This is a genomic window from Hydrogenophaga sp., assembly GCF_030373225.1.
Classification (GTDB): Bacteria; Pseudomonadota; Gammaproteobacteria; order Burkholderiales; family Burkholderiaceae_C; genus Hydrogenophaga.
The window spans coordinates 1-55,407 of the sequence record NZ_JAUCZG010000018.1 but is presented as its reverse complement, the minus strand read 5'-3'; the positions used below and the strand labels follow the sequence as shown (position 1 = coordinate 55,407).

Here is a 55,407-nt window from a genome sequence, read left to right as displayed (position 1 = left end):
GCTTGCAGGTGCTGCAGCACCCGGCCCTGCTCGGAGCCAGCGGCTTCATGCTGTTCGTCGAGTTCTTCGCCGACAAGATCCCGGTGGTCGACTCGCTGTGGGACATGGTCAACAGCGTGGTGCGCATTCCCGCCGGCGCTGCGCTCGCGGCCGGGGTGTTCGGTGCCGACAGCGGTGCCATGGCGCTGGCCGCCGCGCTGCTCGGCGGCTCGCTCGCCGCCACCAGCCAGGCCGCCAAGACCACCACGCGCGCGGCCATCAACGCCTCGCCCGAACCTTTTTCCAACATCGCCATGAGCCTGGTCGAGGACGGCCTGGTGGTTGGTGCCGTGTGGCTGGCCACCCACCACCCGGTGGCCTTTGGCGTGCTGCTGCTGATCACCGTGGTGCTGATGTGGATCGTCACCTGGATGCTTTTCAAATTCCTGCGCGTGGTGTTTCGCCGCGTGCAGGGTTTCTTCACCGGACCTGTCAAGGAAGCCTGATGTTCACCAAGATCCTGATTGCCAACAGGGGCGAAATCGCCTGCCGGGTGGCTGCCACCGCGCGCCGACTCGGCGTGCGCACCGTGGCCGTGTATTCCGACGCCGACGCCAGCGCCAAACACGTGGCGGCTTGTGACGAGGCGGTTCACATCGGCGGCAGCGCGCCCCGCGACAGCTACCTGCAGTGGGAGCGCATCATCGACGCCGCCAGGGCCACCGGCGCGCAGGCCATCCACCCCGGCTACGGCTTCCTGAGTGAAAACGACGCCTTCGCCAACGCCTGCGCCAGCGCCGGCATCGCCTTCATCGGCCCGCCCGCCTCCGCCATCCTGGCCATGGGCCTGAAGGCCGAGTCCAAGCAGCTCATGGAGAAGGCCGGTGTGCCGCTGGTGCCCGGCTACCACGAGGCCGACCAGGACCCGGCCATGCTGCAGCACGAAGCCAACCGCATCGGCTATCCGGTGTTGATCAAGGCCAGCGCGGGCGGTGGTGGCAAGGGCATGCGCGCGGTGGACAAGGCCGAAGACTTTGCAGACGCGCTGGCGAGCTGCCAGCGCGAGGCGCGCAACAGCTTCGGCAGCGACGCGGTGCTGATCGAAAAATACGTGCAGCGCCCGCGCCACATCGAGATCCAGGTGTTTGGCGACACGCACGGCAACTGCGTGTACCTGTTCGAGCGCGACTGCTCGGTGCAGCGCCGCCACCAGAAGGTGCTGGAAGAGGCCCCCGCGCCGGGCATGACGCCCGAGTTCCGCCAGCAGATGGGCGCTGCCGCCGTGGCCGCGGCCAAGGCGGTGAACTATGTGGGCGCCGGCACGGTGGAGTTCATCGTGGAGCAGCTCGATGGAAGTGACACCGCCGGGCCGCCCCAAGGTGGCACAGCCCCCTCGGGGGGCAGCGCACCACGCGCAGCGGGAAGCGTGGGGGTTCCCAACTTCTATTTCATGGAGATGAACACGCGGCTGCAGGTGGAACACCCGGTGACCGAAGCCATCACCGGGCTGGATCTGGTCGAGTGGCAGCTGCGTGTGGCCAGTGGCGAACCCTTGCCGCTGAAGCAGGAAGAGCTGCGCATCCACGGCCATGCGATCGAGGCGCGCATTTGCGCCGAGACCCCCGACAACAACTTCCTGCCCGCCACCGGCACGCTCGAGGTCTACCGCAAACCCTCGTGCACGGCGTTCGAGAGGGGCGTGGTTCGGGTCGACGACGGGGTGCGCGAAGGCGACACCATCAGTCCGTTCTACGACTCCATGGTGGCCAAGCTGATCGTGCATGGTGCGACCCGCCAGGAAGCACTGTCACGCCTGGACGCAGCGCTGGCCGAGACGCGCATCGTCGGCCTGTCCACCAACGTGCAGTTCCTGCGCCATGTGGTCAACAGCCCGTCGTTCGCGCAGGCCAACCTGGACACCGCGCTGATTCCGCGCGAGGCTGCGGTGCTGTTCCACCAGGACAAGGTGGGCGTGGCGCTGGCGGTGGCCTCGGCGGTGGCACAGACGCTGGTGGCCGAGCGCGCGCAGGAGGTGGCCGACCCGTTCTCGCGCCGCGACGGCTGGCGCCCGCACGGCCTGACGGTGCGTGGTTTCGACTTCGAATACCTCGGTGAGACCCTGCAGGCCCAGCTGACCTACCTGCACGACGGCGCGCTGCAACTCGCCGTCGGCGGGACCAGCGGTGTGCTGCGCTTCGAGGCCCTGCCCACCCAGGGGGGTGCCCGCATGGACCTGCAGTTCCAGGGCCAGCGTCAGACGGTGCAGACCTGGCAGCAGGGCGAGACGGTGCACATCTTCTGCGCGCTCGGCGCCACGCAGATCATCGAGATCGACGCGCTCGCCCACGCCGGCGTGGCCGCGGCCGATGGCGGGCGCCTGACCGCACCCATGCCCGGCAAGGTGCTGTCGTTCGCAGTGAAGGCGGGCGACGTGATCACCAAGGGCCAGGCGCTGGCGGTGATGGAAGCCATGAAGATGGAGCACACCATCGCCGCGCCCGCCGACGGCACCGTGGCCGAGTTGCTGTACGCGCCGGGCGACCAGGTGAGCGAAGGCGCCGAGCTGCTCAGGATCACCACCGCCTGATGCCCGAGATGGCGGTGACAGCGCGCGCAGGCCGCTTCTTTTAAGCTCGGCGCATGAACATCACCATCTGCGTTGCCCAAACCAAAGCCGCCCCCTGGGAAGAGGGCTTTCGTGCGCTGCTGCCCGGCGCCCACGTGAGCACCTGGAAGGCCGGCGACCCGCCGGCCGACTTCGCCATCGTGTGGTCGCCGCCGCAGGCCTTTCTGGACGAACAAGCCGGCCTCAAGGCCATGTTCAACATCGGCGCCGGGGTCGACGCGATCATGAAGCTGCGCCTGCCGCCGCAGGCGCTGGTGGTGCGGCTCGACGACGCCGGCATGTCGGTGCAGATGGCCGAGTACGTCTGCCATGCCGTCATTCGCCACTTCCGTGAACTCGACGGCTATGAGGCCGACATCGCGGCCGGGCAATGGTCCTACCGCAAACCGCGCAGCCGCGCCGACTGGCCCGTGGGCGTGATGGGCCTGGGCGTGCTGGGCGAGCGCGTGGCGCGGGCGCTGCGCGTGTTCGAGTTTCCGGTGCACGGCTGGAGCCGCACGCCCAAGACGCTGGAAGGCGTGGTCTGCCACGCGGGCACCGACCGCTTCGACACCTTTCTCTCGTCGTGCCGCGTGCTGGTCAACCTGTTGCCGCTCACGCCCGAGACCGAGAACATCCTCAACCGCAAGACGCTCTCGCGCCTGCAGAGCGGCGGCCATGTGATCAACGTGGCGCGCGGCGCGCACCTGGTCGAGGAAGACCTGATTGCGCTGCTCGACAGCGGCCACCTGGCCGGCGCCACCCTCGATGTGTTCCGCACCGAACCGCTGCCCGCCGAACACCCTTTCTGGCAGCACCCCAAGGTCACCATCACCCCGCACACCTCGGCCCGCACGCTGCGCGACGAGAGCATCGCGCAGATCGCCGGCAAGATCGTGGCGCTGTCCCGTGGCGAGCCGATCGCCGGCGTGGTGCACCGCGACCGCGGCTATTGAATGTGAGTCCAGCATGAACCTTCCCAACCGTGTCCAGCTGATCGACGTCGGGCCGCGCGACGGTCTGCAGAACGAAAAGCAGCCGGTGCCCGCAGCCACCAAGATCGAGCTGGTGCACCGCCTGCAGGCCGCCGGCCTGACAGAGATCGAGGTCACCAGCTACGTGAGCCCGAAGTGGGTGCCGCAGATGGCCGACAACCACGAGGTGATGGCGGGGCTGTCGCGCCCGCGCGGTGTGCGCCTTTCGGTGCTCACGCCCAACCTCAAGGGCTTCGAGGCCGCGCTGCAGGACAAGCCCGACGAGATCGTGGTGTTCGGTGCGGCCAGCGAGGCCTTCAGCCAGAAGAACATCAACTGCTCGATCGCCGAGAGCATCGAACGCTTTGCACCGGTGGTGGAAGCGGCCCGCGCGGCCGGCATGGCGGTGCGCGGCGCCATGAGCTGCACCGTGGGCTGCCCGTACGAAGGCGAGATTGCGCCTGCGCGCGTGGCGTATCTGGCCGGGCTCATGAAGGGCATCGGCGTGCAGCGCGTCGATGTGGCCGACACCATCGGCGTGGGCACGCCGCGCAAGGTGCAGGCCGCGTTCGAGGCCGCGCTGCAGCACTACGGCATCGACGACGTGTCGGGGCACTTCCACGACACCTACGGCCAGGCGCTCTCGAACACGCTGGCCGCACTGGAGCTGGGGGTGTGGAATTTCCAGTCGTCCGTCTCGGGCCTGGGCGGCTGCCCCTATGCCAAGGGCGCCACCGGCAACGTGGCGACCGAGGACGTGGTCTACCTGCTGCACGGCATGGGCATCGGCACCGGCATCGACCTGGACGCCCTGGTCGACGCGGGCGCCTGGATCAGCGAACAGCTGGGCCGCCCAAGCGGCTCGCGCGTGGCGCGTGCGCTGCTGGCCCGGCGGGCGGGCTGAGCGATGGCGCTGCAGGTCTGGCTCGCGTATTTTCTGGCGGCCTGGGCGATTGCCCTGTCGCCCGGCTCGGGAGCGGTGTTGTCCATGACCCACGGCCTGGCCTATGGCGTGCGGAAAACCAGCGCCACCATCGCCGGCCTGCAACTGGGGCTGGCCGTGATCCTGCTGGTCGCCGGTGTCGGCGTGGGCGCGCTGCTGCTGGCGTCGGCCACCGCCTTCACGGTGGTGAAGTTCGCCGGCGCGGCCTACCTCATCTGGCTGGGGTGGAAGCAGTGGCGCTCGCCGGTGAGCGCCAGGCCGGCATCGGGTGAGGCCTTGCCCGCACAGGCGGGTGTGCCGCGCGCGCGCGAGCGGTTCCTCACGGGCTTCTTCACCAACGTGACCAACCCCAAGGGCATCGTGTTCATGGTGGCGGTGCTGCCGCAGTTCATCGACCCGCAGCGCGCACTCTGGCTGCAGCTGCTGGTGTTGCTGGTCACCACCATCGGGGTCGATTGGGTGGTGATGCACGGGTATGCGTTTCTGGCTTCGCGCGCGCAGCGCTGGCTCGCCACCGCCCGGGCCCGGCGCACGCAGAACCGGGTGTTCGGCGGTGTGCTCATGGCCATGGGTGCCAGCCTGTTGCTGGTCAAGCGCGCGGCGTGACAGGGTCGATGCACCCACCAGGGCGCGTTGCGGCCGGAGCCGATACCATCGACGCCCATGAATGAAACGTCCCCAGCCGCCTCTGCCGCGGTGCAGCGCGTGACCGACCACCTGCGCGTGCTCGGACATCCGCACGCACCCCGCATGCTCGAGGACGCCGCCCGAACCGCGCAGCAGGCCGCCGACGCCCTGGGCGTGGCGCTCGGCCAGATCGCCAAGAGCATCGTGTTCCGCCGCAAGAGCGATGGCGTGGCGGTGCTGGTGGTCACCTCGGGCGACCTGCGCGTGGACGAAAGAAAGGTGCAGGCCATCGTCTGCGGCGAGTCCGGCAAGCTCGGCCGCGCCGACGCCGATTTCGTCAAGAGCACCACCGGGTTTTCAATCGGCGGCGTCTCGCCGCTGGCGCACGCCTCGCCGGTGGTCACGCTGATCGACCGCCAGTTGTTCCGTTTTGCGGACATCTGGGCCGCAGCGGGCCATCCGCATGCGGTGTTCTGCCTCACGCCCCATCAACTCCAGTCCCTGACCGGTGCGCCCGTGCACGACGTCACCGCGGACTGAACACCGTTTCACCATGTCCATGCCGCTGCGTCCCCCCGTCACGCTCAAGGCCGCCCGCGCCAAGGCCGGCATCGCCCCCGGCGTGCCTTCACCCTGCATCTCGGTGTGCGAGATGGACGAGGCCACGGCGTCGTGCAAGGGCTGCTTTCGCACGCTGGCCGAAATCTCGCAATGGAGCCGCCTGGCGGATGCCGACAAGCTCGTCGTGTGGCAACAGATCGAGGCGCGGCAGCAGGCCGCCGGTGCAACATGAACACGCCCGCCCTGCGCGAGATCCACTTCTATTACGACCCGATCTCGCCGTACGCGTGGCTGGCCTTCGAGCGGCTGCCCGAAGCGCTCATGGGCCACAGCGTGGAGGTGCGCTACAAGCCGGTGCTGTTTGCCGCGCTGCTCAAGGCGCACGGCCAGCTGGGCCCGGCCGAGATTCCCGCCAAACGCGACTGGACCTACCGGCAGGTGAGCTGGCTCGCACACCACCACGGCGTGCGGCTGGATCTGCCGGCGTCGCACCCTTTCAATCCGCTGCCGCTGCTGCGACTCGGCCTGTCCTGCGCCACCGACGATGCACCGGGCGACACCAACCGCTGTGTCACCGAGCAGTTGTTCCACCACGTGTGGCACGGCGGTCAGGACGCCACCGACCCGGCGCGACTGGCCGATCTGCAGGCCCGGTTGCAGGACCACATGGCGCAGCGCAACAAGCCCTGGCTGTCGCCCGATGGCGAGGTGGTCAGGCAGCGCCTGCGCGCCAACACCGGCGAAGCGCTGGCGCTCGGCCTGTTCGGCGTGCCGGCGATGGTGGTTGAAGGCCGCGTGTTCTGGGGCTTCGATGCGCTGCCCATGCTGCGCGCCCACCTGGATGGCGATGCCTGGTTCGACACCGGTTGGGACGCCGCCGCCGACCGCCCGGTGGGGGTGCGGCGCCCGACCTGAGGCGCCGCCGGCTTCAGAAGCCCAGCTGGCCGGCCCAGCCGGTCCAGACCTTGGGCGGGGGCGGGGCGTAGTCGCCACGGCGGCTGGTGCGCAAGCCCAGCGCGCACAAGGCTTCGGCCATCTTCACCGCCACGCTGACGCCGTCGATCACCGGCACGCCCAGTCGCGCGCTGAGGTTGGCGCACAAGGGGGCCATGCCGGCGCAGCCGAGCACGATCGCACCGCTGCGGTCGCGCGCCAGCGCCTCGCGAGCCGCCGCTTCGATGCGCTCCACCAGCGCCTCGCCCGCGTGTTCCAGCTCCAGCACCGGAATGTCGGTGCCGTGCACGCCGCGGCACCGGCGCTCCAGTCCGTAGCGCTGCAGCAGATGTTCGGCGGTGATGCAGGTTCGCTCCAGCGTGGTCACGACCGAGAAGCCGGTGCACAGGAACGAGGCCGCGTGAAAGGCCGCCTCGGCAATGCCGATCACCGGCGCGTCGGTCGCTTCGCGCGCCGCGTCCAGCCCCGGGTCGCCAAAGCAGGCGATCACCACCGCATCGGGCCGGGGGTCGGCCAGGCGCACCTGCTCGGCCACCCCGGCGGCGGCGATGGTTTCCTCGAAATGGCTTTCGATGGACGCCGGCCCGAAGCTGGGCTGCACCGCATGCACCCGGGTGTCCGGTGCGGCCACCGCCCGTGCGGCCGCCGCGATGGCCTGCGTCATGGCCGAAGAGGTGTTGGGATTGATCAGAAGCAGGTTCATGTGGTGTGACCTTCAAGGCCCCAATTCGGTGAATTTTGCATACAAAAAACTCGCGGTGATGCTGCGTCTTGGGGCAGAACCGGCAGTCTCTGCGCCAAGCTGGTGCGGGGGAAATCCGCACCTGAAGGCCAAAAAGTGGTGTTTTCGCTCGTAAAACAAGGCGGTGAGTGGGTCATCCGGTTTTTCTGGAACGGGTGGTGGCACGCAGGTTGCATACAAAAACCTTGCCAGGCCATTCTTCGGCCGCGCACCTGCCCGGGGCAGGGCGCGCACCGCGGCGAGCCTGCCCGCCCGACGTCTCGCCCTTTGTTCCACCCGAAACCGCTGGAGTCACGATGAAACCGATTGCAACTTCCCCCCGCCTGGCGCCCCGCGCCCTGGGCCTCGTTCTGGCCGCCGGCCTGATCGCCGCCGTGGCCTCGCCGGCCGTGCTGGCGCAAGAAAAGGTCTTGCGCATCGCCATGACCGCGGCCGACATTCCGCGCACGCTCGGCCAGCCCGACCAGGGCTTCGAGGGCAACCGGTTCACCGGCATCCCCATGTACGACGCATTGACGCACTGGGACCTGTCCCGCAGCGACGCCGCCAGCGTGCTGATCCCCGGCCTGGCCACCTCGTGGGCGGCCGATGCCACCGACAAGACCAAGTGGGTCTTCAAGCTGCGCCCCGGCGTGAAGTTTCACGACGGGTCCGACCTCACCGCCGATTCGGTGGTGTGGAACGTGCAGAAGGTGCTGGACAAGGACGCCCTGCATTTCGATGCCAGCCAGGTGGGTGTGACCGCCTCGCGCATGCCCACGCTGCGCAGCGCCCGCAAAATCGACAACCTCACGGTGGAGCTCACCACCAGCGAGCCCGACGCCTTTTTGCCGCTGAACCTGACCAACCTGTTCATGGCCTCGCCCGCCCACTGGCAGAAGAAGTTCGAGGCGGCCGCCGGTGCCACCCCCGCCGAGAAGTCCAAGAACGCCTGGGTCGCCTTTGCCGCCGACGCCTCCGGCAGCGGCCCGTTCAAGATGGCCCGCTTCCTGCCGCGCGAGCGCCTGGAGATGGTCGCCAACAAAACCTACTGGGACCCCAAGCGCACGCCGAAGATCGACCGTGTGGTGATGGTTCCCATGCCTGAGGCCAACGCCCGCACCGCCGCGCTGCTGTCCGGCCAGGTGGACTGGATCGAGGCGCCTTCGCCCGATGCCATGCCGCAGATCACGCAGCGCGGCTTCAAGATCTACAGCAACGCCCAGCCGCACGTGTGGCCGTGGCAGCTGTCGTTCGCCGAGGGCTCGCCCTGGCTCGACAAGCGGGTGCGCCACGCCGCCAACCTGTGCGTGGACCGCGAAGGCCTCAAGACCTTCCTGGGCGGCATGATGGCCGTGCCCAAGGGCACCGTGCCGCCGGGCCACCCCTGGTGGGGCAACCCCAAGTTCGACATCAAGTACGACGTGAAGGCTGCGCAGGCCCTCATGGCCCAGGCCGGCTTCTCGGCCGCCAAGCCGATGAAGGCCAAGGTGCAGATCTCGGCATCGGGCTCGGGCCAGATGCAGCCGCTGCCCATGAACGAGTTCGTGCAGCAGTCGCTAAAGCAGTGCCACATCGACATCGAGTTCGACGTCATTGAATGGAACACGCTGTTCACCAACTGGCGCAAGGGCGCCAAGGACCCGTCGGCCAACGGCTCGCACGCGACCAACGTGAGCTTCGCCGCCATGGACCCGTTCTTCGCCATGGTGCGTTTCACCAGCACCAAGACCTTCCCGCCGGTGTCCAACAACTGGGGCTACTTCGGCAACCCCGAGTTCGACAAGCTGATCGCCGACGCGCGCACCAGCTTCGACGACAAGGAGCGCGACGCCGCCCTGGCCAAGCTGCACGCGCGCATCGTGGAAGAAGCGCCCTTTGTCTGGATCGCACACGATGTGGGCCCGCGTGCCATGAGCGCCAAGGTCAAGGGCGTGGTCCAGCCGCGCAGCTGGTTCATCGACATCGCTCCGATGTCGGTCGACTGAGCGCCTGTGCCCCGCGGCCCCCTCGGGCTGCGGGGTTTGCACCGAAGCTGACCCGGGGGTTCGAGCGATGCTGACTTTTCTCTTTCGGCGTGTGCTCTACACGCTGCCCATCATGCTGGGTGTGGCGCTGGTGTGTTTTGCCCTGGTGCACCTGTCACCGGGGGATCCGCTGGTCTCCATCCTGCCGCCCGATGCGTCGGTCGAGCTGCAGCAGCAGCTGATCGAGCTCTACGGCTTCAACCGCTCCTATCCCGAGCAGTTCGCCAGCTGGGTGTGGCGCGCGCTGCAGGGCGATCTGGGCACCTCCATCGCTTCGGGCCGGGAGGTGACCGACGAGGTGATGCGTGCGGTGGTCAACACCTTGCGGCTGGCCGTGCTGGCCACGGTGATCGGTTTTGTGTTTGGTTGCCTGTTCGGTTTCGTGGCCGGCTATTTCCAGAACTCCTGGCTCGACAAGGCCGCCTCCCTCACCTCGGTGCTGGGCGTGAGCGTGCCGCACTACTGGCTGGGCATGGTGCTGGTGATCATCTTCTCCAGCATCCTGATGTGGCTGCCCCCGGGCGGCGCCGGTCCGGGCGGCTCCAGCGAGTGGGTCTGGGACTGGGAGCATGTCAAGCACATGATCCTGCCGGCCGTGACCATGAGCGTGATTCCCATGGGCATCATCGCGCGCACCGTGCGTGCGCTGGTGGCCGACATCCTGGCGCAGGAGTTCATCGTCGGCCTGCGGGCCAAGGGCCTCACCGACGTCGGCGTGTTCACCCACGTGGTCAAGAACGCCGCCCCCACCGCGCTGGCCGTGATGGGTCTGCAGCTGGGCTATCTGCTGGGCGGCTCCATCCTGATCGAGACCGTGTTTTCCTGGCCAGGCACCGGCTTCCTGTTGAACTCGGCCATCTTCCAGCGCGACCTGCCGTTGCTGCAGGGAACCATCCTGGTGCTGGCCATGTTCTTCGTGGTGCTCAACCTGGTGGTGGATGTGATCCAGACCCTGCTCGATCCCCGTATAGCTCGATGAAAAACCACCCCCGCCGCGCTTTGCGCGACCCCCTCAAGGGGGCGATGCCTGTGGAGCGGCAGAGCCGGATCCACGGCATCCCTGGAATCCGGGACCTCCCTGCAGCGGCGGTGTGTGTTGTTCGCCGCATTCACGACAAAGGACCGTCTCATGAATGAGATTTCCATGCCCAAGGCCGTCATTCAGCCACTGGCCTTCGAACGATCGCCCGGTTACTGGCAGACCGTGGGTCGGCGTTTCATGCGCGACCGCGTGGCCATCGGCGCGGCGGTGGTGGTGGCCATCCTGCTCATCCTGGCGGTGTTCGGGCCGTGGCTGGTGCCCTCCGATCCGTACGCCTCTTCCATGATGAAACGCCTCAAACCCATCGGCTTCGAGGGCCACCCGCTGGGCACCGACGAGCTCGGGCGCGACATGCTGTCGCGCCTGATGGTGGGGGCGCGGCTTTCGCTGTTCATGGGCATCACGCCGGTGATCCTGGCGTTCGTGGTCGGATCGGTGATCGGCATCACCGCGGGCTACGCCGGCGGCACGCTCAACACGGTGATGATGCGCACCATCGACGTGTTCTACGCCTTCCCCTCGGTGCTGCTGGCCATTGCCTTGTCGGGCGCACTGGGGGCGGGCATCACCAACTCGCTGATCTCGCTGACCATCGTCTTCATACCGCCCATTGCGCGGGTGGCCGAGAGCGTGACCACGCAGATCCGCGGGCGCGACTTCGTGGACGCGGCGCGCGCCTCGGGGGCGAATGCCTTCACCATCGTTCGGGTGCATGTGCTGGGCAATGTGCTCGGGCCGATCTTCGTGTACGCCACCAGCCTGATTGCGGTGGCCATGATCCTGGCCTCGGGCCTGAGCTTCCTGGGCCTGGGCGTGAAGCCGCCCGAGCCCGAGTGGGGCCTGATGCTCAACACCCTGCGCACCGCCATCTACGTGCAGCCGTGGATCGCGGCCCTGCCCGGTGTGATGATCTTCATCACCTCGATCGCCTTCAACCTGCTGGCCGACGGCCTGCGCTCGGCGATGGAAATCAAGCAATGACCCCCCGCGTCGCCTTCGGCGCCACCCCCCTTGCAGGTGGGCGGTACCTGCCGTCCGGCAAAGCCGGCCCGGCGGTATCTCTTGGCTGGGTGTTCGCATGCGTGGCAGTGCGGGTGCCCACACAAAGGAGTTGATGACATGACATTGCCTCACACAGACATCGGTGGCCCCGCACAACCCCTCATGGGCGTGCGCGGTCTGGTCAAACATTTCCCGCTCAAGAAAGACGTGTTCGGTCGTGGCGGCGGCGTCGTGCGTGCGGTCGACGGCATCGACTTCGACGTCTTCAAGGGCGAAACCCTGGGCGTGGTGGGCGAGTCGGGCTGTGGCAAGTCCACCACCGCGCGCCTGCTCATGCAGCTGATCCGCCCCGACCGGGGCGAGATCGTGTTCGACGGCGAGACCGTGGGCGGCGCAGCGCTCAGCCTCAAGCAGTTCCACCGCCAGACGCAGATGGTGTTTCAGGACAGCTACGCCTCGCTCAATCCACGCCTGACGATGGAGGATTCGATCGCCTTCGCGCCGCAGGTGCACGGGCTGCCACGCAAGGAAGCGGTGGAGCGCGCGCGCGACCTGCTGGCGCGCGTGGGCCTGGAGCCGCGCCGCTTCGCCGAGCGCTATCCGCACGAGCTCTCGGGCGGCCAGCGCCAGCGCGTGAACATCGCGCGCGCCCTGGCCCTGCAGTCGCGCCTGATCATCCTCGACGAGGCGGTGTCGGCGCTGGACAAGTCGGTCGAGGCGCAGGTGCTCAACCTGCTGCTCGACCTCAAGGACGAGTTCGGCCTGACCTACATCTTCATCAGCCACGACCTCAACGTGGTGCGCTACATGAGCGACCGGGTGATGGTGATGTACCTCGGCCAGGTGGCCGAGATCGGCGAGAGCGAAACCCTGTTCGACCACCCGGCCCACCCCTACACGCGCGCGCTGCTGTCGTCCATCCCGTCGATGGACCCGGACCACCGCACCGAACAGCCACCGCTGGCCGGCGATCCACCCAATCCGATCAACCCGCCGCCGGGCTGCCGCTTTCACACCCGCTGTGCCCACGCGCAGCCGCTGTGCTCGCAGCGGGCGCCTTCGCTCAGCCCCATCGAGCAGGGCCAGGTCGCGTCGTGCTGGATGCACGTGGCCGGCAGCGGCCACAGCGAAGCGCCCCAGCTGATCAAGGAAGCGGCATGAACACCGACAACACCGACAAGCCTTTCGTCGATGTGCGCAACCTGCGCGTGACCTTCACCGGCGGCAAGAAGCCGGTGGAGGCGGTCAACGGCGTGGACCTGCAGGTCAAACGCGGCGAGGTGGTTGCGCTGATCGGCGAATCCGGCTCGGGCAAGAGCGTGACGCTGCGCAGCCTGCTGCGGCTGCACCCGCCAGGACGCAGCCGCATCGAGGGCGAGATGCGTGTGGGCGAGCACGACGTGCTCGCGCTCGGCACCCAGGCGCTCGCCGACTACCGGGGCAAGGTCGCGTCGATGATCTTCCAGGAGCCGCTGCTGGCGCTCGACCCGGTGTATTCGGTGGGTGCGCAGATCACGGAAGCCATTCGCCGGCATGACAACGTGAGTGCGGCCCAGGCGCAGCAGCGTGCGCTTGAACTGTTCGAGCGCGTGCGCATTCCCAGCCCCGAGCGGCGCCTGCAGGCCTACCCGCACGAGATGTCGGGCGGCATGCGCCAGCGCGCCATGATCGCGCTGGCGCTGGCCTGCCGGCCGCAGCTGCTGCTGGCCGACGAGCCCACCACCGCGCTCGACGCCACGGTGCAGATCCAGATCTTGCTGTTGCTGCGCGAGCTGCAGCGCGAGCTGGGCCTGTCGGTGATCTTCGTCACGCACGACATCGGCGCGGCGGTGGAGGTGGCCGACCGCATCGCCGTGATGTATGCCGGGCGCATCGTGGAGGAGGGCGCTGCAGCGACCTTGCTGCGCGCACCGCGACACCCCTACACCCTGGCCCTGCTCAAAAGCCGTGCCAGCGGTGCACTGCCCAAGGGCACGCGGCTGGAGACCATTGCCGGGTCACCGCCCGATCTCACCGCCTTGCCCGCCGGCTGTGCCTTTGCCGATCGTTGCCGCTGGGTGCAGGATGCCTGCACGACCACCCGACCCGGGATCAGCTGGCTGGCCGCCGGTCACAGCGTGCGCTGTCTGCGCGTGGCCGACACCGCGGCCTGAGCGCGCCTGTTCTTTCCCCTGACTGAAACACCATGACCCCTCACGCCGACGTTCTGCACGACCCCGCCCGCGCCTTCATGCCCTATCCGGCCGTGCCGGTGCCGCGCGCCGCCACCGGCCCGCTCGCCGGCCTGGGTTTCGGCGTCAAGGACCTGTTCCACATCCACGGCTATCCCACCAGCGGCGGCCAGCCCTTGTTGCTGGCCTTGCTCGGCGTGCAGAACCGCACCGCGCCCACCGTTCAGACGCTGCTCGATGCCGGGGCGCGTTTTGTGGGAAAGACCATCACCGACGAACTGGCGTTCTCCATGAACGGGCAGAACGCCCACTTCGGCTCACCCATCAATGGCGCCGCGCCCGAGCGCATCGCGGGCGGCTCGTCCTGCGGGTCGGCAGCGGCCGTGTCGCACAGCCTGTGCGACTTCGCCCTGGGCACCGACACCGGCGGCTCGGTGCGCGCCCCGGCCAGCCACTGCGGCCTGGTCGGTCTGCGGCCGACCCACGGTCGCGTGAGCCTGCGCGACGTGCTCGACCTGGCGCCGAGCCTGGACACCTGTGGCTGGTTCACGCGCGACGTGCCCACCTTTGCGCGGGTGGCCAATGTGCTGCTCGGCGACGACGCGCCAGCCTTGCCCGGCGAGGTCCGCCTGCTCGCGCCGGCCGACCTGTGGGCGCTGGCCACCCCCGAGGCGCGCAAGGCGCTCGCACCCGCGCGCAGCCAGATCGAGGCCGCGCTCGGCAAGGCCGGCAAGGCGCAAGTGGTGCTGGACAGCCTGGATGCGATGTACTGGCATTTCCGCCACATCCAGGGCCACGAATCGTGGCAGGTGGATGGTGACTTCATCCGCCGCTTCGCGCCCCCGCTGGGCCCGGGCGTGGCGCAGCGTTTTGAATGGAGCTCCAGGGTGAGCGATGCGCAGGCCGCCGAGGGCCGTGCCTTTCGCGAGCGTTTCACCGACCACCTCGCCCGACTGCTCGGCGACGACGGCGTGCTGGTGCTGCCGACCATGCCCGACATCGCCCCCCGCGTGGCCGATCCCGAGAGTGCGCTGGAGGACTACCGCAACCGCGCCATCCGCCTGCTCTGCGTGGCCGGGTTGTCGGGCTTTCCCCAGCTCAGTCTGCCGCTGGCGCGGCGCGCCGGCGCGCCGCTGGGCATCTCGCTGCTGGGCCCGCGCGGCAGCGACCGCAGCCTGGTGCACCTGGCCGAGCGCATCGTCGCCAGGCAGGCCGACAGCCGGTGAGTCGGGACCTCCCCTTGAACCCCGTTGCCGCAGACGTCGAAGCGCCCGGTCCGGGAGGTCCGGGCAAGACCATCGTGCGTCGTGGAAATCCCCGGTTGGTGGCGGGCCGCAGGGCCTGTTCCAATGTTGACGCATGAACCCCGAACGGCCTTCCCCGGCTCCATCCATCGATCCCGACGGTACCGCGACCGACCGGGTGTACGAGGCCATCTACCTCGCGGTGCTCGAACACCGGCTGGCGCCGGGCGAATGGCTGCGCGAAGCCGAGATGGCAACCGAGTTCAAGGTTTCGCGCACGGTGGTGCGTCAGGCCCTGCAGCGGCTCGCGCAAGACCAGGTGATCGAGCTGCGACACAACCGGGGGGCGCGTGTTCCGCTGCCCAGCCTGGAAGACGCGGTGCACGTGTTCGAGGCGCGCCGCATCGTCGAATGCGAGGTGGCACGCCGCCTCGGTGGCCGGCTCACGGCAGAACAGCTGGCCGAGTTGCGTGCGGTCGCCCAGGCCGAGCAATCCGCCGACCAGCGTGTTGACCGGGCAGAGGCCATCCGCCTGTCGGGCGAGTTTCACCACGCCCTCACACGCATGCACGGCAACCCCGTGTTTGGACGGCTGCTCAACGGCCTGCTGCCCACCACCTCGCTGCTGATGGCGCGCTTCAAGGTCGGTGGCGGGCAGGTCTGCGTGGCACACCGCCATGTCGACCTGATCGATGCACTGGCGCGGGGCAGCGCCCCCGCCGCGGCCGAAATGCGCCGGCACCTGGTGGAGCTCGAACGCTCGCTGGTCGACACGCCGGTGCGCGGGCGGCGCCTGCGCGATGCCTTCGCCGCCTACCGTGACAACCCCGAGCCTGAAACCGAACCGCCATGAACACCTGCACCACAACCCTGCCTTCCAGCCGCAGCACCGCCTTGCGCATCGACGGAGACCGCCTCTGGGCTTCGCTGATGGAGCTTGCACAGATCGGTGCCACGCCCAAGGGTGGCGTGTGCCGCCTGGCGCTGACCGACCTCGACCGCCAGGGCCGCGACCTCGTCACCCGCTGGGCGCGGGAGGCCGGCATGAGCGTGACCGTCGACAAGATCGGCAACGTCTTCATGCGCCGGCCCGGGCGCGATCCGTCGCTGCCCCCGGTCATGACCGGCAGCCACATCGACACCCAGCCCACCGGCGGAAAGTTCGACGGCAACTACGGCGTGCTCGCCGGCATCGAGGTGGTGCGCACGCTCAACGACCACGGCATCGAGACCGAGGCGCCGATCGAGGTGGCCTTCTGGACCAACGAAGAGGGTTCGCGCTTTGTGCCGGTGATGATGGGCTCGGGCGTGTTTGCCGGGGCCTTCACGCTGGACCATGCCTATGCCGCCCGGGACACCGAGGGCAGGAGCGTGCGCGAGGAGCTCGAACGCATCGGCTACATCGGCGACCAGGAGCCCGGCGACCATCCCATCGGTTCCTATTTCGAGGCCCACATCGAACAAGGCCCGGTGCTCGAAGACGCCGACGTCACCATTGGTGTGGTGCAGGGCGTGCTCGGCATCCGCTGGTTCGACTGCACCGTGACCGGCATGGAGGCACACGCCGGTCCCACGCCCATGGCCTTGCGGCGCGACGCGCTGCAGGTGGCCACGCAGCTGATGCAGGAGGTGGTGGCCTCGGCGCTGCGCCACGGCCCGCACGGGCGCGGCACCGTGGGCATGGTGCAGGTGCATCCCAACAGCCGCAACGTGATTCCCGGCCGGGTGAAGTTTTCCATGGACCTGCGCAACAGCACCGATGCGCTGGTCGACCGGCAGGTTGACGAGGTGCGCGCCCTGGCGGCCCGTCTCGAGGTCGAGACCGGCATGTCCATCCATATCGAGCTGGTGTCGAGCTACGCGGCGCAGCCGTTCGATGGCGGCTGCGTGCAGGCCGTGCAGCGCGCCGCCGGGCAGCTCGGCCTGAGCCACATGCCGGTGGTGTCGGGCGCAGGGCACGACGCGATCTACGCCGGCCAGCTCGCACCGGCGGGCATGATCTTCATTCCCTGCAAGGACGGCATCAGCCACAACGAGATCGAAGACGCGAAGCCCGCGCACATCACCGCCGGCTGCAATGTGCTGCTGCACGCCATGCTCGAGCGCGCCGGCGTGTGCGGGGACTGATTCAGCCGGCGAAGGCCTCGGCCACCGCCATCACCTGTCCGGTGTTCGCCGCCTCGTAGCCGCGCAGCGCCGCCACGCGCGCACGGAACGCAGGCGAGCGCAGCACCGCGAGCACCGGGCGCAGTTCGCTGCGCTCCATCGCGTCGGGTGGCATGGCGAAGAAATAGCGCTCCTTGAGCAGCGGAATGAAATGCAGGCCGAAGCGGTCGGCGGCGGTCTGCACGCCGATGCCCACATCGGCCATGCCGCTGGCCACATAGGCCGCGACGCCGGCGTGGGTCAGTTCGGTGTTGTCGAAGCCGGCCACCGTCCGCGCTTCGATGCCATGGCGCTGCAGCAGCAGCTCGGTCAGCACCCGGGTGCCCGAACCTTCCGGGCGGTTGACGAAGCGCAGCGAGCGCCGCCTGAGGTCGTGCAGCCCCTGGATGCCTTTCGGGTTGCCCGCGGCGCAGAACAGGCCCTGGGTGCGCACCGCCAGGTGCACCAGCAGGTGCTGGTCGCGTTTGAGCCAGGCGAGAAAGCGTTGCGCCGCCGCGGCCTCGAACTCGCCCAGCGGCACATGAAAGCCCGCCAGTTCGCAGTCGCCCTGCGACAGCGCGGCCACCGCCTCCAGGCTGTTGCGGTAGCGCAGTTCCACCGCCACCTGGCGCGCGGCGAGCTGCTCGCGCAGCGCCGCCACGGCAAACCCGTGGCTGGCGTGCAGGCGCGGCACCGCGCGCTGGCGGCGCTGCACCCGGCCCAGCTCGCCCTCGAGTTCCGAGGCCAGGGACTCCAGCAGCGGTTGCAGCCGCGCGCCGATGCGCGCATCGGCCCAGATCAGTTTGGTGCCCAGTTCGGTCAGTGCCGAGCCCTGGCCCCGGCCACGCACCAGCAGCGCCTGCCCGAACAGCTGTTCGGCCTGTTGCAGCAGTCCCCAGGCGTGGCGGTACGACAGGCCGAGCTCGCGGCCCGCCTGCGCGATGCTGCCCGAGGCCTGCACCGCGGCCAGCAACTGCAGCAAGGTGTTGGCGTCGAGCGCGAGGCCGCCGTCCTGGCCAATGTGCCAACGGGGTTGCAGGGTGATGCGCAGCATGGGGTTCGGCTCCGGCTTCATGCAATGAAAAACATATTAGAACCGCGCGCCGGTGCTAGTCTGCGCCCATGAGCACCGTGATCCCCATCCGCCCCGTGGGCGCCGTTCGCCGCGGCGCGCCCCGCCACACGCCCAAGGGCCGCCAGACCTCGCCGCAGGCGCGCGAACGCGTGGCCGCGCTGTGCGAGGGTCTTGCGCCACGCACCGATCTGCTGATCGAACACCTGCACCGGCTGCAGGATGCCGAGGGGGCCTTGCGCCACGGCCACCTGGCCGCGCTGGCCGAGCGCCTGCGCCTGAGCCAGGTCGAGGTGTTCGAGGTCGCGAGCTTCTACCACCACTTCGAGATCGTGGACGACGACGCGGCCGTGCCCGCCACCGTGGTCCGCGTCTGCGACAGCCTCTCGTGCTCCATGGCCGGCAGTGCCACGTTGATGCACGATCTGCAGGCCGCGCTGGCCAACGACGCGTCTGTGCGCGTGCAGCCCGCGCCCTGCATCGGTCAGTGCCACCGTGCGCCGGCGGCCTGCGTGGGCCAGCGCCAGTTGCCCCATGCCACGGTCGACGCGGTGCAGGCTTTGCTGGCCAGTGGCGACACCGGCCCGCGCGAGCTGCCGGTGCCCGAGGCGTCCGGACTCCATCAACTGCAGCGCCTGCTGTCGGGCGAGCTCAGTGCCGACGCGGTGCTGGCCGAACTCAAGGCCTCCCACCTGCGTGGCCTGGGCGGCGCGGGCTTTCCGGCCTGGCGCAAGTGGGAGACGGTGCGAACCCAGGCCGGCCCGCGCCACATGGTGGTCAACATCGACGAGGGCGAAGTCGGCACCTTCAAGGACGGCCACCTGCTCACCAGCGCGCAGGCCGGCGCGCCACAGGTGCTCGAGGGCCTGCTGATCGCCGCGCAGGTGGTCGGCATCGAGCATGTCTGGCTCTACCTGCGCGACGAGTACCACGACGCACGCCGGCTGCTGCAGCGCGAGCTCACCGCGCTCGATGCGCGCCTGCAGGCGCTGGCTGCGCAATACCCGGGCTACCGGCCACCACGCATCGAGTTGCGTCGTGGCGCGGGCGCCTACATCTGCGGCGAAGAGTCGGCGCTGATCGAGTCGGTCGAAGGCCGGCGCGGACTGCCGCGCCTGAAGCCGCCGATCGTGGCGTTCCATGGTGTCTTTGGCCGACCCACGCTGGCGCACAACCCCGAGACCTTGTGGTGGTTGCCCGAGATCCTGGCGCACGGCGGCGCCTGGCTGGCTTCGCACGGACGCGCGGGGCGCAACGGCCTGCGCCGTTTTTCGGTGTCGGGCCGGGTGAAGCGCCCGGGCGTGTACCTGGCGCCGGCCGGCATCACCTTGCGCGAGCTGGTCATGGAGCACGCCGGCGGCATGGCCGATGGCCACACGCTCTACGCGTTCCTGCCCGGCGGCGCCTCCGGCGGCATCCTGCCCGCCGCGCTGGCCGACGTGCCGCTGGACTTCGACACCCTGAGCGAACACGGCGCCTTCGTCGGGTCGATGGCCGTGGTGGTGCTGGGCCAGAACGACCGGGCGCGCGACGCAGCGCTGAACCTGATGCGCTTTTTCGAGCACGAGTCCTGCGGCCAGTGCACGCCCTGCCGCGCCGGCACCACCAAGGCGGTGCAACTCATGCAGGCGCCGGTGTGGGACGCTGCCCTGCTGGCAGAACTCTCGCAGGTGATGCGCGACGCCAGCATCTGCGGCCTGGGCCAGGCAGCACCCAACCCGGTGGACAGCGTGCTGCGGTTCTTTCCTCACGAGGTGGGTGCATGAAGACCAACGATGTGCCGCAGGACGCGGCGCCGATCGGGTTCACGCTCAACGGGCGTGCGGTGGAAGCGGCGCCCGGCGAGACGCTGCTCAAGGCCGCACAGCGCGCCGGCGTGACGGTGCCGCACCTGTGCCACCAGGACGGTCTGCGCAGCCCCGGCAATTGCCGCGTCTGCGTGGTGGAGATCGAGGGCGAGCGGGTGCTGGCGCCTTCGTGCTGCCGCGCGCCCACACCGGGCATGGTGGTGAGCACCGACAGTGCGCGTGCTGCGGCCGCGCAGAAGACGGTGCTGGAGCTGTTGTTGTCGGACGCGCCCGACACGGCGGCGCTCAAACACGACAGCGAGCTGGCGTACTGGGCGCAGGTTGCCGGTGCACAAAAAGGGCGTTTCCCCTTGCGCACCCACCATCCCGTTCGCCCTGAGCCTGTCGAAGGGCTCCCCAAAACCTCGGCGGGGCTTCGACAGGCTCAGCCCGAGCGGATATTGGCTCAGCCCGAACGGATATTGGCTCAGACCGAGCGGTGGGGTGCTGACACGTCCCACCCGGCCATGACCGTCAACCTCGATGCCTGCATCCAGTGCACGCGCTGCATCCGCGCCTGCCGCGAGACGCAGGGCAACGACGTGCTGGGTCTGGCGTTTCGCGGCGGCCAGGCGCAGATCGTGTTCGACCAGAACGACCCGATGGGCGCGAGCACCTGCGTGGCCTGTGGGGAGTGTGTGCAGGCCTGCCCCACGGGCGCGATCGCACCGGCCAACGGCGCGTACGCGAAGGCTTCAGACCGGCAGGTCGATTCGGTCTGCCCGTTCTGCGGCGTGGGCTGTCAGCTCACCTACCACGTCACGGACGGGAAGATCGAACATGTCGAGGGCATCGCCGGTCCGGCCAACGAAGGCCGGCTGTGCGTCAAGGGCCGCTTCGGCTTTGACTATGCGCACAGCCCCGAGCGGCTCACGCGCCCCTTGATCCGCCGTGCCGATGCGCCCAAAGACCCGCACGCGGTGATGCACCGCCACTGGCGCGAGCTGTTTCGCGAAGCCAGCTGGGACGAGGCGCTGGACGCCGCCGCCAGCGGCTTGAAGCGGGCGATGGCCAGCACCACCGCACGCGGCCGCCAGGGCCCGGTGGCCGGTTTCGGTTCGGCCAAGGGCACGAACGAAGAGGCCTACCTGTTCCAGAAACTGATCCGCACCGCGTTCGACACGCACAACGTGGACCACTGCACCCGCCTGTGCCACGCGTCCAGCGTGGCCGCGCTCATGGAAGGCCTGGGCTCGGCCGTGGTGACCAACCCGTTGCGCGACGTGCAGCACGCCGACTTCGTGCTGCTGATCGGCGCCAATCCGGCACAGAACCACCCGGTCGGTGCGACCTGGATCAAGAACGCGGTCAAGCGAGGCATGAAACTGGTGCTGGCCGATCCGCGCCGCACCGAACTCGCGCGCCACAGCTGGAAGCACCTGGGCTTCAAGTCGGGTACCGACGTGGCCCTGCTCAATGCGCTGCTGCACACCATCGTGTTCGAAGGCCTCACCGACCCGGCCTACATCGAAGCCCACACGCTCGACTTCGCGCAGCTCAAGGCGCACCTGGTGGACTTCTCCCCCGAGGTCATGGCGCCGGTCTGCGGCATCGAGGCAGCCACGCTGCGCGAGGTGGCACGGGCCTATGCCACGGCGGGCAACAGCATGATCCTCTGGGGCATGGGCATCAGCCAGCACACGCACGGCACCGACAACGCGCGCTGCCTGATCGCACTCTCGCTGATCACCGGACAGATCGGCCGCCCCGGCACCGGCCTGCATCCGCTGCGCGGCCAGAACAACGTGCAGGGCGCCAGCGACGCGGGCCTGATCCCGATGGTGCTGCCCGACTACCAGCGGGTGAGCGATCCGCACGCCCGCGAGAAGGCCGAGCAGCTGTGGCGCCTGCCAGCCGGCACGCTGCGCAGCGAGGCCGGCCTGACCGTGGTGGAGATCATCAACGCCGCGCGCCGGCGCGAGATCCGCGCCATGGTGATCCAGGGCGAGAACCCGGCCATGAGCGATCCCGACGCGACCCATGCGCGCGAAGCGCTCGCGGGGCTGGACCATCTGGTGGTGCAGGACATCTTTCTGACCGAGACCGCGAGCCTGGCCGATGTGGTGCTGCCCGCCACCGCCTGGCCCGAAAAAACCGGCAGCGTGACCAACACCGACCGCTGCGTGCAGCTCGGGCGCCCGGCCGTGCAGGCCCCGGGCGAGGCCAGGGCCGACGCCTGGATCACCGAACAGCTGGCGCGCCGGCTCGGACTCGACTGGCGCTACGGCGTGGCCGCCGACGGCACGGCGGGCGCCGATGCCCTCTGCGGCATCGGCGCGGTGTTTGAAGAAATGCGCGCCCTGATGCCCAGCATCGCGGGTCTGTCGTGGGCGCGCCTGCAGCGCGAAGGCGCGGTGACCTACCCGGTGGCCAGCGAGAACGACCCGGGCCACCCGGTGGTGTTCACCGACGGGTTTCCCACCGCCAGCGGGCGCGCCACGCTGGTCGGTGCCAGCGTGACGCCCCCGGCCGAGCTGCCCGACGCCGAGTACCCGCTGGTGCTGATCACCGGGCGCCAGCTGGAGCACTGGCACACCGGCAGCATGACGCGCCGCAGCGGTGTGCTCGATGCCCTGGAGCCCGGGCCGGTGGTGAGCCTGCACCCGCAGACCGCGCAGCGCCTCGGGCTGGCTGCCGGCGCGCTGGCCGGTGTGCGTTCGCGCCGGGGTGGGTTGGCGCTGCCGGTGCGGCTGGACGACGCCATGCCGCTGGACACGGCCTTCATTCCGTTTGCCTACGCCGAAGCCGCGGCCAACCTGCTCACCAACCCGGCGCTGGACCCGGTGGGCAAGATCGCCGAACTGAAGTACTGTGCGGTGGACGTGCGGCCCGCGGCCTCCCCGCAGGAATCGGCCCCGGCTTGATCTGACGCAAGGCCTGCCGGCCCGGTCCTTCCTACGATGGAACGCTGCCGCCCGCGCGGACCTGTCAACCCAACACCCGGAGGAAAACGACCATGTTCAAGAAAATCTTGCTGCCCACCGACGGATCCGAACTCGGCGCCTTTGCGACCCGAGCCGCCGTGCAACTGGCCAAGAGCCAGAACGCAGAGGTGGTGGGCGTTTATGTGATCGACCCGTTTCCCTACATCGGCATCGGGGACGCTTCGGCCATCGGTCTGCAGGCCTACCTGACCGAAGCCAAGGCCGCGGCCGGCGTGGCGCTGGACGCTGCGCGCCTGGCCTGCGCGGCCGAAGGTGTCCCGTTCGCGGGCGACACCATCGAACGCAACGTGGTCTATGAAGGCATCATCGAAACGGCCGAGGCCGAAGGCTGCGACCTGATCGTGATGGGCTCGCACGGTCGCCAGGGCGTGAAGGCGCTGATCCTGGGCAGCGTGGCGCAGAAGGTGCTGACCCACGCGAAGATACCCGTGCTGATCGTGAAATCCTGAGGGTCACCAAGCTCAACGGGTGCAAGCCACCCCACCCGGAACACCGCAGAGCCGGGTTTGCCGGGCCGCAGGTGTCGCCCCTTGAGGGGAAGGCACCGCAGGCGCATCGGGGGGATCCTTGTTTCAGCGCATGAACTTGCCGGAGGCGTTCACGATCGACAGGTCGGAGAAATCGAGGCCGGTGTGATCGGTGGGGCTGTAGCTGATCTGCAGGCCGCCGATGTCGTGGTTGCGCATGCCTTCGAGGGCATCGCGCAGGGCCACCGGCGTCGGGTTCGGGCCGGCGCGGCGCAGGCCCTCGGTCATCACCTTCGCAGCGGCGAAGCCTTCCATCATGGCGGGCGAGACACCGTCCAGACCCTTGGCCCTGGCCAGGTCCTGCGCTTCCTTGATCAGCGGGTAGGCCACCGAGCGTTCGTTGGGGAAGACCTGGGTCACGATCACGCCGCGCGCGTGTTCGCCCAGCAGCTTGATGAAGCCATCCGACGCGTTGTTCGACAGGGTCACCACCTGCGCCCGCGAGCCCGCAGCACGCAAGGCCTTGACGCCGTTGGCGGTGTTGCCGGCCGAGCCGATCACCATCACCGCCTGCGCGTTGCTCCGGGTCACCTGCGCGGCGAGTTCGCTGAAGTCGGGCTTGTCGCGCGGAAACTTCGCCTGCAGCACCGGCGTCTGCTTGACAGTCGCAAAGCCGTTGAGCGCACCGGCAGCAGAGTCCGCACCGAAGGAGTCGTCGGTCTCCAGCAGCGCGATGCGCGTCATGCCGATGCTGGCCAGGTGTTCGATGGCCTTGGCGGCCTCGCGCTGGTAGGTGGCACGCACGTTGAAGACCCAGGGGTTGACCGGTTCGTGCAGCACCATGGCGCCGGTGCTCGGGCCCACCAGCGGCAGCTTGAATTCGGCCAGCAGCGGCAGCAGGGCCTGGGAATGCGGGGTGCCGCGGTTCAGGAACAGCGCCAGCACCTTCTGTTCGGTGATGAGCCGGCGCGAGACCTCCACCGTGACCTTGGGGTCGAACCTGTCGTCCACCGAGAGCATCTCGATCTTCTGGCCATTGACGCCGCCGCGCGCGTTGACCGCATCGAAATACAGCCTGGCGCCTTCGATGTTCTCCTTCACGCCGGCGGCCACCGAGCCGGTGATGCCCGACGGGTTGCCGATGCGCAGCTGGGCCCAGGCGGGCGCGTTGAAGCCCAGGAGGGCGGCGAGGCCCAGCGCGGTGATGCGGCCAGAGAGGAAGATGCGGTTGCTTTTCATGGGTAGGTCTCCAGGGTTGGGCCCAGTCTGGGCAGGCACGCCATCCGCGAAATTGTGGTTATGACGTACACGGCCGGGGGTATGTCACCCTGCTCCGTAGAATCTTTGCGTCCCCCACTGGAGCCCCTGCATGTCCGACGCCTTTTTGCCCGCCGAGTTGCCTGTGGGCCCGATTCCCTCCGTGTCCGACGACGCGGGGCGGGTGCGAACGGCAGAAGGTGGCACCGGGCTCATCCGCATCCGCGGCGCACGCCAGCACAACCTGAAGAACATCGACCTGGACATCCGCACCGGCGAGCTCACGGTGGTCACCGGACCGAGCGGTTCGGGCAAGTCCAGCCTGGTGTTCGACACCCTGTTCGCCGAAGGTCAGCGCCGCTACGTGGAAACCTTCAGCGCCTATGCGCGCCAGTTCCTGGACCGCATGGACAAACCGGCGGTGGACCGGGTCGAGGGGGTGCCGCCGGCGATTGCGATCGATCAGACCAACCCGGTGCGCAGCTCGCGCTCCACGGTCGGCACCATGACCGAGCTCAACGACCACCTGAAGCTGTTGTTCGCGCGCGGCGCCGAGCTGTTCGACCGCGACACCGCGGCGCTGGTGCGGCACGACTCGCCGGAGTCGATCTTTCTTGAATTGAAACAACGCGCCGGAGAGCGCGGGGATCCGAGGCTGGTGGTCACCTTCCCGGTGGAGTTGCCGGCCAGCACCACGCCCGAAGAGATTGAACAGTGGCTCTCGGCCAGCGGCTACACGCGGGTGCAGGCCGAACGTGTGGTGCAGCGTGCTGCACCCGTGGTCGACGAAAAGGCCAAGACCAAGGGCAAGGCCAAGGCCGCGCCCATGGAAGCCATCCGGGTGCTCGACGTGGTGGCCGACCGCTTCCGCATCGGCACCACCGAGCCCGCACGCGTGGTGGAGGCCATCGAAGTCGGCCTCAAGCGCGGCGGAGGCAAGCTCATGGTCTATGCCCTGAAATCGGAATCCGACCCCCAATTGGACTCGGGGGGCAGCGAACCACGCGAAGCGGGGAGCGTGGGGGCGGTTGAAATCTGGCGCTTTTCGACCGGCCTGCATTGCCCCGAGAGCGACATCCGTTACAGCGAACCCACGCCGTCGATGTTCTCGTTCAATTCGGCGGTGGGCGCCTGCGAGGCCTGCCGGGGGTTCGGGCGGGTGATCGGGGTGGACTACGGGCTGGTGATTCCGAACGACAAGCTCACGCTGCGTGCGGGTGCGATCAAGGTGTTCCAGACGCCGGCCTGGAAGGAGGCGCAGGACGACATGATGCGCCACGCCGAGGCCGCCGGCATTCCGCGCGACACGCCCTGGGTCAAGCTCACCGACGAGCAGAAGCACTGGGTCCGCGCCGGTTCGCCGCAGTGGAACGGCAAGTGGAACCAGCACTGGTACGGGGTGGACCGTTTCTTCGAGTACCTGGAGAGCAAGGCCTACAAGATGCACATCCGTGTGCTCTTGTCCAAGTACCGCAGCTACACCGAGTGCCCGAGCTGCCATGGCGCGCGCCTCAAGACCGACAGCCTGCTCTGGCGCCTGGGCACCAAGCGGCAGGCCGACGCGGTGCTCAAGCCGGAAAAGCGCTACCTGCCGCAGGGCGTGAAGTGGGGCCGCGCGCAGCTCGATGCGCTGCCCGGCCTGTGCCTGCACGACCTGATGCTGTTGCCGCTGGAGCGGTTGCGGGTGTTCTTCGGCTCGCTCGGCGACACCCTGGTGCCCGCGGGCTCGGATGCCGCAGGCGCCGGACAGGCGCAGGCGCTGCGACTGCTGCTCGACGAAATCAACACCCGCATCCGCTACCTGTGCGAGGTCGGCATCGGCTACCTCACGCTCGACCGCCAGAGCCGAACCCTCTCGGGCGGCGAGGTGCAGCGCATCAACCTCACCACGGCGCTGGGCACCTCGCTGGTCAACACCTTGTTCGTGCTCGACGAGCCCAGCATCGGCCTGCACCCGCGCGACATGGCGCGCATCGTTGATGCCATGCTGCGCCTGCGCGACGCGGGCAACACGCTGGTGGTGGTCGAACACGACCCGGCGGTGATGCTGGCCGCCGACCGGCTGATCGACATGGGCCCCGGCCCGGGTGAGCGCGGCGGGCAGATCGTGTTCGACGGCACACCCGAGCAGATCCGCAGTGCCGACACGCTGACCGGCGCCTACCTCGGCGCGCGCAAGACCATCGGCATGGGCTTCAAGCGCGCGGTCACCGACAGCACGCCGCGCCTGATCCTGGAAGGCGCGCGCGAGCACAACCTGAAAGACGTGTCGGTCGAGTTCCCGCTGCAGCGCCTGGTGGTGGTCACCGGTGTCTCGGGCTCGGGCAAGTCCAGCCTGATCCAGGACGTGCTGGCGCCCGCGCTGTTGCGCCACTTCGGCAAGTCCACCGACACGCCCGGCGCGCATGACCGGTTGCTGGGTGCCGAGCAGCTCGGCGAGGTGGTGTTCGTCGACCAGTCGCCCATCGGCAAGACCGCCCGCTCCAACCCGGTGAGCTATGTCGGCGCCTGGGACGCGATCCGCGCGCTGTTCGCCGATGCGCCGCTGTCTCGCCAGCGCAGCTACACGCCCGCCAAGTTCAGCTTCAACAGCGGCGACGGCCGCTGCCCCACCTGCGGCGGCTCGGGCTTCGAGCATGTGGAGATGCAGTTCCTGAGCGACGTGTACCTGCGCTGCCCCGATTGCGACGGCAAACGCTACCGGCCCGAAATACTGGAAGTGAAGATCGAGCGCGGCGCCCGTTCGCTCAATGTGGCCGACGTGCTCGACCTCACGGTCAGTGAGGCCGCTGCGCTGTTCGCGAACGACCGCGAGGTGATCCGTGTGCTGCAACCCATCGTGGACGTGGGCCTCGAATACGTGAAGCTCGGCCAGCCCGTGCCCACGCTCTCGGGCGGTGAGGCGCAGCGCCTGAAACTGGCGGGCTTTCTGGCCGAGGCCTCGAAGAGCGCGAGCGCCAGCCGCCAGCCGCTTTCGCGCAAGGGCACGCTGTTCCTGTTCGACGAGCCCACCACCGGCCTGCACTTCGACGACATCGCCAAGCTCATGCGCAGCCTGCGCCGGCTGCTCGACGCCGGGCACTCGCTGGTGGTGATCGAGCACAACCTGGACGTGATCCGCTCGGCCGACTGGCTGATCGATCTCGGCCCCGAGGGCGGTGACGCGGGCGGTCTGGTGGTGGCCGAAGGCCCGCCCGAGCAGGTGCGTGAACACGCCAGCAGCCACACCGCCAGGGCCTTGCGCGACTACGCGCTGTCCATGGGCGAGGTGCATGCGGTGCGCGAAGGCCGCGTGGCCGACTACCTGGGCCAGTCCAGCGGTCTGGCCGCCGCCGCCCGCCGCAGCGACCAGCATGGCAACGCCATCCGCATCGTCAACGCGAAAGAACACAACCTCAAGAACCTCAGCGTGGACATTCCGCGCGGCCGGTTCAACGTGATCTCGGGCGTGAGCGGCTCGGGCAAGTCCACGCTGGCGTTCGACATCCTGTTCAACGAGGGCCAGCGGCGTTACCTGGAGAGCCTCAATGCGTACGCACGCAGCATCGTGCAACCCGCGGGCCGCCCCGAGGTGGACGCGGTCTACGGCATCCCGCCCACGGTGGCGATCGAGCAGCGGCTCTCGCGCGGCGGGCGCAAGAGCACGGTGGGCACCACCACCGAGGTCTGGCACTTTCTGCGCCTGCTCTATGTGAAGCTGGGCACACAGCACTGTGTGCACGACGGCGCAGCCGTGATGCCGCAAAGCGCCGACAGCATCGCCGCGGCCATTCTCAAACGCCACGCCGGCCAGCACATCGGCCTGCTCGCGCCGCTGGTGGTCAACCGCAAGGGGGTCTACACCGAGCTGGCCGACTGGGCGCGCCCGCGCGGCCACACGCATCTGCGCGTGGACGGCGAGTTTTTGCCCACCACCGGATTTCCGCGCATCGACCGCTTCAAGGAACACACCATCGAGCTGCCGGTGGCCGACTTCGTGGTCAACGCCGACCAGGAGGCCACGCTGCGCCAGCAACTGACCAAGGCGCTGGAGATCGGCAAGGGCGTGGTGCATGTGCTGCACCCGCTCGACGGACTGGCACAGGCGCTGGCCGATGGCGGTTCGACGCGCGAACTGGGCCAGCTGGAGGTGTTCTCCACCACGCGCGCCTGCCCGGTCTGCGCCACCAGCTACCCCGAACTCGATCCGCGCCTGTTTTCCTACAACAGCAAGCACGGCTGGTGTCCGGACTGCGTGGGCACGGGCCTGAAACTCTCGCGCGACCAGCGCAGCGTGCTCGACGACTCGGTGCGCGACGACAAGGAGCGCGGGCGCGAACAGAGCTTTGCCGAACCCGAGGTGGACGACCTGGTGAACGAGGTCTGCCCCGCTTGCGCGGGCACCCGCCTGAACGCGCAGGCCCGCGCGGTGAAGTTCAGCGGCGTGGGCATCACCGATGTGGCGCGCTTGTCGGTGCGTGAAGTGCGTTTGTGGGTGCAAGGTCTCATGAAAGAGGCCGTGATGTCCACCCGCGAGACCGGCATCGCCCGCGACCTGCTGCCCGAAATCGAAAACCGCCTGGCCTTCCTGGAAGAGGTGGGGCTGAACTACCTCACGCTGGACCGCGGGGCACCCACGCTCAGCGGTGGCGAGGCGCAGCGCATCCGCCTGGCGGCACAGCTCGGCAGCAACCTGCTGGGCGTGTGCTACGTGCTCGACGAGCCCACGATCGGCCTGCACGCACGCGACAACGCGATTCTGCTCAACGCGTTGCACAAGCTCGGCGACATGGGCAACACCCTGGTGGTGGTGGAGCACGACGAAGACACCATCCGCCGCGCCGACCACATCATCGACATCGGCCCGAGCGCGGGCAAACGCGGCGGGCGGGTGGTGGCGCAGGGCACGGTGCACGACCTGGCGGCCAACCCCGAGTCGGTGACCGGGCGGTACCTGCTGCACGCGATGAAACATCCGCTGCAGCCACGGCGCGAAGTCACCCCGCCGGGAACCGGTGATTGGCTTCAGGTCCACCGTGCCCAACTGCACAACCTCAACCAGCTCGACGCCGCCGTGCCGCTTCAGCGCCTGGTCGTCATCACCGGTGTTTCGGGCTCCGGCAAGTCCACGCTGGCGCGCGACGTGTTGCTGACCAACGTGGCCGCTGCGGTGGCGCAGCGCAGCACCCGGGCCGGCCGCGAGGCCATGGACAAGGGCCAGTTCCCCGCATGGTCGGGCTGCGCCAGCGTGAGCGGCTTTGATACCGTGGACCGTGTGCTCGAGGTGGACCAGACGCCGATCGGCAAAACACCGCGCTCCTGCCCCGCCACCTACATCGGCTTCTGGGACACGGTGCGCAAGCTGTACGCCGACACGCTGGAAGCCAAGGCGCGCGGTTACGGGCCGGGCCGCTTCAGCTTCAACACCGGCGAAGGCCGCTGCCCGGGCTGCGAGGGCCAGGGCATGCGCACCATCGAGATGAGCTTCCTGCCCGACGTGAAGGTGCCGTGCGAGGTCTGCCACGGCGCGCGCTTCAACCCCGAGACCCTGGCCGTCACCTGGAAGGGCAAGAGCATCGGCGACGTGCTGCAGATGGAGGTGGACGAAGCGGTCGATTTCTTCGCCGCCATGCCCAGCATCGGCCACCCGCTGCAGTTGCTGAAAGACGTCGGCCTGGGTTACCTCACGCTGGGCCAGCCCAGTCCCACGCTCAGTGGCGGCGAGGCGCAGCGCATCAAGCTGGTGACCGAACTCAGCAAGGTGCGCGACGACATCACCCGCCGCGGCCAGAAGCCGCCGCACACGCTGTATGTGCTCGACGAACCCACCGTGGGTCTGCACATGGCCGACGTGGAAAAGCTCATCCGCGTGCTGCACCGCCTGGTGGACGGCGGCCACAGCGTGATCGTGATCGAACACGACCTGGACGTGATGGCCGAAGCCGACTGGATCATCGACCTCGGCCCCGAAGGCGGCGGCGGCGGCGGCCTGATCGTGGCCGCGGCACCGCCCGATGAGGTGGTGCGGCTGGACACGCACACCGGGCGGGTGCTGGGGCCGGTGCTGGCGCGAACTTGAATCCACCGTTCGGGCTGAGCCTGTCGAAGACCTGGAGAGAATGTCCAACCGTTCAGGCCCAAGCTGGTTGAGACCGGAGATCAGTCTGCGTTGTGCTGCTGGTTCGCTGGCAGCTTGTAAGCCTGCATCTTGTGGTTCGGTGACTCGGGATACAAAAAAACCAGGGCACCCGACTGGATCAGCGCGGACAAGTGCTGATTGCGCAGGTATTTCAGGTCTTTGCCCAATAGGTTCGCCAACTCTTCACCTCTGAGCGGATGCCACCCGCACAGGTCGAAAATGAGCTCCCGGAGTGCTGCAGTCGACATGCGTTGCCTTTGTTTGGGAAGACGACTGGCCAGCGATTCTGGCAAAGGTGGCAAGTTGCGCTTGCCACCTTCGAGGGCCTGCTTACCACCTTCGGCCGGCTGCTTGCCATCTTCCAAGGGCAGCCTGCCCTGTTCCGGGTGCGGGTCTGGCTGCTCACCAGGGTGGTTCAGCGTGTAGTGCGTCCGGTTACCGGCCCCTTGCTTCTCCAAGAGGCCCCTGTCTCGCAAACGGCGCAACACGTTGCTGGCTTGAAGCGTGTCCAAGCCCGAAAAGTCCCGACATGCTGTGTTGTCAACCGCCCCGGTTTCGCGCGCGTAAATCAAGGCCTTGGCCTCGTCAGCGGACAATGCCTCGCTGGTCAATGACTTGAGCCATGCGTGGTCTTCTTCCGTCAGCAGGTGGTGTAAAAACAGCGTGGTCTTGAACTCGTTTTTCTGCCGGTCGGAGGCGAACTCTGGCAACGGCAGACCCGCATCGGCCGCCAAGCGGCGCATGGTGCGAATACCAGAACCTTTGGTTTCCGCCCAGTTGATCTCGTGCAGCACCGCCGCAATGGCCGGGTTGCGCAGGCGCGAACCAGGTGTGCCCAGGCTGCCCATGTCTTTGAGCGAAAAGCCCGGATTCAAAATTTCAATGCGATTGCTGTACCGCACGATCTGCACCGGGCTGTGGTCCTGGTAGCTGCGATGCATCACCGCATTGGCCAGCGCCTCGCGAATCACCTTGCGCGGCAGCAGCGGCGTTTGCTGGCTTTGCAACTCACCCTCGGGCAGGCGAAAGCCCTTGGGCAAGTCATCCACAATCGCCGCCTCAACCTTGGGCAGGGCCAGCATCAGCGGCTGCCGAATGTCCACCGACTGAAAGCGCGCATCCGGGTCGTCCACCCACTGCGTGCCCACCACCCGTACATAGTCCACCCGCAGCGCGGGGAACAAGCGGCGCAAGGCCATGGTCTTGCCAAACAAAACCAGCCCAGCCAGCGTGGGCTTGAGCTCGCTGCCCACCCGGCGCAGTGCAGACAAAGCCTCCAGCAGATCGGCGCTTTCATAACCCAGCTCTTCGGCCTGCGGGTTGGCCAGGGCGCGCAGGCGCCGGTATTCGGCCACGGCTGCCGGGTCCAGATCGTCCAGTCGCGCATCGGCAATGGGCGCCATGTCGGGCCCAAATGCCGGCTGGCTGGCGCCGCGCAACACCCACAAATCCTCGTCCACACAACGCTGGTCGGTGGAGCCCACCCGGCGGTACGCGCCCCTGGGCAAGCCGGTGGCCGCCAGGTAGATGGGCTTCTGGCTGACATCGGCCTCGGGCACGAACACCACCACCACGGTGTGGCCGTCCACCCGCTCCACCGCCATCTCGGGCCGCAGCGCCACATTGAGCGTGCTCGCACATTGCGTGGCCAGGTCGCGCTGCAGTTTGTCGGGGTCGGGCACGCCCGCCGCCCAGTAGCGGGTGTCGCCCTTGTCGTTTACTTCCCAGTCCACCCCCAGCAACAAATGCCCGCCCCCCAGGCCCGGCTCGTTGGCAAAGGCGATCACCGTTTCCAGGATCGACTTGCCCGCCTCGCGGGCGCGCTTGGCCTCGATGCGGGGCGACTCGTCGCTGGCGTTGAGTTCAGAGAGCAGGTCTTGGGCGGTGCGCATGATTCTGAGGACAGCCATCTCAGTGTTGCTTAACCGCTTGCAGTGCGGACTGAAGTTGAGCAACCGAGAGGCTAAGCAAGACAGGCCATGTCCATGCATCGAGAAGTATGGATTTGTTCATATTGATGCCTGCAACCCACGGAGCTCTCTTCGGCGGCCATCCTGCTGTACTCATAGCAGTCCATAACTCACTTGGGGAAATCTTCTGGGGCTCCATCGTGAAGGGCACCATGAGCGGTTTGCCTCGCTGATGGTTGTCCCTGATGCCGCTGTTTTGATGCATTGAAGTACTCATGTTTCCGTTTGCTTCTCGGCAAATTATGCGGTGCGCCTGTGCGCTAACCTGAGTCATGCCTCACCAGGTCATCCGCATCCACCCGGCCGCTCCGCTGCAGCCCGCACTCGGCGCGCCATGCAATGGCTGCGGGGTGTGCTGTCTGGCCGAACCGTGCCCGCTGGGGCAGGTGATCTCGCGCAAGCGCAGCGGGGCGTGTGACGCGCTGCGCTGGGACGAAAGCTTGTTGATCTACCGCTGCGGCGCCGTCACCGACGCGGCCGGTGTGCTCGGCCCGCGCTGGCGCTGGGCGGCGCCGGTGCTGCGCAAGCTGGCGGGTCGCTGGATCGCCGCCGGCGTGGGCTGCGATGCCAGCCTGACCAGCGAACGGGGCTGATCAGCGCACGAACAGCACGACCACGCCGATGGCCAGCGCGGCGATCACGAACATGAACAGGCGCGTGCGCACGCGCAGCAGCTCCACCGCCGCCACCAGCCGTGCGTTCTGCTCGGCCAGTTCGGCCAGGGTCTGCGCCATCTGCTCCTGGGTCTGGGCCTGCTGGTCGATGAGCTGACGCGCTTCAATCAGGCGGTTGCGCAGCTCACCGAGGCTGGGCGGCGTGTCCGACACCAGGTCCATGGGCGCGGCGGAGGCCGGCGTGCTCTCGGGCAACTTCTGCCGGTCCATCAGTTTGCGCGCGGCGTTGAGCACCTTGGGCGCGTGTTCGATCACGTCACCCCAGGGAATCACTTTCAGGGCAAGCAGCCAGGGAATGGCCATGCGGAGGTCCTTTCAAGGGTGGGGCCAGGGGGACGCCTGAGCTTAACGGTCTGCTGCATCTGGGGTGGTCTTGCGCCAGATCAACCTCCAGGAGGCTCACCCGCTTAGTATCAGCATGCACTAATGCAACGATATGGAGACGTCCATGAACTGGACCGGCTGGGTGGAACACTGGGGCGAAGCGCGCTTGCTGGCGGCCTGTGGCCTGCTGCTGGGCCTGGGTTTCGGCTTCTTTGCGCAGCGTTCGCGCTTCTGCCTGCGCGGTGCGGTGATCGATTTCTGGCACGGCCGGTTCGGCGACAAGCTGGCGGTGTGGCTGCTGGCCTTTTCCAGCGCGGTGGTGGGCGTGCAGCTGCTGGTGGTGCTCGGTGGCCTGGACGTGAGCACCGCGCGCCAGCTGTCCGCGCGCGGCAGCCTGTCGGGTGCGCTCGTGGGTGGCCTGGTTTTCGGTGTGGGCATGGTCATGACGCGGGGCTGCGCCAGCCGGCTGCTGGTGCTCTCGGCCAACGGCAACCTGCGCGCGCTGTTGTCGGGGCTGGTGTTCGCGGTGGCGGCGCAGGCCTCGCTGGCCGGTGTGCTCGCGCCCTGGCGCGAGGCCATCGCCGGCTGGTGGATGGTGGAGGGAGGAGACTCGCGCAGCCTGCTGGCGCTGCTGGACGCAGGCCCCTGGGACGGCCTGGCCTTCGGTGGTGTGTGGTTGGTCGTTGCGCTGTTTTTTGCGTTTCGCAGCGGCTGGGGTTTCTGGAAATGGGCCGGTGGTCTGGGCACCGGCCTGATGGTCGCGCTGGCCTGGGGCGCGACCTACCAGGTGATGTCGCATTCCTTTGAGGTGGTGCAGATCCAGGGAATGACCTTCAGCGGGCCGTCGGCCGAATGGCTGATGCGCGTGCTCAGCCTGCCCGAGGGCCCGTGGACCTTCGGCCTGGGCCTGATGCCCGGCGTGTTCCTGGGCTCGCTGATCGGCGCACTGGTCGGGCGCGACTGGAAACTCGAGGGCTTCGGCCCCGGCTACAGCATGCCGCGCTACATCACCGGTGCCGCGCTCATGGGCTTTGGCTCCATGCTGGCCGGTGGCTGCGCCGTGGGCGCGGGCATGACAGGCGGCGCCATCTTCGCCGTCACCGCCTGGCTGTCGCTGGCCGGCATGTGGATCGGCGGCGGCCTGGCCGACCGGGTGTTCGACCGCGCCTCCTAGGCCCAGCCCCCTCGGGGGGGCAGCGGACCTCGCGCAGCGGGGGAGCGTGGGGGCAACAGGATTCACCGCCGGGCCGCCCCAAGGTGAATCAGCCCCCCCGGGGGGCAGCGGACCGCGCGCAGCGGGGGAGCGTGGGGGCAACCCTACGCTGCGCGGCGCAGCAGCCACAGGCCGACACCGGCCACCAGCAGCAGCAGGGCGGGAAAGCCCACGGTGGGAAACCACTGCAGGGCGGCGGCGCCCAGCGCGGGCGCGAGCACGCCGCCCAGCGTGTACGCCAGCACCAGCACGGCCGTGCTGTTGACCAGGGTGATGCCTTCCTCGCGCGAACCGATGTCGATCATGGCCAGCGTGTAGAGACAGCCGCCTGCGCCGCCCCACAGAAAGGCCACCGGCGCCGCCAGCCACGGTGTGCCGGCCACGAAGGGAATCACCCCGGTGGCCAGCAGCGTGACCAGGGCGCAGGCCCGCATGATCTTCAGGCGCGTCGCGCGCGCGTCGCCCCAGCGCTGCGTGGGGTGGTGGGCCATGCGGTCGGCCAGCATGCCTGCGGGCAGCATCATCAGCGCGCTGCCCAGGCCGCTGGCCGAAACCAGCAGCGCGGCGGCGGTGGCGCCCAGGCCGAGCGCCAGGCCGTACAAGGGCAGGATCGAGGTGAGACCGCTTTCGAAAAAGCCACCGACGAAACCCACCGTCATGATCAGCGGGTGTGCCCGCAGCGCGTGCCACACCCCCGAGAGGCCGACCTTGGCGTTGTGCGCATCGGCCGCGTCGGGCAGGCGCGGAATGAGCAGGCTCCAGCCCAGCCCGATCACGGTGAGCGCCAGCGCCAGCCAGAGCGCGGCGTCGCTGCCTGCACCGAACCACACCAGCACCAGCGGGCCCAGCACGAAGGTCGTGCCGACCATGGTTTCGAAGATGCCCACGTTGCGCCCGCGCTGCCCGGGCGGCGAAAACTCGGCCACGACCGCTTCGGCCAGCACCCAGCGCAGGCCGGCGGCCATGCCTTCGATGAAGACGCAGACGAACCACAGCACCAGCGACCCGCTGAACAGGAAACCGCTGATGGCGACCACCGGCACGAAAGCCGCCAGCCACAGCGAAGGCCGGCGGCCCAGGCGCTGCGTGATGGCCGAGGCAAACGGCGTCATGGCGAACACGCCGAGCCAGCCGGTGGCCACAAAGACGCCCGCCAGGGCGGTGGAGACACCGTCGCCCTTCAGGCGCAACAGCAGCAGCGGCATGAGCATGAAGTAGCCCACCAGCTGGAAGAAGGTGGAGCCGAAGATGGCCACCAGCCCGAGCCGGGCCTGCTGCGGCACCAGCGCGCTCGGCGCCGTGCCGGTCAGGGCCTGGCTGTGCTGCGGCGGCAACGGGTGTTCGCTCATGTCGGTCGGGCAGAGAGCACGGCGTTGGCCACCTCGGCAAAGCCCGCGCCGCGTTCGCCTTGGGCCACGAAGCGCGGGTGGTGGCTCAGCGCGCTCCAGAAGCGCGCCACGTTGGCCACCCCCACGCTGTTTGGAAAGTGGCCGAACATGCGCGCGTCGTTGGTCGAATCGCCCACATAGACCCAGTGGTCGAGTTCTGCATCGAGCTGGCGACCCAGCCGCGTGCGCACGATCCAGCGCGCGCCGGCGAGCTTGTCGTGGTCGCCGAACCAGCCGTTGATGTGGATCGAACTCACGGTGGCGTTCAGGCCATCGCTGCGCATCAGTGCGACCACCTGGGTGATCTCGGCTTCGGTGAGGTGGGCGAATTCGCTGTGGTCGATCGCGATGTCGGTCTCGCGCCCGGGGCTGTCGGTGGCCAGCCGCGTGTGTGGCAGTTCGCGCAGCACGCGCGCGGCCGTGGCCTGCAACCGGGCGAAGTTGGTTCTCCGGGTGGCGGCGTCCTGCAGGTGGTCCCGGCAGAGCTGGCCGTCGTCGCCGCGCCACAGCGCCACCGCGCCGTTCTCCGCGACGATCGCGTCCACCGGCCAGGCCAGGGCAAACGCCTCGCTCCAGCCGGCCGGGCGGCCGGTGATGGCCAGCACCGGCAGCCCGGCCCGGCGCAGCCGGTGCAGCGCGTCGAGGGCGTCGGGCGTGATGGCGCCGTCGGTCGTCAGGGTGTCGTCGATGTCGGTCAGCACGCCCTGGATGCGCGTGCGGGCGTCGGTGGGCCAGAGGGCGAGCGGGGAGGGCGTGGGGAGGGACGACATGGGGCGGGCAGTGTCGCACAGGCGTGCGGTAAGTCCGGGTCTTCGACCCCACGAACACACGGCAGCGGACTTGCTGGGCTAAAATCCCGCATCCGAGGAGCGTTGCAGCGTCCCCATCTTGCGGGGCGTGAGGCTCGGACCATCCATGCAACGACGCTCATCCACATCCCGTGCGATGAGTTTTTTTTCGCCCGTCGATGTGGTTTGTCCATCCTCACTGGAGCGAACCATGAATGCCCGTCTGAACAACCCCACCTTCACCGATTGCGCGATCGCCGACATTGGCCTGGCCGACTGGGGCCGCAAGGAAGTCAAGATCGCCGAAACCGAAATGCCCGGCCTGATGGCCATCCGCGAAGAGTTTGCCAAGGCGCAGCCGCTCAAGGGCGCGCGCATCACGGGCAGCATCCACATGACGATCCAGACCGCCGTGCTGGTCGAGACCCTGCAGGCGCTGGGTGCCAGCGTGCGCTGGGCCTCGTGCAACATCTTCTCCACGCAGGACCACGCAGCCGCTGCGCTGGTGGCCAACGGCACGCCGGTGTTCGCCCACAAGGGCGAGTCGCTGGACGAGTACTGGGACTTCACCCACCGCATCTTTGAATTCGGCGCCGCCGGCACCGACGGCGAAGGCCCCAACATGATCCTGGACGACGGCGGCGACGCCACGCTGCTCATGCACCTGGGCCAGCGCGCCGAGAAGGACGCCTCTGTCCTGAACAATCCGCAGAGCGAAGAAGAGATCTGCCTGTACAACGCCATCAAGGCCAAGCTCGCCGTTGACAAGACCTGGTACACCCGCAAGGCCGCGCAGATCATCGGCGTGACCGAAGAGACCACCACCGGCGTGCTGCGCCTCAACGAGATGTCGGCCAAGGGAACCTTGCAGTTCCGTGCGATCAACGTCAACGACAGCGTGACCAAGAGCAAGTTCGACAACCTCTACGGCTGCCGCGAGTCGCTGGTCGACTCCATCAAGCGCGCCACCGACGTGATGATTGCCGGCAAGGTCTGTGTGGTCGCCGGTTACGGTGACGTGGGCAAGGGTTCGGCCCAGGCCCTGCGCGCCCTGAGCGCCCAGGTGTGGGTGACCGAGATCGACCCCATCAACGCCCTGCAGGCCGCGATGGAAGGCTTCAAGGTCGTGACCATGGAATACGCCGCCGACAAGTGCGACATCTTCGTCTCGGCCACCGGCAACAAGAACGTGATCCGCTACGAGCACATGGCCGCCATGAAGGACGAAGCCATCGTCTGCAACATCGGTCACTTCGACAACGAGATCGACGTGGCCGCGCTCGAAAAGTGCGTGTGGGACGAGATCAAGCCCCAGGTGGACCACATCACCTTCCCGGACGGCAAGAAGATCACCCTGCTGGCCAAGGGCCGCCTGGTGAACCTGGGTTGCGCCACCGGCCACCCCAGCTTCGTGATGTCGTCGAGCTTCGCCAACCAGACCATTGCGCAGATCGAGCTGTTCACCAAGCAGGACCAGTACGAGTCGGGCAAGGTCTATGTGCTGCCCAAGCACCTGGACGAAAAGGTGGCGCGTCTGCACCTCAAGAAAGTCGGCGCCATGCTGACCGAACTGAGCGACGAGCAGGCGGCCTACATCGGCGTGAGCAAGGCCGGCCCCTACAAAGCCGACACGTACAGGTATTGAACGCACCCCCGCCGCGCTTCGCGCGACCCCCTCGAGGGGGCGATGCCCGCGGCCCGGCAGAGCCGGTTCCGCGGCATCCCTGGATGGCGGGTTGGCGTTCATGGCATGGCCATTTCTGATGAGAGCCGATCAACTTCTGGTTGAACGTGGCCTGGCAGCGTCCAAGTCGCAAGCGCAGCGCCTGATTGCGTCGGGTGTGCGCTGGCGGCTGCTGCCGGGCGACTGGAAAACCGTCTCGAAAAACGGCGAAGAGCTGCGCGAGACGGTGGAGCTGCAGGCGGTGGACAACGCCGAGACGCGTTTTGTCTCGCGCGGCGGCCTCAAGCTCGACGGTGCGCTGCAAGGCGTGGGGTTCGACGTGCGCGGCCTGCGTTGCCTCGATGTGGGTCAGAGCAGCGGTGGTTTCACCGACTGCCTGCTGCAACGCGGCGCGCTGCAGGTGGTGGGCGTGGACGTCGGCCAGGGCCAGTTGCACCCGCGTCTGCGCAGCGATGCGCGGGTGGTGTGCATCGAGCGCTGCAACGCGCGCGATCTCACCCCCGAAGCGTTGACGGATGCCGGTGGCCCGTCCGCCGCCGCACCTTTTGACCTCATCGTGGGCGACCTGTCGTTCATCTCGCAGACGCTGGTGTGGCCCGCGCTCGTGCCCTTGCTCAAGGCGGGCGGGCACGTGCTCATGCTGGTCAAGCCGCAGTTCGAACTGCAGCCCGAGCAAATCGGCAAGGGTGGCCTGGTCAAGAGCGACGCGAGCTACCCGCTGGTGCGCGAGCGCATCGAGCAGGTGGTCAAGGACAGCGGCCTCGCGCTGCTGGACTATGTCGAAAGCACGATCACCGGGGGTGACGGCAACCGCGAATTTCTGGTGTTCGCCCGCCTGTCGGCCTGAGGCCGGTGGCGGTGTCGGACCCGCACATTTCTGGAGAACCCCATGGGCCTGCCCGTGAGTTTTGAATTCTTTCCGCCCAAGACACCGGAGGGCGTCGAGAAGCTGCGCGTGGTGCGCCAGCAGCTCTACCCCTTGAAGCCCGAGTTCTGCTCGGTCACTTACGGCGCCGGTGGTTCCACTCAGGAGGGCACCTTCAACACGGTGCGTGACATCCTGGCCGAGTCGGTGCCGGCGGCGTCGCATTTCTCGTGCATCGGCGCGACCAAAGACTCGGTGCGCGAACAGCTTGCCACGCTCAAGGGCATGGGTGTGAAGCGCCTGGTGGCGCTGCGCGGTGACCTGCCCAGCGGCTACGGCGCGGGCGGCGAGTTCCACCACGCCAGCGATCTGGTGACCTTCATCCGCGTCGAGACCGGCGACGACTTCCACATCGAGGTGGCGGCCTACCCCGAGGTGCACCCGCAGGCGAAGTCGCCCGAATCCGATCTGCAGGCCTACGTGACCAAGGTTCGCGCGGGGGCCGATTCGGCCATCACGCAGTACTTCTACAACAGCGACGCCTACTTCAGGTTTGTGGACGACGCGTACAAACTCGGCGCCGACGTGCCGGTGGTGCCCGGCATCATGCCCATCACCAGCTCCACGCAGCTCATGCGTTTCTCGGACGCCAGCGGTGCCGAGATACCGCGCTGGATCCGCCTGCGGCTGCAGGCCTTCGGCGACGACACCGCCTCCATCAAGGCCTTCGGCCTCGATGTGGTGACCGACCTGTGTGACCAGTTGCGCAACGGCGGCGTGCCGGCGCTGCACTTCTACACCATGAACCAGAGCGCAGCCACGCTGGAAATCACGAATCGGCTGCAGCTGGCATGAGTTTCAAGCCCGCGTTCATGGTCGCACTGGCCACCGCTCTTTGGCTCGGTGGTTGTGCAACGCGGTCACCTGAAGTGTCTGACACGGGTACCCACGGTGCGCCCCGGTCGGGCGAGCGAGAGATTGAACGCGGCGTGGCCTCCTGGTACGGCGAGCCCTTTCATGGCCGGCGCACCGCCAGCGGCGAGGTTTTCAACATGAACGACCTGACCGCTGCACACAAGACGCTGCCCTTCGGAACGCGTCTGCGGGTGCGCAACCTTGCCACGGGTCAGGAGGTGGCGGTCCGCATCAACGATCGAGGCCCACACGTCAAAGGGCGAGTGATCGATCTCAGCCGTGCGGCCGCGGCTTCGATCGGTCTCATCCGGTCCGGCACCGCGCCAGTGGTGCTGATCGCACGGTGAGGGCGACCGACTCTATCGTTCGTCGAAACTCACCACGAGCACTTCGCTCGTGGGGCGCGCCTGGCAGCTCAACACGAAACCCTTGTCGGTTTCCCAGGGCTCCAGCGTGAAGTTCTTGTCCATCGCCACCGAGCCTTCGACCACCTTGGCGCGGCAGGTGCAGCAAACGCCGCCGCGGCACGACCAGGGCAGGTCGAGACCGGCACTGAGGGCCACGTCGAGCACGCGCTCGTCGCGGTTCATGCGCAGCTCGTGCGGCTTGCCGTCGAGCAGGACGGTGAGCGCCACGTCGCCCTCGGTGCGCACGGCCGCGTCGGCGTGACCCAGCACCACCGCCTTGCGGGCTTCGGCCGGCAGGGCGTCGAGGGTGGGCGAGGTGAAACGTTCGGTGTGCAGGCGGTCGGCTCGAACGCCGGCTTCGAGCAGCGCCTGCTCGGTGGCTTCGATCATGGCCTCGGGCCCGCAAATGAAGACCTCGTCCATGCTGGCCACCGGCAGCAGCGTGGCGATGAGCGCGCGCACCTTGTCGCCGTCGATGCGGCCTTCCAGCAGCGGCACTTCCTGCGCCTGACGCGAGAGGATGTGGATCAGCGTGAGCCGGCCGGCGTGTCTGTCTTTCAGGTCCTGCAAGGCTTCGTTGAACATCACGCTGTCCATGCGGCGGTTGCCGTAGACCAGCGTGAACTTGGCATCGGGTGATTCTTCGAGGGTGCTGGCCATCAGCGAGAGGATGGGCGTGATGCCCGAGCCGGCCGCAAAGCCCACGCGGTGCAACGCGCGCGGCTTGTGCACGGTGAAGCGGCCGTCGGGCGGCATCACCTTGAGCGTGTCGCCCGCCTTCAGCTCGCTCGCGGCCCAGTTGGAAAACACCCCGCCTTCCACCGGCCGGATCCCCAGGGTGAGCTCGCCCTGGTGTGTGAGCAGGCTGCGCGGGCTGCTGATGGAATAGCTGCGCCGCACGTCCTGCCCGGCGATGGTCGCCCGCACGGTGAGGAACTGACCCGGCTCGAACGCAAACGCCGCGCGCTGCTCGGGCGGGACGGCCAGGGTGATGGCCACCGCGCCCGCAGCTTCGGGGCTGATGCGTGCGATGGGCAGCTCGTGGAAGCGGGGTGCGGTGCTCATGGCATCAATAGGGTTTGAAGTAGTCGAAGGGTTCGAGGCAACTCAGGCAGCGGTACATCGCCTTGCACGCGGTGGAGCCGAAAGGTGAGGTCTCGGTGGTGTGGGTCGAGCCGCACTGCGGGCAAGGCACCGGCTCGCGTGGCAGGGCCTGGCGCGAAAACTTCAGCACCTTGCTGTCCTCGTTCGCGCTGCTGCCGCATTGCGGCGGCGCGATGCCGTAGGCGCGCAGTTTCTCGCGCGCGGCCGCGCTCATCCAGTCGGTGGTCCACGCCGGGGCCAGTTGTGTGACCACGCGCGCGGCAATGCCGGCGCTGGCCAGTGCGGCGCGCACATCGTCTTCGATCTGTCCCATCGCCGGGCAGCCGCTGTAGGTGGGCGTGATCACCACCTCGGGCGTGCCGTCGGAGCCCGTGCGCACCCCCCTCAGGATGCCGAGTTCGCTCAGGCTGATCACTGGAATCTCGGGGTCGCTCAGGTCGGCAATGGCAGCCAGGATGGCTGCGTGGTCCTCGATGGTGGCCACCGTCATGGTGCTGCTCACCACACCGCTTGCGGATGCGCGCGCGCCAGGCTCTGCATGTCGGCCAGCAGAAAACCCATGTGCTCCGAATGCACGCCCAGCTTGCCTTGCGGCACATAACCCCGCACCGCCGGGCGCTGGAGCGTGGCTTCCTGCAAGGTTTCGTCCACCAGCGCGTCCCAGCCGGCCTGCAGCGCGGGCACGTCGGCGCCGGTGCCGGCCTGCACCGCCTGCGTCTCGGCGTCGCTGCCGATCCAGAACTCCTGGCAATAGGGCATCAGGTGGTTGAGCGCGGCCTGCGCACGCGCGTGCGACTCGTCGGTGCCGTCACCGAAGCGCACCAGCCAGTCGCTGGCGTGGCGCAGGTGGTAGCGCACTTCCTTCAAGGACTTGGCGGCGATCGCGGCCAGGTGCGCGTCGGCCGAGGTTTGCAGCCGGTCCCACACCAGCACCATGAGCGCGCTGTAGAGGAAATTGCGGGTGATGGTGGTGGCGTAGTCGCGGTCGCCCGAGGCGGTGGCGGCCAGCGGGCCGCTGTGGGGCAACTCCAGCAGCGTGAAGTTGCGGAACTCGGCGGTGTCGCGAAAGTACGCCAGCGTGTCCTCGGTCACGCGGCCTTCGGTGCGCGCGCCCTGCAGGTGCTGGAAGCGTTGTGAGAGCGGGGCGTCGTCGTTGATGAGCGCGGCGGCATGCTGGTAGAGCATGCGGGCCTGGCCGAGCAGGTCGAGGCTGTTGTTGGCCAGGGCCAGGTCTTCTTCAAGGACCGGGCCGTGCCCGCACCACTCGGCGTTGCGCTGGCCCAGCACCAGGGCGTTGTCGGCCAGGTGCAGCAGGTAGTCCACCGGCGCGTGGGTAGGAGCCGAGACCATCACATGTGCCCCACTTTGTCGGGGATCTCGTAGAAGGTCGGGTGGCGGTACACCTTGTCGGCCGCAGGGTCGAAGAAGCTGTCCTTGCTGTCGGGCTCGCTGGCCGCAATGCTGTTGGACGGCACGACCCAGATGCTCACGCCTTCCTGGCGGCGCGTGTAGACATCGCGCGCCATCTGCAGCGCGTGGGGCGCGTCACTGGCGTGCAGGCTGCCGCAGTGCTTGTGCTCCAGGCCCTGCTTGCTGCGCACGAAAACTTCCCACAGGGGCCATTCCTTGAGCGCCGTGTTCATGCTGCCTCCTTCATGGCGCGTGCCTGTTGTCTGGCCGCATGCGCAAGCGCTGCATCGCGGACCCAGGCACCGTCGTTCCAGGCTTTGACGCGGGTGGCCAGGCGTTCCTTGTTGCAAGGGCCGTCGCCATTGACCACGGCCCAGAACTCGTCCCAGTCGATCTGGCCGTGGTCATGATGGCCGCGGGCCTCGTTCCATTTCAGGTCGGGGTCGGGCAGGGTCACGCCCAGCACCTCGGCCTGCGGCACGGTCGCGTCCACGAACTTCTGCCGCAGGTCGTCGTTGCTGATGCGCTTGATGCCCCAGCGCATGCCCTGCACGCTGTTGGGGCTGTCGGCGTCGGGCGGGCCGAACATGGCCAGGCATTTCCACCACCAGCGGTTCACCGCGTCCTGCACCATGGCCTTTTGCTCCTCGGTGCCCTGCATCATGGTCAGCAGCGCCTCGTAGCCCTGGCGCTGGTGGAAGCTCTCCTCCTTGCAGACGCGGATCATCGCGCGTGCATAAGGGCCGAAGCTGCATCGGCACAGCGGGATCTGGTTCATGATCGCCGCGCCATCGACGAGCCAGCCGACCACGCCGACATCGGCCCAGGTCAGCGTGGGGTAGTTGAAGATGGAGCTGTACTTGGCCTTGCCCGAGTGCAGCGCCTCGAACATCTGGTCGCGGCTGGTGCCCAGGGTCTCGGCGGCGCTGTACAGATACAGGCCGTGACCACCTTCGTCCTGCACCTTGGCCACCAGAATGGCCTTGCGCTTGAGACTGGGCGCGCGCGAGATCCAGTTGCCTTCGGGCAGCATGCCCACGATCTCGCTGTGCGCGTGCTGGCTGATCTGGCGCACCAGCGTCTTGCGGTAGGCATCGGGCATCCAGTCGCGCGGCTCGATCTTGCCGTCGGCATCGACCACCGCGTCAAAGTGGGCTTGCAAGGCGGCGTCGTGGGGCACCGCTTTCAGCGGCGTGCCGGGCTTGGCGTCGGCGTCGGGAACGTTGAACGACTGGGTGTACATGCGCGTCTCCTGCGCCGCTGGCCGGGCGCGTGGATCGCAGTATATCCAGTTAGCCGACCGAGCGGTCGGTGAATTTCGCGGCTACATCCGCTTACGCCGGATCGGCCACCCGCCCTTACAGTGCGCGTCATGCACACACACCCATCCACCCCGCACCGTTTCCGTCTGACCACCGTGCGTTGTTCGACCCTTCTGGGCCTGGCGCTGTGCCTGACGGCCTGCGGCGGTGGCGGCGATGACGAACCCTATGCTGCCTCGCCGGCCACCGTGGGATCGGCACCCGTCAGCGCCGTGGGCACATCACCGGCCACCGGCGGTGCAGCGGCGCTGGTGGCCCTGGATGCGAGCACGTCCTGTGGCCAGGCGAACTTTCGCGCCGAGTTGTTGCAGCAGGTCAATGCGGCACGCGCCCAGTCGCGCACATGTGGGAGCAGCACCCTGCCCGCCGCGGGCGCACTGGCCTGGAACGATCGGCTGTTCTCGGCCGCCGCGCGCCACTCTCGCGACATGGCGGTCAACAACCACTTCTCGCACACCAGCCTGGACGGGCGAACGTTTTCCCGCCGCATCACCGACGAAGGCTACGCGTGGTCCCGGGCGGGCGAAAACATCGCGGCCGGTCAGTCGAGCGTGTCGGATGTGGTGTCGGGCTGGCTGGCCAGCCCGGGCCACTGCGCGAACATCATGCGCGCCGAGTTCCGCGACGTGGCGGTGAGCTGTGTCTCGCAGGCCGGGAGCAGCTACGGCCGCTACTGGACCATGTCGCTGGCCCGGCCGATCTGAGTCCGGGCGGCTCAGCCGCCCGCTTCGAGTGCCTGCGACTTGCCCCGACCGCGACCCAGGTGGGTCAGCAGCTGTGGCAAGGCCACCTGCAGCACGGCCTTGAGCGTGTGCGGTGGGTTGATGACAAACATGCCGCTGGCGGTCAGGCCTGGCCGGTCGTCCGGGCCGTGCGTCGGGTCCTGGCCGATGGCCAGCGTGGCGTTGAGCCAGGGCTTCTGCGCCTGGTTGGCCAGCGTCTTGAGGCGGCGCGGCAGGTCGTGCGCTTCGGGCCGGGGAATCACCGGGTACCAGACGATGTAGGTGCCGGTCGGAAAGCGCTTGATCGCCTCTTGTATGCAGGCACTCACTTTTCCGTAGTCGCTCTTGATTTCGTAGCTCGGGTCGATCAGCACCACGGCGCGCTTGGAGCCGGTGGCCGAGGGCGGCGGTGGCAGCAGCGGGCGCAGACCTTCGAAACCGTCTTCGCGCGCCACCGCGATCTGTCGCCCGGCGTCGAGCTGGGCGATGTTGGCGGCGAGTGTCTTGCTGTCGGTGGGGTGCAGTTCGAACAGCTTGAGCCGGTCGCGCGACTCGGTGCGCATGAGCTGCTGCATGACAAACGGTGAACCGGGATAGACACGCAGGGCACCCGACGGGTTGAAGCCCGCAATGATGTCGAGGTAGTCGTCGATCGCGGGTGACACGTCCCTGGCCGGCGGCTGGTCGGCCGCCCTCAGGGCCCCCATCAGCTTGACGACGCCGTCCTTGGCCTCGCCCCCGGTCTCGGTGTAGTCGCCATCCAGGCGGTACAGGCCGGCGCCGGCATGCGTGTCGATCAGGGTGATGCCGGCCTCTTTCTGCATCAGGTGACGCAGCGTGGCGATGAGGATGGTGTGCTTGAGCACGTCGGCGTGGTTGCCGGCGTGAAAGGCGTGTCGGTAGCTGAACATGCACGGATGGTAGCCGTTTGGCCACATCCTCTGGCCCCCGGTCACGATGGATTTCCCAGGCGAGCCGCGAATTTCGTACAATCGAGGGCTTCGCAGCGAACTGCTGGCTCCGCGGCGAAGCATCCAGACCCCACCTAAGAGCGTTCCGTCAGAGAACGACCGACCGTGGAAAAGAGCCGCCAAACCACCTCTTCAAGAGAAAACTCATGACCAAAACGTTCAGCGCAAAACCCGCTGACGTGACGCACGAGTGGTTTGTGATTGACGCGACCGACAAGGTCCTCGGACGAGTAGCCAGTGAAGTTGCTCTCCGTTTGCGCGGCAAACACAAGGCCATTTATACGCCTCACGTCGATACCGGTGACTTCATCGTCATCATCAACGCAGCCAAGATCCGCGTCACGGGCAACAAGGCCCTCGACAAGGTGTACTACCGTCATTCGGGTTACCCCGGCGGTATCTATGGCACCAACTTCCGCGACATGCAGGCCAAGCACCCTGGCCGCGCACTCGAAAAGGCTGTCAAGGGCATGTTGCCCAAGGGCCCGCTCGGTTACGCCATGATCAAGAAGCTCAAGGTGTATGGCGGTGCAGAGCACCCGCACACCGCCCAACAGCCGCAAGTGCTGGAACTCTAAAGGAGCCTTGAGATGATTGGTGAATGGAACAATGGAACCGGCCGTCGCAAATCCAGCGTCGCCCGCGTTTTCCTGAAAAAAGGCAGCGGCCACATCACGGTCAATGGCAAGGACATTCAGGCCTACTTCGGCCGCGAAACCTCCATCATGATCGCCAAGCAGCCCCTGCTGCTGACCAACCACGCCGAAACGTTCGACATCCAGGTCAACGTGCACGGCGGCGGCGAGTCGGGTCAGGCCGGCGCTGTGCGTCACGGCATCACCCGTGCCCTGATCGACTACGACGCCACGCTCAAGCCGGGTCTGTCGCAAGCGGGCTTCGTCACGCGCGACGCACGCGAAGTCGAACGGAAAAAAGTCGGTCTGCGCTCTGCGCGACGCCGCAAGCAGTTCAGCAAACGCTGATCCGTCTGGCCTCAACTGCAAAAGCCGCCTTCAAGTCGAACTTGGGGCGGTTTTTGCTTTCAGGGCCCAGGTTGCGTTTGCTTTCACTTTGAAAGGTTTGCATGCGGTTTCGGCTTCTGCGCAGAAAACTCACCGTCAGCGCGCCGCGCATGTCGGTGCGCAGTGCGTTGCCGTGGCCGTTCCGCTGGCTGCTGGGAGCGGTGGTGCTCGGCTTCTCGGGGTCGCTGGCCATGTGGGCTTTCGAGTTCGGTCGCGACATCGCGGGGCTTGATCGGGAGTCCAAGCAGGAGTTGAACCGCTTGCGCGGTGATGTGGCGGCCTTGCGCGCGGATCTGCTGGTTGCCCAGTCCATTGCCAACACCTCGGAGAGCCTGCTCACCACCGAGCGCAGTGCGCAGGAGCAACTGGCGCTGCGCATCCGTCAGCTCGAGGCCGACAACGAAGCCTTGCGCAGCGACCTCGGATTCTTCGAACGCCTGATCCCGGGCAACGACAGTGGGGCCCTCGCCATCCGCGGCCTGCAGGCCGAGCGCGTGTCCGACACGCAGTGGCGCTGGCAGGCACTGATGATGCAGGCAACCAAGAACGCGCCCGATTTCAAAGGTGCGCTGGAGATCACCTTCTCCGGCACCCTGAGCGGCATGCCCTGGTCGCTTGCGCACGCACCTGCGCCCCAGTCGGTGCTCATCAAGGGCTATCTGCGAATGGAAGGCATGGTCGAGGTGCCGGCGCAGGCCATGGTAAAAAACGTGACGGCCAGGATCCTGCAAGGGAACTCGGTGCGATCGGTACAAACATTCCAGCTGTGACAGCAGCGATCCGTCGTTTGGAGAATCCCATGTTCGGAAAAAAGAAGCAGCCACCGATCAAGAGCCTGATTGCACAAGGCACCCGCATCGAAGGCAATGTCCTGTTTCATGATGGTCTGCGCGTTGACGGTGAGGTCGTGGGCGACATCCGCGCCAGCGACGAGCAGTCCAGCATTCTGGTGATCAGCGAGGTGGCGTCGGTGACCGGCCAGATCCTGGCCGACCATGTGATCATCAACGGCCATGTCAAAGGTCCGGTGCAGGCGTTCGAGTTGCTGGAGTTGCAGCCCAAGGCGCGCATCGAAGGCGACGTGTCGTACAAGTCGCTGGAAATGCACCAGGGCGCCACCATCGCCGGCCAGCTCAAACCCATGGGCGCGGAGGCGGAAGACAAACCCACACTGAAACTGGCGTCAAACAACGGCTGAGCACAATCCCGAGCGATTTGATTTAGTATCTTCAGACGTTCCGGGCGCTAGCTGCGCACCGCCCTTTTTTCTGTGGACCTGACCCAGGGCCACACCACCCCCGAGAGGTACTCCATGAGTGCAGTGGCAGAAAACATCCAGACCGACATGCCGGCCCCGCTGGTGTTCACCGACAGCGCTGCGGCCAAAGTCGCCGAGCTGGTGGCCGAAGAAGGCAACCCCGAGCTCAAGCTGCGCGTGTTTGTGCAGGGCGGTGGATGCTCTGGTTTCCAGTACGGCTTCACGTTCGACGAAGTGGTCAACGAAGACGACACCACCATGTCCAAGAACGGCGTGTCGCTGTTGATCGACGCCATGAGTTACCAGTACCTGGTGGGCGCGGAGATCGACTACAAGGAAGACCTGGAAGGTGCACAGTTCGTGATCAAGAACCCCAACGCCAACAGCACCTGCGGTTGCGGCTCGAGCTTCAGCGTCTGATTCGCAGCGTCTGCTCGCAAGCAGCAAAAAGGGGAGCTTGAAGCTCCCCTTTTTTTCGCCTGCGCGGGCCGAGGTTATTCGGCGCTGGCCTGCTGGACGCTCGCCGCCGCGTTGAGTTGAACCCGCTGCAACTGTGCAACCGCATCGAAGCGGGCTCGGGCAGCAGGGTTGATCGGGATGGATTCGCTCTGGCGCGCCACAGCCAGCGGGTCCTTGTGGACTCCGTTGTCGCGGAACTCGAAATGCAGGTGCGGCCCGGTGGAGGCACCGGTGGAGCCGACGGCACCGATCAGATCGCCCTGGTCGACGCGTTGACCGTTGCGCACGCCGATGCGGCTCAGGTGGGCGTAGACCGTGGTCTGGTTGCTGCGGTGGCGGATGTAGATCACGTTGCCATAACCACGCTGCACGCCGGCGAACTCGACCACGCCGTCGCCGACCGTGCGCACGGGCGTGCCGGTGGGGGCTGCGTAGTCAACGCCCAGGTGGGCCTTGCGGGTGCCGGAGATGGGGTGAAAGCGCATGCCGTAGCCGCTGCTCACCCGGGAGAATTCCAGCGGCGAAGACAGGTAGAACTTGCGTGAACTCTCGCCGTTGAAGCCGTAGTAGGCGCCACGCTGGCCGGGTTCTTCGAACCACACAGCCTCATGCTTGCGGCCGTTGTTGACGAACTCGGCACTGAGCACACGGCCGGTGCGCATGGTCTCACCGTCGGCCTCGAGGCTTTCATAGACCACGCTGAAGCGGTCGCCCTGACGCAAATCGCGGCGGAAGTCGATGTCGCCGGAGAACATTTCAGCCACCTGAACCGCGACCGGGTCGGGGATATCGGCCGCTTCGGTGGCGGCGAAGAGAGAACTGCGGATGACGCCACTGGCCAGCCGGGCCGATGCGGTGAGTTCACCGGTTTCCAGTCGGGAAGTGAATCCGCCGGAACCGTTCTCGATCACGAGGCGGGTGAACTGGCGGTCGTCACCGGTGACCCAGCGCGAGGTCAGGCGTTGCAACTCCTGGCGGTCGTTGGTTTCCACGCTCACCACCCGACCGCCCCGGGCCTGCAGCAGTTGCCGGGCGGTGGCGTCGGCGCGCAGGAAACCCTGCGCTTCGGAGTCGACCACGCCCAGGCGCTGGAGCAGGCTCTGGGCGGTGTCGTCGCGGCGCGTCACATCGCTGCGGAACAGCACGAAATCGTTGGATGTGGCCGTGAGCACGTCGGGAATGGCCACCAACGGGGCGTCGAGGCTCTCGACGACCTGGCGCACCGGAAGGTCGGCGGCGTCGGGTGCCAGTGGCGCAATGCCGAAAGCCGTGACACCCGTGCCCAGCAACAGCGCGCCGATGCCGCCCGTGATGCGGCGGGGGTGCCTGGCAAGGCTTTGGCGTGCGGCGTCGGCGACCTGGGTCAGCGAATGGAGCAGTGGGCGGATCAAAATCGGTGTTTCCTGAAGGCGTGACCAACGGTCTGTTGGATGAGACACACAGGCTGACGAGCCCAGGCGGAACAAGTTCACGTCAAATGCACTTGGGTGATGAACCGGATTCCGAACTTGCAAAAAGCGCGCCAACTAAAATCCGCCATCGGGCGCGAAGTATATCGACCCCCATGTAGCCCGCACCTGAGAAAACGCTTATGAATCACGCCAGCCAGGCAGCACAAAGTACTCACCGCAACGATCTGTTGGACGCCGCACTGACAGACGGTGTCCAGCATGCCTTGAACGTGACCCTTCGGGGGTGCGAAGAATTGATCCCCCAGGCCGACTGGGTCAAAAAATTGTCACAGTCTGAGAAGAGCGGGCGTCCGCTGCGCATCAAGCTGGGGCTGGACCCCACCGCGCCCGACATCCACATCGGGCACACGGTGGTGCTCAACAAGATGCGCCAGTTGCAGGACCTGGGGCACGAGGTGATCTTTCTCATCGGCGACTTCACCAGCCTGATCGGTGATCCGTCCGGGCGCAACAACACGCGCCCGCCGCTGACCACCGAGCAGATCCAGTCCAACGCCGAGACCTACTACAAGCAGGCCAGCCTGGTGCTGGACCCGGCGCGCACCGAGATCCGTTACAACAGCGAATGGAGCCTGCCGCTGGGCTCGATGGGCATGATCCAGCTCGCAGCCAGGTACACGGTGGCGCGCATGATGGAGCGCAACGATTTCCATGATCGTTTCAAGGCGGGAACGCCGATCAGCGTGCACGAGTTTCTGTATCCGCTGATGCAGGGTTACGACTCGGTGGCGCTCAAGAGCGACCTGGAGCTCGGCGGCACCGACCAGAAATTCAACCTGCTGATGGGCCGCCACCTGCAGACCGAGTACGGACAGGAGCCGCAGTGCATCCTGACGATGCCTTTGCTCGAAGGCCTGGACGGTGTGGACAAGATGTCCAAGAGCAAGAACAACTACATCGGCATCACCGAAGCGGCGAACTCGATGTTCGCGAAGGTGCTGAGCATTTCCGACACGCTGATGTGGCGCTGGTACACGCTGCTGTCGTTCCAGTCGCTGGCGCACATCGAAGCGTTGAAGCAGGCGACGGCCGAGGGAGCGAACCCGAAGGACGCCAAGGTGGCGCTGGCCAAGGAGATCACCGCCCGCTTCCACAGCAAGGCCGCCGCCGACGCGGCCGAGCAGGACTTCATCAACCGCAGCAAGGGCGGTGTGCCGGACGAGATTCCCGAGGTGTCCTTGTCGGGTGCGCCGATGGGCATCGGGTCGCTGCTGAAGTCATCGGGCCTGGCGCCTTCCACCAGCGAGGCCAACCGTTTGATCGAGGGCGGTGGTGTGCGGGTGGACGGTTCGGTCATCAGCGACAAGGGCTTGAAGCTGCCCGCCGGCACGTTTGTGGTGCAGGTGGGCAAGCGCAAGTTCGCCCGCGTTTCCCTGAGCTGACGCGGTTTCGCTCACTTCCCCCCGGCCACCTCGAGCATGCGAACCATCGCCGCGTAGCCGCGCGAGCGCGCCAGAGCGAGCGGCGTCTGACCATGCCGATCGGCCAGTTGCAGGTTGGCACCGGCATCGATCAGGGCCTTGAGCGTGGCCTGGTGGCGCGCGCCGCCATCGCCCAGCACCACGGCTTCGATCGCGGCGGTCCAGTGCAGGTTGTTCACATGGTCCAGCGGTGCACCGGCGGCGATGAGCTCGCGCACCACCCCGTCGTGACCGAGGTGGGCTGCGGCAATGAGGGCGGTGCCGTCATAGCGGCTGGTGACCTGTTTCGCGCTGGCGCCCAGTTGCAGCAACACGCGCAGCGTTTCCTCGTCGTCCGCCACCGATGCGATGGTCACTGCGTCGTAGCGGTCGTTCTCGAGCCGGTTGAGGTCCGCGCCCGCCTTGACCATCGCCCGGATCGCCTCCCGCTGTCGCGCGAAGGTCGCCACGTGCAGCGGTGTGCGGCCCTGTGCGTCGGTGGCATTCACCGCCGCACCGCTGGCCACCAGCCTCGCGATCCGGGCCGCATCGCCTCGGTGGGCCGCTGCGTGCAGCCCGTTGTAGGCCGCCGCCTCGGCCGCGCTGGGGGCGACCTGGGCTTGAGCCGCTGCACCAGCCAAAGCCAGTGCCAGGACCAACAGCCGTGTTTTCATTTCAACAACTCGGCAACCTTGGCAATGCCGGCGTTGGCGCACTGCTCGTCCAGATGACCTCCAGGCGCACCGCCCACGCCGACGGCGCCAATGACCTCGTTGCCCACCTTGACCGGCACGCCGCCGCCCAGCACCAGGAAACCCGGAATGTCCACCAGTGTCGCGGCGCCGGGATTCTTCTGCACGTTCTCCAGCATGGCAGCGGTGGTGTTGCGCGCCGAGGCCGAGGTGTAGGCCTTGCCCTGCGCAGCACCGACGGTGTGCGGGCCGGCGTTGTCGGCGCGCTGCAGCGCGCGCAGGCTGCCGGCGCGGTCCACCACCGCGGCGGTGACGTTGTAGCCGCTGGCACTGCACGAGGCGACCGTGGCCGCAGCGATCTGGTTGGCCAGCTCCAGCGACATGTTTTTCTCCACCCGCACGCTCTGTGCACTGGCGGCCGCTGAAATGAAGGAAAGGGCGAGGAGGGAAGTCTTTGCAACGAATGTCATGGTGTTCTCCGGGTGTGTGAAGCGGTTCGATCAACCGTGGGAGAACTGTAGGAATTCGCGTCGCCAACCGCCATTCGGACGGCTACGCGCGGCCGTCCGTAGAACTACGCAGGGCCGCGCGCGTCACCGTCATCGACCAGCGTCGCGTAGTGCCGGATGAGCTGCGCCAGCGACGGGGCCTGCAGTTTGGCAAAAAGATGCGCGCGGTGGGTCTCGACCGTGCGCGGCGAGAGGCCGAGCGCGCGCCCGATCTCCTTGTTGGTCAGGCCCTCGACGATCAGGCCGAGCACCTCGCGTTCGCGCTCGGAGAGCTGCGCGAAACGCTCACGGGCCACACGGTCGGTCTGGTGGCGCTGGCGCGAATGCACGTGCTGGCGCACTGCGTTCTGCAGGGCCTCGAGCAAGGCTTCGTCGTTCACCGGTTTTTCGAGGAACTCGGCCGCCCCGGCCTTGAAGGCTCGGCGGCACATCTCCACCGTGCCGTGACCGGTGAGCATGATCACCGGCTGGTCGACCCCCTGCCCGACCAGGGTGTCGAGCACGCTCAGACCGCTGATGCCGGGCATGCGCACGTCGAGCACGATGGCGCCGATGGCCTCGCGATCGAAGGTGTCCAGAAAGACGAGGGGATCGCTCCAGGGCTGCACACGCAGTCCCACGGTGCCGATCAGCAGGGCCAGGCCATCGCGCACCGCCTGGTCGTCGTCGATCAGGTGGATCGTGGGAGAGAGGGTGTCGGTGCTCATGACCCGGCTCCCGCCAGCGGGAGCTGCAGCCGGAACACGGCGCCGCCCTGGGTGGCGTTCGCCGCGCCGAGGGATCCGCCCATGCCGCTGGCCAGGGTTTCACACAGGCTCAGTCCGAGGCCCAGACCGCCTTCGCGGGTCGAGAAGAAGGGTTCGAACAGGCGCGGAAGCACGTCGGGGGGAATGCCCGGCCCGCTGTCGCAGACCGCCAGCTCGGCCCAGCTGTCGACCGCACGCAGCGTGATGGTGAGCCGGCGCTGGGCGGCGGGCACCCGTTCCAGCGCCTGCAGCGCATTGAGGATCAGGTTGTGCACGATCTGGTCGAGCGCCACCGGGTCGGCCATCGCGACGAGCGCGGGCGGGCCTTCGAGCGCGGGCGACACCTCGCGGCGCTGGCATTCGGGCTCCAGCAGGTAGAGCGCGCGCCGCACCGCCTCGGCCATGTCCACCGCCTGGCGCTGGTCACCGCTGTCGGGGCGCTCCACCGCGCGGCGCAGCCGGCCCACCACCTCGGCGGCGCGCCGTGCCTGGGCCGCGGCCTGCGCCATGGCGCCGCGCGCGGTGGCCAGTTCGGGCGGGTCGTCGTCGAGCAGGCGCTGCGCGGCCTGGGTGTTGGCCAGCACCGCGGTGAGCGGCTGGTTGAGTTCGTGGGCCATGCCGGCGGCGAGTTCGCCCAGCGTGTTGAGCCGTGCCACCTGGCCCAGGCGCAGCAGTTCTTCGGCCCGCCGGCGTGCCCGGCGCTGGCGCTGCAGGTGCTGCGCCGCCGACAGCAGCGCAGCCACCGCCAGTGTCCAGGCGCCCATGGGGCCCCAAGGCCACTGGCGCCAGCCGGCGGTTTGTGTGGCGACCACGTCAAACGGCTGGCTGTCGGCCGCCACCACCTTGACGAACTCGAAGCGCGAGCCGATGCCGCCGGGTGGCTGCCCGGGCTGCACGACATGGCGCTGGCCGGCGTGCACCAGTTCGACCCGCACCGCGCTCGTCGCCGCGTTCATGGGCCACTCCGTCCACGGCACCAGCGCCTGCAGGTCGATGGTCAGCGCGTAGCTGGCCGGGGAGGCCGCCAGCACCAGCCGGTAGCGGCCTTCGGGCAGGTCCAGCGGTGCGAGTTCGGCGCGACCGCTCCGGCGCGACAGCCGTTCGGCCTCGGCCAGCGCGTCGTCCGGCCACGGATTGGCAGCATCGCTGCGCTGCACCGAGAGGATGCGCGGGTAGAGGGCGGGCAGGCGTTGTTCGGGGGAGCCGGTGCCGGGGGATGGGGGCGCGGGCTGCAGCAGCGCCAGCGTGGCCAGTATCGCGTCGTGCTGCACCACCTGCTGGCTCAGCAGCCGGTGCACGATGCGCGCATCGGTTTCGAACAGCGCGCGCTGCCGGTCTAGCTGTGAAGCTTCAATAGGTTGTATCGGGTGTTCACCCGGATTGAGTCTGAG

Annotated in this window: 50 protein-coding genes, 1 pseudogene and 1 riboswitch (1 of these 52 only partly in view); of the genes and pseudogenes, 33 read left to right on the top strand and 18 right to left on the bottom strand. The window is 67.8% G+C overall.

Features of this window, described 5'->3' with window-relative positions; all coding sequences use genetic code 11:
• The 8 genes in view from QUV35_RS11735 to QUV35_RS11700 are tightly spaced (at most 57 nt apart) and all read left to right on the top strand, a layout consistent with a single transcriptional unit that may run on beyond the window.
• On the top strand, nt 1-485 hold the 3' portion of the coding sequence (locus QUV35_RS11735; RefSeq protein ID WP_300873967.1) for a DUF4126 domain-containing protein. It extends 145 nt beyond the left edge of the window; the window shows 485 of its 630 coding nt (coding positions 146-630); the start codon falls outside the window, past its left edge; its stop codon occupies nt 483-485.
• A complete protein-coding gene (locus QUV35_RS11730; RefSeq protein WP_300873964.1) occupies nt 485-2,566 on the top strand; it encodes an acetyl/propionyl/methylcrotonyl-CoA carboxylase subunit alpha in 2,082 nt (693 codons plus the stop codon). Before QUV35_RS11735 ends, QUV35_RS11730 begins: the two co-directional genes overlap by 1 nt.
• Before the next feature lie 53 nt (nt 2,567-2,619).
• Entirely contained in the window at nt 2,620-3,540 is a 921-nt protein-coding gene (locus QUV35_RS11725; protein WP_300873962.1) for a glyoxylate/hydroxypyruvate reductase A, read from the top strand.
• A 13-nt stretch (nt 3,541-3,553) separates the two neighbouring features.
• The gene (locus QUV35_RS11720; protein WP_300873959.1) at nt 3,554-4,462 is read left to right on the top strand and encodes a hydroxymethylglutaryl-CoA lyase; all 909 of its coding nucleotides are present in this window, start codon (nt 3,554-3,556) and stop codon (nt 4,460-4,462) included.
• A gap of 3 nt (nt 4,463-4,465) precedes the next feature.
• Nucleotides 4,466-5,107, top strand: a complete 642-nt coding sequence (locus tag QUV35_RS11715; RefSeq protein WP_300873956.1) for a LysE family transporter — start codon at nt 4,466-4,468, stop codon at nt 5,105-5,107.
• A gap of 57 nt (nt 5,108-5,164) precedes the next feature.
• Nucleotides 5,165-5,668 (top strand): YbaK/EbsC family protein, encoded by a 504-nt coding sequence (locus QUV35_RS11710; protein WP_300873954.1) that lies wholly within the window; start codon nt 5,165-5,167, stop codon nt 5,666-5,668.
• Between the two features lie 19 nt (nt 5,669-5,687).
• On the top strand, nt 5,688-5,921 hold the full coding sequence (locus tag QUV35_RS11705; RefSeq protein WP_300873951.1) for a DUF1289 domain-containing protein: 234 nt from the start codon (nt 5,688-5,690) through the stop codon (nt 5,919-5,921).
• 11 nt (nt 5,922-5,932) lie between these two features.
• Nucleotides 5,933-6,604 (top strand): 2-hydroxychromene-2-carboxylate isomerase, encoded by a 672-nt coding sequence (locus tag QUV35_RS11700; RefSeq protein ID WP_300874036.1) that lies wholly within the window; start codon nt 5,933-5,935, stop codon nt 6,602-6,604.
• Between the two features lie 13 nt (nt 6,605-6,617).
• Here QUV35_RS11700 and QUV35_RS11695 read toward each other — a convergent pair whose 3' ends face one another.
• On the bottom strand, nt 6,618-7,346 hold the full coding sequence (locus QUV35_RS11695) for an aspartate/glutamate racemase family protein (RefSeq protein WP_300873948.1): 729 nt from the start codon (nt 7,344-7,346) through the stop codon (nt 6,618-6,620).
• Nucleotides 7,347-7,807: 461 nt separating this feature from the next.
• Between QUV35_RS11695 and QUV35_RS11690 the strand changes: the two genes are divergently transcribed.
• The 8 genes from QUV35_RS11690 (at nt 7,808) to QUV35_RS11655 (ending at nt 16,977) form a co-directional block, all read left to right on the top strand.
• Nucleotides 7,808-9,352 carry an ABC transporter substrate-binding protein gene (locus tag QUV35_RS11690; RefSeq protein WP_300874034.1) on the top strand — a complete coding sequence of 515 codons (1,545 nt, stop codon included), beginning with the start codon at nt 7,808-7,810 and terminating at the stop codon, nt 9,350-9,352.
• A gap of 67 nt (nt 9,353-9,419) precedes the next feature.
• The gene (locus QUV35_RS11685) at nt 9,420-10,370 is read left to right on the top strand and encodes an ABC transporter permease (protein WP_300873946.1); all 951 of its coding nucleotides are present in this window, start codon (nt 9,420-9,422) and stop codon (nt 10,368-10,370) included.
• A gap of 150 nt (nt 10,371-10,520) precedes the next feature.
• Nucleotides 10,521-11,414, top strand: coding sequence for an ABC transporter permease (locus tag QUV35_RS11680; protein WP_300873944.1), 894 nt, complete (start codon nt 10,521-10,523; stop codon nt 11,412-11,414).
• Nucleotides 11,415-11,552: 138 nt separating this feature from the next.
• Entirely contained in the window at nt 11,553-12,596 is a 1,044-nt protein-coding gene (locus QUV35_RS11675; RefSeq protein WP_300873941.1) for an ABC transporter ATP-binding protein, read from the top strand.
• Entirely contained in the window at nt 12,593-13,588 is a 996-nt protein-coding gene (locus QUV35_RS11670; RefSeq protein WP_300873939.1) for an ABC transporter ATP-binding protein, read from the top strand. Before QUV35_RS11675 ends, QUV35_RS11670 begins: the two co-directional genes overlap by 4 nt.
• Nucleotides 13,589-13,620: 32 nt before the next feature.
• Complete coding sequence (locus QUV35_RS11665; RefSeq protein WP_300873936.1) at nt 13,621-14,832, top strand: amidase; 1,212 nt, start codon at nt 13,621-13,623, stop codon at nt 14,830-14,832.
• Between the two features lie 133 nt (nt 14,833-14,965).
• Nucleotides 14,966-15,703, top strand: a complete 738-nt coding sequence (locus QUV35_RS11660) for a GntR family transcriptional regulator (RefSeq protein WP_300873933.1) — start codon at nt 14,966-14,968, stop codon at nt 15,701-15,703.
• On the top strand, nt 15,700-16,977 hold the full coding sequence (locus QUV35_RS11655) for a Zn-dependent hydrolase (protein WP_300873931.1): 1,278 nt from the start codon (nt 15,700-15,702) through the stop codon (nt 16,975-16,977). The genes QUV35_RS11660 and QUV35_RS11655 overlap by 4 nt, the downstream gene beginning before the upstream one ends.
• A 1-nt stretch (nt 16,978) precedes the next feature.
• Here the strand turns inward: QUV35_RS11655 and QUV35_RS11650 are convergent, their stop codons facing one another.
• Nucleotides 16,979-18,049, bottom strand: coding sequence for a substrate-binding domain-containing protein (locus QUV35_RS11650; RefSeq protein WP_300873928.1), 1,071 nt, complete (start codon nt 18,047-18,049; stop codon nt 16,979-16,981).
• A 68-nt stretch (nt 18,050-18,117) separates the two neighbouring features.
• On the opposite strand from QUV35_RS11650, the gene QUV35_RS11645 reads away from it, so the two are divergent.
• The 3 genes from QUV35_RS11645 to QUV35_RS11635 all read left to right on the top strand — a co-directional run bounded on the left by QUV35_RS11645 (nt 18,118) and on the right by QUV35_RS11635 (nt 23,308).
• On the top strand, nt 18,118-19,833 hold the full coding sequence (locus QUV35_RS11645; protein ID WP_300873925.1) for an NADH-ubiquinone oxidoreductase-F iron-sulfur binding region domain-containing protein: 1,716 nt from the start codon (nt 18,118-18,120) through the stop codon (nt 19,831-19,833).
• Entirely contained in the window at nt 19,830-22,778 is a 2,949-nt protein-coding gene (locus tag QUV35_RS11640; protein WP_300873923.1) for a molybdopterin-dependent oxidoreductase, read from the top strand. The genes QUV35_RS11645 and QUV35_RS11640 overlap by 4 nt, the downstream gene beginning before the upstream one ends.
• 92 nt (nt 22,779-22,870) lie before the next feature.
• Entirely contained in the window at nt 22,871-23,308 is a 438-nt protein-coding gene (locus QUV35_RS11635) for a universal stress protein (RefSeq protein ID WP_300873920.1), read from the top strand.
• A 123-nt stretch (nt 23,309-23,431) separates the two neighbouring features.
• On the opposite strand, the gene QUV35_RS11630 is transcribed toward QUV35_RS11635, so the two are convergent.
• Entirely contained in the window at nt 23,432-24,565 is a 1,134-nt protein-coding gene (locus QUV35_RS11630) for an ABC transporter substrate-binding protein (protein ID WP_300873918.1), read from the bottom strand.
• 130 nt (nt 24,566-24,695) lie between these two features.
• Here QUV35_RS11630 and uvrA point away from each other — a divergent pair, with 130 nt between their 5' ends.
• Complete coding sequence (gene uvrA / locus QUV35_RS11625; RefSeq protein ID WP_300873915.1) at nt 24,696-30,641, top strand: excinuclease ABC subunit UvrA; 5,946 nt, start codon at nt 24,696-24,698, stop codon at nt 30,639-30,641.
• 80 nt (nt 30,642-30,721) lie between these two features.
• On the opposite strand, the gene QUV35_RS11620 is transcribed toward uvrA, so the two are convergent.
• Entirely contained in the window at nt 30,722-32,611 is a 1,890-nt protein-coding gene (locus QUV35_RS11620; RefSeq protein ID WP_300873911.1) for an ATP-binding protein, read from the bottom strand.
• Between the two features lie 332 nt (nt 32,612-32,943).
• Between QUV35_RS11620 and QUV35_RS11615 the strand changes: the two genes are divergently transcribed.
• Nucleotides 32,944-33,264, top strand: coding sequence for a hypothetical protein (locus tag QUV35_RS11615; RefSeq protein WP_300873908.1), 321 nt, complete (start codon nt 32,944-32,946; stop codon nt 33,262-33,264).
• On the opposite strand, the gene QUV35_RS11610 is transcribed toward QUV35_RS11615, so the two are convergent.
• Complete coding sequence (locus tag QUV35_RS11610) at nt 33,265-33,648, bottom strand: hypothetical protein (protein WP_300873906.1); 384 nt, start codon at nt 33,646-33,648, stop codon at nt 33,265-33,267.
• Nucleotides 33,649-33,793: 145 nt separating this feature from the next.
• Here QUV35_RS11610 and QUV35_RS11605 point away from each other — a divergent pair, with 145 nt between their 5' ends.
• Nucleotides 33,794-34,843: a YeeE/YedE family protein gene (locus QUV35_RS11605; protein ID WP_300873903.1), complete on the top strand. Its 1,050-nt coding sequence runs from the start codon at nt 33,794-33,796 to the stop codon at nt 34,841-34,843.
• Nucleotides 34,844-34,986: 143 nt separating this feature from the next.
• Here the strand turns inward: QUV35_RS11605 and QUV35_RS11600 are convergent, their stop codons facing one another.
• Nucleotides 34,987-36,231, bottom strand: a complete 1,245-nt coding sequence (locus QUV35_RS11600; RefSeq protein ID WP_300873900.1) for an MFS transporter — start codon at nt 36,229-36,231, stop codon at nt 34,987-34,989.
• A complete protein-coding gene (locus tag QUV35_RS11595; RefSeq protein ID WP_300873897.1) occupies nt 36,228-37,040 on the bottom strand; it encodes an HAD-IIB family hydrolase in 813 nt (270 codons plus the stop codon). The genes QUV35_RS11600 and QUV35_RS11595 overlap by 4 nt, the downstream gene beginning before the upstream one ends.
• 89 nt (nt 37,041-37,129) lie before the next feature.
• A riboswitch (S-adenosyl-L-homocysteine riboswitch) is annotated at nt 37,130-37,206 on the top strand.
• 63 nt (nt 37,207-37,269) lie between these two features.
• Here QUV35_RS11595 and ahcY point away from each other — a divergent pair.
• From ahcY to QUV35_RS11575, 4 genes and pseudogenes are all read left to right on the top strand, one after another.
• Entirely contained in the window at nt 37,270-38,703 is a 1,434-nt protein-coding gene (gene ahcY / locus QUV35_RS11590; RefSeq protein ID WP_300873895.1) for an adenosylhomocysteinase, read from the top strand.
• 118 nt (nt 38,704-38,821) lie between these two features.
• The gene (locus tag QUV35_RS11585; RefSeq protein WP_300873893.1) at nt 38,822-39,589 is read left to right on the top strand and encodes a TlyA family RNA methyltransferase; all 768 of its coding nucleotides are present in this window, start codon (nt 38,822-38,824) and stop codon (nt 39,587-39,589) included.
• 42 nt (nt 39,590-39,631) lie between these two features.
• Nucleotides 39,632-40,462 (top strand): methylenetetrahydrofolate reductase [NAD(P)H], encoded by an 831-nt coding sequence (gene metF, locus QUV35_RS11580; RefSeq protein ID WP_300873891.1) that lies wholly within the window; start codon nt 39,632-39,634, stop codon nt 40,460-40,462.
• Between the two features lie 125 nt (nt 40,463-40,587).
• Nucleotides 40,588-40,869, top strand: a pseudogene (locus tag QUV35_RS11575) (septal ring lytic transglycosylase RlpA family protein); the annotation flags it as partial.
• Between the two features lie 12 nt (nt 40,870-40,881).
• On the opposite strand, the gene QUV35_RS11570 reads toward QUV35_RS11575, so the two are convergent.
• From QUV35_RS11570 to paaA, 5 genes are read right to left on the bottom strand one after another with little or no spacing between them, the layout of a single operon-like run.
• Complete coding sequence (locus tag QUV35_RS11570; RefSeq protein ID WP_300873888.1) at nt 40,882-41,994, bottom strand: 2Fe-2S iron-sulfur cluster-binding protein; 1,113 nt, start codon at nt 41,992-41,994, stop codon at nt 40,882-40,884.
• A gap of 4 nt (nt 41,995-41,998) precedes the next feature.
• Nucleotides 41,999-42,523 (bottom strand): 1,2-phenylacetyl-CoA epoxidase subunit PaaD, encoded by a 525-nt coding sequence (paaD, locus tag QUV35_RS11565; protein ID WP_300874031.1) that lies wholly within the window; start codon nt 42,521-42,523, stop codon nt 41,999-42,001.
• Between the two features lie 8 nt (nt 42,524-42,531).
• The gene (gene paaC / locus QUV35_RS11560) at nt 42,532-43,383 is read right to left on the bottom strand and encodes a 1,2-phenylacetyl-CoA epoxidase subunit PaaC (protein ID WP_300873885.1); all 852 of its coding nucleotides are present in this window, start codon (nt 43,381-43,383) and stop codon (nt 42,532-42,534) included.
• Complete coding sequence (paaB, locus tag QUV35_RS11555; protein WP_300873882.1) at nt 43,383-43,676, bottom strand: 1,2-phenylacetyl-CoA epoxidase subunit PaaB; 294 nt, start codon at nt 43,674-43,676, stop codon at nt 43,383-43,385. Before paaB ends, paaC begins: the two co-directional genes overlap by 1 nt.
• On the bottom strand, nt 43,673-44,686 hold the full coding sequence (gene paaA, locus QUV35_RS11550; protein ID WP_300873880.1) for a 1,2-phenylacetyl-CoA epoxidase subunit PaaA: 1,014 nt from the start codon (nt 44,684-44,686) through the stop codon (nt 43,673-43,675). Before paaA ends, paaB begins: the two co-directional genes overlap by 4 nt.
• Nucleotides 44,687-44,815: 129 nt before the next feature.
• Here paaA and QUV35_RS11545 point away from each other — a divergent pair, with 129 nt between their 5' ends.
• On the top strand, nt 44,816-45,469 hold the full coding sequence (locus tag QUV35_RS11545) for a CAP domain-containing protein (protein WP_300873876.1): 654 nt from the start codon (nt 44,816-44,818) through the stop codon (nt 45,467-45,469).
• Nucleotides 45,470-45,480: 11 nt separating this feature from the next.
• Here the strand turns inward: QUV35_RS11545 and rlmJ are convergent, their stop codons facing one another.
• Nucleotides 45,481-46,398, bottom strand: a complete 918-nt coding sequence (gene rlmJ, locus QUV35_RS11540; RefSeq protein ID WP_300873873.1) for a 23S rRNA (adenine(2030)-N(6))-methyltransferase RlmJ — start codon at nt 46,396-46,398, stop codon at nt 45,481-45,483.
• Nucleotides 46,399-46,604: 206 nt separating this feature from the next.
• Here rlmJ and rplM point away from each other — a divergent pair, with 206 nt between their 5' ends.
• From rplM to erpA, 5 genes are all read left to right on the top strand, one after another.
• Nucleotides 46,605-47,036 carry a 50S ribosomal protein L13 gene (gene rplM / locus QUV35_RS11535; protein ID WP_056267763.1) on the top strand — a complete coding sequence of 144 codons (432 nt, stop codon included), beginning with the start codon at nt 46,605-46,607 and terminating at the stop codon, nt 47,034-47,036.
• A gap of 12 nt (nt 47,037-47,048) precedes the next feature.
• Nucleotides 47,049-47,441, top strand: a complete 393-nt coding sequence (gene rpsI / locus QUV35_RS11530; protein WP_056267767.1) for a 30S ribosomal protein S9 — start codon at nt 47,049-47,051, stop codon at nt 47,439-47,441.
• A gap of 101 nt (nt 47,442-47,542) precedes the next feature.
• Nucleotides 47,543-48,250: a DUF6776 family protein gene (locus QUV35_RS11525; protein ID WP_300873869.1), complete on the top strand. Its 708-nt coding sequence runs from the start codon at nt 47,543-47,545 to the stop codon at nt 48,248-48,250.
• Nucleotides 48,251-48,279: 29 nt separating this feature from the next.
• Nucleotides 48,280-48,678, top strand: coding sequence for a polymer-forming cytoskeletal protein (locus QUV35_RS11520; protein ID WP_300873867.1), 399 nt, complete (start codon nt 48,280-48,282; stop codon nt 48,676-48,678).
• A 114-nt stretch (nt 48,679-48,792) separates the two neighbouring features.
• Nucleotides 48,793-49,158, top strand: a complete 366-nt coding sequence (gene erpA / locus QUV35_RS11515) for an iron-sulfur cluster insertion protein ErpA (RefSeq protein ID WP_300873864.1) — start codon at nt 48,793-48,795, stop codon at nt 49,156-49,158.
• 74 nt (nt 49,159-49,232) lie between these two features.
• Here the strand turns inward: erpA and QUV35_RS11510 are convergent, their stop codons facing one another.
• The gene (locus QUV35_RS11510; protein ID WP_300873862.1) at nt 49,233-50,588 is read right to left on the bottom strand and encodes a peptidoglycan DD-metalloendopeptidase family protein; all 1,356 of its coding nucleotides are present in this window, start codon (nt 50,586-50,588) and stop codon (nt 49,233-49,235) included.
• Nucleotides 50,589-50,788: 200 nt separating this feature from the next.
• On the opposite strand from QUV35_RS11510, the gene tyrS reads away from it, so the two are divergent.
• Nucleotides 50,789-52,051: a tyrosine--tRNA ligase gene (tyrS, locus tag QUV35_RS11505; protein WP_300873860.1), complete on the top strand. Its 1,263-nt coding sequence runs from the start codon at nt 50,789-50,791 to the stop codon at nt 52,049-52,051.
• 11 nt (nt 52,052-52,062) lie between these two features.
• Here the strand turns inward: tyrS and QUV35_RS11500 are convergent, their stop codons facing one another.
• The 4 genes from QUV35_RS11500 to QUV35_RS11485 form a co-directional block, all read right to left on the bottom strand.
• Complete coding sequence (locus tag QUV35_RS11500; protein WP_300873857.1) at nt 52,063-52,743, bottom strand: ankyrin repeat domain-containing protein; 681 nt, start codon at nt 52,741-52,743, stop codon at nt 52,063-52,065.
• The gene (locus QUV35_RS11495; RefSeq protein ID WP_300873855.1) at nt 52,740-53,231 is read right to left on the bottom strand and encodes a heme-binding protein; all 492 of its coding nucleotides are present in this window, start codon (nt 53,229-53,231) and stop codon (nt 52,740-52,742) included. Before QUV35_RS11495 ends, QUV35_RS11500 begins: the two co-directional genes overlap by 4 nt.
• Before the next feature lie 104 nt (nt 53,232-53,335).
• Nucleotides 53,336-53,977, bottom strand: coding sequence for a response regulator (locus tag QUV35_RS11490; protein ID WP_300873853.1), 642 nt, complete (start codon nt 53,975-53,977; stop codon nt 53,336-53,338).
• Nucleotides 53,974-55,407: ATP-binding protein (locus QUV35_RS11485; RefSeq protein ID WP_300873851.1), on the bottom strand; the 1,434-nt coding region annotated here is incomplete at its 5' end. The genes QUV35_RS11490 and QUV35_RS11485, both read right to left, overlap by 4 nt.

Bases quoted from the DNA above. Each gene is read 5' to 3' on its own strand.
- QUV35_RS11500 (WP_300873857.1), bottom strand. From the start codon at position 52,743: ATGAAAACACGGCTGTTGGTCCTGGCACTGGCTTTGGCTGGTGCAGCG.
- QUV35_RS11615 (WP_300873908.1), top strand. From the start codon at position 32,944: ATGCCTCACCAGGTCATCCGCATCCACCCGGCCGCTCCGCTGCAGCCC.
- paaB (WP_300873882.1), bottom strand. From the start codon at position 43,676: ATGAACACGGCGCTCAAGGAATGGCCCCTGTGGGAAGTTTTCGTGCGC.
- QUV35_RS11665 (WP_300873936.1), top strand. From the start codon at position 13,621: ATGACCCCTCACGCCGACGTTCTGCACGACCCCGCCCGCGCCTTCATG.
- tyrS (WP_300873860.1), top strand. From the start codon at position 50,789: ATGAATCACGCCAGCCAGGCAGCACAAAGTACTCACCGCAACGATCTG.
- QUV35_RS11660 (WP_300873933.1), top strand. From the start codon at position 14,966: ATGAACCCCGAACGGCCTTCCCCGGCTCCATCCATCGATCCCGACGGT.
- QUV35_RS11695 (WP_300873948.1), bottom strand. From the start codon at position 7,346: ATGAACCTGCTTCTGATCAATCCCAACACCTCTTCGGCCATGACGCAG.
- QUV35_RS11525 (WP_300873869.1), top strand. From the start codon at position 47,543: ATGCGGTTTCGGCTTCTGCGCAGAAAACTCACCGTCAGCGCGCCGCGC.
- QUV35_RS11675 (WP_300873941.1), top strand. From the start codon at position 11,553: ATGACATTGCCTCACACAGACATCGGTGGCCCCGCACAACCCCTCATG.
- QUV35_RS11645 (WP_300873925.1), top strand. From the start codon at position 18,118: ATGAGCACCGTGATCCCCATCCGCCCCGTGGGCGCCGTTCGCCGCGGC.
- QUV35_RS11490 (WP_300873853.1), bottom strand. From the start codon at position 53,977: ATGAGCACCGACACCCTCTCTCCCACGATCCACCTGATCGACGACGAC.
- QUV35_RS11670 (WP_300873939.1), top strand. From the start codon at position 12,593: ATGAACACCGACAACACCGACAAGCCTTTCGTCGATGTGCGCAACCTG.
- QUV35_RS11570 (WP_300873888.1), bottom strand. From the start codon at position 41,994: ATGAGCACCGCACCCCGCTTCCACGAGCTGCCCATCGCACGCATCAGC.
- QUV35_RS11685 (WP_300873946.1), top strand. From the start codon at position 9,420: ATGCTGACTTTTCTCTTTCGGCGTGTGCTCTACACGCTGCCCATCATG.
- QUV35_RS11545 (WP_300873876.1), top strand. From the start codon at position 44,816: ATGCACACACACCCATCCACCCCGCACCGTTTCCGTCTGACCACCGTG.
- rpsI (WP_056267767.1), top strand. From the start codon at position 47,049: ATGATTGGTGAATGGAACAATGGAACCGGCCGTCGCAAATCCAGCGTC.
- QUV35_RS11520 (WP_300873867.1), top strand. From the start codon at position 48,280: ATGTTCGGAAAAAAGAAGCAGCCACCGATCAAGAGCCTGATTGCACAA.
- rlmJ (WP_300873873.1), bottom strand. From the start codon at position 46,398: ATGTTCAGCTACCGACACGCCTTTCACGCCGGCAACCACGCCGACGTG.
- paaC (WP_300873885.1), bottom strand. From the start codon at position 43,383: ATGGTCTCGGCTCCTACCCACGCGCCGGTGGACTACCTGCTGCACCTG.
- metF (WP_300873891.1), top strand. From the start codon at position 39,632: ATGGGCCTGCCCGTGAGTTTTGAATTCTTTCCGCCCAAGACACCGGAG.
- QUV35_RS11605 (WP_300873903.1), top strand. From the start codon at position 33,794: ATGAACTGGACCGGCTGGGTGGAACACTGGGGCGAAGCGCGCTTGCTG.
- QUV35_RS11720 (WP_300873959.1), top strand. From the start codon at position 3,554: ATGAACCTTCCCAACCGTGTCCAGCTGATCGACGTCGGGCCGCGCGAC.
- QUV35_RS11655 (WP_300873931.1), top strand. From the start codon at position 15,700: ATGAACACCTGCACCACAACCCTGCCTTCCAGCCGCAGCACCGCCTTG.
- QUV35_RS11640 (WP_300873923.1), top strand. From the start codon at position 19,830: ATGAAGACCAACGATGTGCCGCAGGACGCGGCGCCGATCGGGTTCACG.
- QUV35_RS11620 (WP_300873911.1), bottom strand. From the start codon at position 32,611: ATGGCTGTCCTCAGAATCATGCGCACCGCCCAAGACCTGCTCTCTGAA.
- QUV35_RS11725 (WP_300873962.1), top strand. From the start codon at position 2,620: ATGAACATCACCATCTGCGTTGCCCAAACCAAAGCCGCCCCCTGGGAA.
- QUV35_RS11680 (WP_300873944.1), top strand. From the start codon at position 10,521: ATGAATGAGATTTCCATGCCCAAGGCCGTCATTCAGCCACTGGCCTTC.
- uvrA (WP_300873915.1), top strand. From the start codon at position 24,696: ATGTCCGACGCCTTTTTGCCCGCCGAGTTGCCTGTGGGCCCGATTCCC.
- QUV35_RS11595 (WP_300873897.1), bottom strand. From the start codon at position 37,040: ATGTCGTCCCTCCCCACGCCCTCCCCGCTCGCCCTCTGGCCCACCGAC.
- QUV35_RS11715 (WP_300873956.1), top strand. From the start codon at position 4,466: ATGGCGCTGCAGGTCTGGCTCGCGTATTTTCTGGCGGCCTGGGCGATT.
- QUV35_RS11610 (WP_300873906.1), bottom strand. From the start codon at position 33,648: ATGGCCATTCCCTGGCTGCTTGCCCTGAAAGTGATTCCCTGGGGTGAC.
- QUV35_RS11630 (WP_300873918.1), bottom strand. From the start codon at position 24,565: ATGAAAAGCAACCGCATCTTCCTCTCTGGCCGCATCACCGCGCTGGGC.
- paaA (WP_300873880.1), bottom strand. From the start codon at position 44,686: ATGTACACCCAGTCGTTCAACGTTCCCGACGCCGACGCCAAGCCCGGC.
- QUV35_RS11650 (WP_300873928.1), bottom strand. From the start codon at position 18,049: ATGCTGCGCATCACCCTGCAACCCCGTTGGCACATTGGCCAGGACGGC.
- QUV35_RS11705 (WP_300873951.1), top strand. From the start codon at position 5,688: ATGCCGCTGCGTCCCCCCGTCACGCTCAAGGCCGCCCGCGCCAAGGCC.
- QUV35_RS11730 (WP_300873964.1), top strand. From the start codon at position 485: ATGTTCACCAAGATCCTGATTGCCAACAGGGGCGAAATCGCCTGCCGG.
- QUV35_RS11600 (WP_300873900.1), bottom strand. From the start codon at position 36,231: ATGAGCGAACACCCGTTGCCGCCGCAGCACAGCCAGGCCCTGACCGGC.
- ahcY (WP_300873895.1), top strand. From the start codon at position 37,270: ATGAATGCCCGTCTGAACAACCCCACCTTCACCGATTGCGCGATCGCC.
- QUV35_RS11585 (WP_300873893.1), top strand. From the start codon at position 38,822: ATGAGAGCCGATCAACTTCTGGTTGAACGTGGCCTGGCAGCGTCCAAG.
- QUV35_RS11690 (WP_300874034.1), top strand. From the start codon at position 7,808: ATGACCGCGGCCGACATTCCGCGCACGCTCGGCCAGCCCGACCAGGGC.
- QUV35_RS11710 (WP_300873954.1), top strand. From the start codon at position 5,165: ATGAATGAAACGTCCCCAGCCGCCTCTGCCGCGGTGCAGCGCGTGACC.
- paaD (WP_300874031.1), bottom strand. From the start codon at position 42,523: ATGACGGTGGCCACCATCGAGGACCACGCAGCCATCCTGGCTGCCATT.
- erpA (WP_300873864.1), top strand. From the start codon at position 48,793: ATGAGTGCAGTGGCAGAAAACATCCAGACCGACATGCCGGCCCCGCTG.
- rplM (WP_056267763.1), top strand. From the start codon at position 46,605: ATGACCAAAACGTTCAGCGCAAAACCCGCTGACGTGACGCACGAGTGG.
- QUV35_RS11635 (WP_300873920.1), top strand. From the start codon at position 22,871: ATGTTCAAGAAAATCTTGCTGCCCACCGACGGATCCGAACTCGGCGCC.
- QUV35_RS11495 (WP_300873855.1), bottom strand. From the start codon at position 53,231: ATGACATTCGTTGCAAAGACTTCCCTCCTCGCCCTTTCCTTCATTTCA.